The 56234-nt window shown below is 63.7% G+C and carries 56 protein-coding genes (2 of these 56 only partly in view); 23 read left to right on the top strand and 33 right to left on the bottom strand.

The window, feature by feature from the left end; genetic code table 11:
* From IVB18_RS18755 to IVB18_RS18720, 8 genes are all read right to left on the bottom strand, one after another.
* Positions 1-447 carry the beginning of an ABC transporter permease gene (locus tag IVB18_RS18755; RefSeq protein WP_247990486.1) on the bottom strand. Its footprint begins 546 nt before the window's first position, so 447 of the gene's 993 nt are visible here — the first part of the coding sequence; the start codon lies at positions 445-447; its stop codon lies beyond the left edge, outside the window.
* Positions 444-1988, bottom strand: a complete 1545-nt coding sequence (locus IVB18_RS18750) for a sugar ABC transporter ATP-binding protein (protein ID WP_247990485.1) — start codon at positions 1986-1988, stop codon at positions 444-446. The genes IVB18_RS18755 and IVB18_RS18750 overlap by 4 nt, the downstream gene beginning before the upstream one ends.
* 124 nt (positions 1989-2112) lie before the next feature.
* Positions 2113-3078: a galactofuranose ABC transporter, galactofuranose-binding protein YtfQ gene (ytfQ, locus tag IVB18_RS18745; protein WP_247990484.1), complete on the bottom strand. Its 966-nt coding sequence runs from the start codon at positions 3076-3078 to the stop codon at positions 2113-2115.
* A gap of 378 nt (positions 3079-3456) precedes the next feature.
* Positions 3457-4629 carry a fumarylacetoacetate hydrolase family protein gene (locus tag IVB18_RS18740; RefSeq protein ID WP_247990483.1) on the bottom strand — a complete coding sequence of 391 codons (1173 nt, stop codon included), beginning with the start codon at positions 4627-4629 and terminating at the stop codon, positions 3457-3459.
* Positions 4630-4742: 113 nt separating this feature from the next.
* The gene (locus tag IVB18_RS18735; RefSeq protein WP_247990482.1) at positions 4743-5720 is read right to left on the bottom strand and encodes a HEAT repeat domain-containing protein; all 978 of its coding nucleotides are present in this window, start codon (positions 5718-5720) and stop codon (positions 4743-4745) included.
* Positions 5721-5722: 2 nt separating this feature from the next.
* Entirely contained in the window at positions 5723-5956 is a 234-nt protein-coding gene (locus tag IVB18_RS18730) for a ferredoxin family protein (protein ID WP_008141081.1), read from the bottom strand.
* A gap of 34 nt (positions 5957-5990) precedes the next feature.
* Positions 5991-7733, bottom strand: coding sequence for a fumarate reductase/succinate dehydrogenase flavoprotein subunit (locus IVB18_RS18725; protein ID WP_247990481.1), 1743 nt, complete (start codon positions 7731-7733; stop codon positions 5991-5993).
* A gap of 103 nt (positions 7734-7836) precedes the next feature.
* A complete protein-coding gene (locus IVB18_RS18720) occupies positions 7837-8610 on the bottom strand; it encodes a ferredoxin--NADP reductase (protein WP_247990480.1) in 774 nt (257 codons plus the stop codon).
* 223 nt (positions 8611-8833) lie between these two features.
* Between IVB18_RS18720 and IVB18_RS18715 the strand changes: the two genes are divergently transcribed.
* The 5 genes from IVB18_RS18715 (at position 8834) to IVB18_RS18695 (ending at position 13571) form a co-directional block, all read left to right on the top strand.
* Positions 8834-9139, top strand: coding sequence for a gamma-butyrobetaine hydroxylase-like domain-containing protein (locus IVB18_RS18715; RefSeq protein ID WP_247990479.1), 306 nt, complete (start codon positions 8834-8836; stop codon positions 9137-9139).
* A 300-nt stretch (positions 9140-9439) separates the two neighbouring features.
* On the top strand, positions 9440-10216 hold the full coding sequence (locus IVB18_RS18710) for a Crp/Fnr family transcriptional regulator (RefSeq protein WP_247990478.1): 777 nt from the start codon (positions 9440-9442) through the stop codon (positions 10214-10216).
* A 165-nt stretch (positions 10217-10381) separates the two neighbouring features.
* The gene (locus IVB18_RS18705) at positions 10382-11803 is read left to right on the top strand and encodes an ABC transporter substrate-binding protein (protein WP_247990477.1); all 1422 of its coding nucleotides are present in this window, start codon (positions 10382-10384) and stop codon (positions 11801-11803) included.
* On the top strand, positions 11800-12702 hold the full coding sequence (locus tag IVB18_RS18700; RefSeq protein WP_247990476.1) for an ABC transporter permease: 903 nt from the start codon (positions 11800-11802) through the stop codon (positions 12700-12702). Before IVB18_RS18705 ends, IVB18_RS18700 begins: the two co-directional genes overlap by 4 nt.
* Positions 12699-13571 (top strand): ABC transporter ATP-binding protein, encoded by an 873-nt coding sequence (locus tag IVB18_RS18695; RefSeq protein WP_247990475.1) that lies wholly within the window; start codon positions 12699-12701, stop codon positions 13569-13571. Before IVB18_RS18700 ends, IVB18_RS18695 begins: the two co-directional genes overlap by 4 nt.
* A gap of 196 nt (positions 13572-13767) precedes the next feature.
* Here the strand turns inward: IVB18_RS18695 and IVB18_RS18690 are convergent, their stop codons facing one another.
* The 7 genes from IVB18_RS18690 to IVB18_RS18660 form a co-directional block, all read right to left on the bottom strand.
* On the bottom strand, positions 13768-14826 hold the full coding sequence (locus IVB18_RS18690) for a putative sulfate exporter family transporter (protein ID WP_247990474.1): 1059 nt from the start codon (positions 14824-14826) through the stop codon (positions 13768-13770).
* A gap of 108 nt (positions 14827-14934) precedes the next feature.
* A complete protein-coding gene (locus IVB18_RS18685) occupies positions 14935-15153 on the bottom strand; it encodes a hypothetical protein (protein ID WP_247990473.1) in 219 nt (72 codons plus the stop codon).
* A 168-nt stretch (positions 15154-15321) separates the two neighbouring features.
* Positions 15322-16035, bottom strand: a complete 714-nt coding sequence (locus IVB18_RS18680; RefSeq protein WP_247990472.1) for an ABC transporter ATP-binding protein — start codon at positions 16033-16035, stop codon at positions 15322-15324.
* Complete coding sequence (locus tag IVB18_RS18675; protein WP_247990471.1) at positions 16032-16787, bottom strand: ABC transporter ATP-binding protein; 756 nt, start codon at positions 16785-16787, stop codon at positions 16032-16034. The genes IVB18_RS18680 and IVB18_RS18675 overlap by 4 nt, the downstream gene beginning before the upstream one ends.
* 2 nt (positions 16788-16789) lie before the next feature.
* Positions 16790-17809, bottom strand: a complete 1020-nt coding sequence (locus tag IVB18_RS18670; RefSeq protein ID WP_247990470.1) for a branched-chain amino acid ABC transporter permease — start codon at positions 17807-17809, stop codon at positions 16790-16792.
* A complete protein-coding gene (locus tag IVB18_RS18665; protein WP_247990469.1) occupies positions 17806-18708 on the bottom strand; it encodes a branched-chain amino acid ABC transporter permease in 903 nt (300 codons plus the stop codon). The genes IVB18_RS18670 and IVB18_RS18665 overlap by 4 nt, the downstream gene beginning before the upstream one ends.
* A gap of 90 nt (positions 18709-18798) precedes the next feature.
* Positions 18799-20058 (bottom strand): ABC transporter substrate-binding protein, encoded by a 1260-nt coding sequence (locus IVB18_RS18660; protein ID WP_247990468.1) that lies wholly within the window; start codon positions 20056-20058, stop codon positions 18799-18801.
* A 171-nt stretch (positions 20059-20229) separates the two neighbouring features.
* Between IVB18_RS18660 and IVB18_RS18655 the strand changes: the two genes are divergently transcribed.
* The 4 genes from IVB18_RS18655 to IVB18_RS18640 are packed head-to-tail and all read left to right on the top strand — an operon-like array spanning position 20230 to position 24921.
* A complete protein-coding gene (locus tag IVB18_RS18655; RefSeq protein WP_247990467.1) occupies positions 20230-21723 on the top strand; it encodes an AMP-binding protein in 1494 nt (497 codons plus the stop codon).
* The gene (locus tag IVB18_RS18650) at positions 21720-22367 is read left to right on the top strand and encodes a TetR/AcrR family transcriptional regulator (RefSeq protein WP_247990466.1); all 648 of its coding nucleotides are present in this window, start codon (positions 21720-21722) and stop codon (positions 22365-22367) included. The genes IVB18_RS18655 and IVB18_RS18650 overlap by 4 nt, the downstream gene beginning before the upstream one ends.
* On the top strand, positions 22364-24274 hold the full coding sequence (locus tag IVB18_RS18645) for an NAD(P)/FAD-dependent oxidoreductase (protein ID WP_247990465.1): 1911 nt from the start codon (positions 22364-22366) through the stop codon (positions 24272-24274). The genes IVB18_RS18650 and IVB18_RS18645 overlap by 4 nt, the downstream gene beginning before the upstream one ends.
* An 11-nt stretch (positions 24275-24285) precedes the next feature.
* Positions 24286-24921 carry a DsbA family protein gene (locus tag IVB18_RS18640; RefSeq protein WP_247990464.1) on the top strand — a complete coding sequence of 212 codons (636 nt, stop codon included), beginning with the start codon at positions 24286-24288 and terminating at the stop codon, positions 24919-24921.
* A gap of 8 nt (positions 24922-24929) precedes the next feature.
* Here the strand turns inward: IVB18_RS18640 and ald are convergent, their stop codons facing one another.
* Complete coding sequence (gene ald / locus IVB18_RS18635) at positions 24930-26045, bottom strand: alanine dehydrogenase (RefSeq protein ID WP_247990463.1); 1116 nt, start codon at positions 26043-26045, stop codon at positions 24930-24932.
* A gap of 141 nt (positions 26046-26186) precedes the next feature.
* Here ald and IVB18_RS18630 point away from each other — a divergent pair, with 141 nt between their 5' ends.
* From IVB18_RS18630 to IVB18_RS18615, 4 genes are all read left to right on the top strand, one after another.
* Positions 26187-26666, top strand: coding sequence for an Lrp/AsnC family transcriptional regulator (locus tag IVB18_RS18630; protein WP_247990462.1), 480 nt, complete (start codon positions 26187-26189; stop codon positions 26664-26666).
* 155 nt (positions 26667-26821) lie between these two features.
* On the top strand, positions 26822-27313 hold the full coding sequence (locus tag IVB18_RS18625; protein WP_247990461.1) for a (2Fe-2S)-binding protein: 492 nt from the start codon (positions 26822-26824) through the stop codon (positions 27311-27313).
* The gene (locus IVB18_RS18620) at positions 27310-28326 is read left to right on the top strand and encodes a xanthine dehydrogenase family protein subunit M (RefSeq protein ID WP_247990460.1); all 1017 of its coding nucleotides are present in this window, start codon (positions 27310-27312) and stop codon (positions 28324-28326) included. Before IVB18_RS18625 ends, IVB18_RS18620 begins: the two co-directional genes overlap by 4 nt.
* A gap of 7 nt (positions 28327-28333) precedes the next feature.
* Complete coding sequence (locus IVB18_RS18615) at positions 28334-30535, top strand: xanthine dehydrogenase family protein molybdopterin-binding subunit (protein WP_247990459.1); 2202 nt, start codon at positions 28334-28336, stop codon at positions 30533-30535.
* A gap of 149 nt (positions 30536-30684) precedes the next feature.
* On the opposite strand, the gene IVB18_RS18610 is transcribed toward IVB18_RS18615, so the two are convergent.
* Positions 30685-30897 (bottom strand): hypothetical protein, encoded by a 213-nt coding sequence (locus tag IVB18_RS18610; RefSeq protein ID WP_247990458.1) that lies wholly within the window; start codon positions 30895-30897, stop codon positions 30685-30687.
* Between the two features lie 200 nt (positions 30898-31097).
* Positions 31098-32147 (bottom strand): hydroxyacid dehydrogenase, encoded by a 1050-nt coding sequence (locus IVB18_RS18605; protein WP_247990457.1) that lies wholly within the window; start codon positions 32145-32147, stop codon positions 31098-31100.
* Between the two features lie 254 nt (positions 32148-32401).
* Here IVB18_RS18605 and IVB18_RS18600 point away from each other — a divergent pair, with 254 nt between their 5' ends.
* The 3 genes from IVB18_RS18600 to IVB18_RS18590 all read left to right on the top strand — a co-directional run bounded on the left by IVB18_RS18600 (position 32402) and on the right by IVB18_RS18590 (position 34057).
* Entirely contained in the window at positions 32402-32983 is a 582-nt protein-coding gene (locus IVB18_RS18600) for a thiamine pyrophosphate-binding protein (protein ID WP_247990456.1), read from the top strand.
* Positions 32984-32993: 10 nt separating this feature from the next.
* Positions 32994-33602, top strand: coding sequence for a thiamine pyrophosphate-dependent enzyme (locus IVB18_RS18595; protein WP_247990455.1), 609 nt, complete (start codon positions 32994-32996; stop codon positions 33600-33602).
* A gap of 77 nt (positions 33603-33679) precedes the next feature.
* Positions 33680-34057, top strand: coding sequence for a VanZ family protein (locus IVB18_RS18590; protein ID WP_247990454.1), 378 nt, complete (start codon positions 33680-33682; stop codon positions 34055-34057).
* A gap of 42 nt (positions 34058-34099) precedes the next feature.
* Here the strand turns inward: IVB18_RS18590 and IVB18_RS18585 are convergent, their stop codons facing one another.
* The 8 genes from IVB18_RS18585 to IVB18_RS18550 form a co-directional block, all read right to left on the bottom strand.
* Positions 34100-34483, bottom strand: coding sequence for a DUF1236 domain-containing protein (locus IVB18_RS18585; protein WP_247990453.1), 384 nt, complete (start codon positions 34481-34483; stop codon positions 34100-34102).
* Positions 34484-34598: 115 nt separating this feature from the next.
* Positions 34599-35522 (bottom strand): 2-hydroxy-3-oxopropionate reductase, encoded by a 924-nt coding sequence (locus IVB18_RS18580; RefSeq protein WP_256476963.1) that lies wholly within the window; start codon positions 35520-35522, stop codon positions 34599-34601.
* Between the two features lie 182 nt (positions 35523-35704).
* Positions 35705-36490, bottom strand: a complete 786-nt coding sequence (gene hyi / locus IVB18_RS18575) for a hydroxypyruvate isomerase (protein WP_247990451.1) — start codon at positions 36488-36490, stop codon at positions 35705-35707.
* 11 nt (positions 36491-36501) lie between these two features.
* Positions 36502-38292 (bottom strand): glyoxylate carboligase, encoded by a 1791-nt coding sequence (gene gcl / locus IVB18_RS18570; protein ID WP_247990450.1) that lies wholly within the window; start codon positions 38290-38292, stop codon positions 36502-36504.
* A 152-nt stretch (positions 38293-38444) separates the two neighbouring features.
* Positions 38445-40247 (bottom strand): adenine deaminase C-terminal domain-containing protein, encoded by a 1803-nt coding sequence (locus IVB18_RS18565; RefSeq protein ID WP_247990449.1) that lies wholly within the window; start codon positions 40245-40247, stop codon positions 38445-38447.
* An 84-nt stretch (positions 40248-40331) separates the two neighbouring features.
* Positions 40332-41132 (bottom strand): NYN domain-containing protein, encoded by an 801-nt coding sequence (locus IVB18_RS18560; RefSeq protein WP_247990448.1) that lies wholly within the window; start codon positions 41130-41132, stop codon positions 40332-40334.
* A gap of 108 nt (positions 41133-41240) precedes the next feature.
* Positions 41241-42089: an IclR family transcriptional regulator gene (locus IVB18_RS18555; protein ID WP_247990447.1), complete on the bottom strand. Its 849-nt coding sequence runs from the start codon at positions 42087-42089 to the stop codon at positions 41241-41243.
* A 190-nt stretch (positions 42090-42279) separates the two neighbouring features.
* Entirely contained in the window at positions 42280-44409 is a 2130-nt protein-coding gene (locus IVB18_RS18550; RefSeq protein ID WP_247990446.1) for an acetate--CoA ligase family protein, read from the bottom strand.
* A gap of 343 nt (positions 44410-44752) precedes the next feature.
* Here IVB18_RS18550 and IVB18_RS18545 point away from each other — a divergent pair, with 343 nt between their 5' ends.
* The 4 genes from IVB18_RS18545 to IVB18_RS18530 all read left to right on the top strand — a co-directional run bounded on the left by IVB18_RS18545 (position 44753) and on the right by IVB18_RS18530 (position 49225).
* Positions 44753-45445 (top strand): GntR family transcriptional regulator, encoded by a 693-nt coding sequence (locus IVB18_RS18545; RefSeq protein WP_162006348.1) that lies wholly within the window; start codon positions 44753-44755, stop codon positions 45443-45445.
* An 80-nt stretch (positions 45446-45525) separates the two neighbouring features.
* Positions 45526-47259 carry an oxalyl-CoA decarboxylase gene (gene oxc, locus IVB18_RS18540; RefSeq protein WP_247990445.1) on the top strand — a complete coding sequence of 578 codons (1734 nt, stop codon included), beginning with the start codon at positions 45526-45528 and terminating at the stop codon, positions 47257-47259.
* Between the two features lie 148 nt (positions 47260-47407).
* Positions 47408-48685, top strand: a complete 1278-nt coding sequence (gene frc, locus IVB18_RS18535; protein WP_247990444.1) for a formyl-CoA transferase — start codon at positions 47408-47410, stop codon at positions 48683-48685.
* 357 nt (positions 48686-49042) lie between these two features.
* Positions 49043-49225, top strand: coding sequence for a hypothetical protein (locus IVB18_RS18530; protein WP_247991668.1), 183 nt, complete (start codon positions 49043-49045; stop codon positions 49223-49225).
* A gap of 90 nt (positions 49226-49315) precedes the next feature.
* On the opposite strand, the gene IVB18_RS18525 is transcribed toward IVB18_RS18530, so the two are convergent.
* The 4 genes from IVB18_RS18525 to IVB18_RS18510 all read right to left on the bottom strand — a co-directional run bounded on the left by IVB18_RS18525 (position 49316) and on the right by IVB18_RS18510 (position 50861).
* Positions 49316-49540 (bottom strand): hypothetical protein, encoded by a 225-nt coding sequence (locus tag IVB18_RS18525; RefSeq protein WP_247990443.1) that lies wholly within the window; start codon positions 49538-49540, stop codon positions 49316-49318.
* 54 nt (positions 49541-49594) lie between these two features.
* Entirely contained in the window at positions 49595-49837 is a 243-nt protein-coding gene (locus IVB18_RS18520; protein WP_247990442.1) for a transcriptional regulator, read from the bottom strand.
* 97 nt (positions 49838-49934) lie between these two features.
* Positions 49935-50144: a cold-shock protein gene (locus IVB18_RS18515; RefSeq protein ID WP_247990441.1), complete on the bottom strand. Its 210-nt coding sequence runs from the start codon at positions 50142-50144 to the stop codon at positions 49935-49937.
* Positions 50145-50630: 486 nt separating this feature from the next.
* Complete coding sequence (locus tag IVB18_RS18510; RefSeq protein WP_247990440.1) at positions 50631-50861, bottom strand: hypothetical protein; 231 nt, start codon at positions 50859-50861, stop codon at positions 50631-50633.
* Between the two features lie 110 nt (positions 50862-50971).
* Between IVB18_RS18510 and IVB18_RS18505 the strand changes: the two genes are divergently transcribed.
* The 3 genes from IVB18_RS18505 to IVB18_RS18495 are packed head-to-tail and all read left to right on the top strand — an operon-like array spanning position 50972 to position 53966.
* The gene (locus IVB18_RS18505) at positions 50972-51571 is read left to right on the top strand and encodes a glutathione S-transferase family protein (RefSeq protein ID WP_247990439.1); all 600 of its coding nucleotides are present in this window, start codon (positions 50972-50974) and stop codon (positions 51569-51571) included.
* Positions 51565-52980 (top strand): 3-carboxy-cis,cis-muconate cycloisomerase, encoded by a 1416-nt coding sequence (gene pcaB / locus IVB18_RS18500; protein ID WP_247990438.1) that lies wholly within the window; start codon positions 51565-51567, stop codon positions 52978-52980. Before IVB18_RS18505 ends, pcaB begins: the two co-directional genes overlap by 7 nt.
* A complete protein-coding gene (locus tag IVB18_RS18495; protein WP_247990437.1) occupies positions 52977-53966 on the top strand; it encodes a tripartite tricarboxylate transporter substrate-binding protein in 990 nt (329 codons plus the stop codon). Before pcaB ends, IVB18_RS18495 begins: the two co-directional genes overlap by 4 nt.
* 138 nt (positions 53967-54104) lie before the next feature.
* Here IVB18_RS18495 and IVB18_RS18490 read toward each other — a convergent pair whose 3' ends face one another.
* The 3 genes from IVB18_RS18490 to IVB18_RS18480 all read right to left on the bottom strand — a co-directional run.
* Entirely contained in the window at positions 54105-55085 is a 981-nt protein-coding gene (locus IVB18_RS18490; RefSeq protein WP_247990436.1) for a tripartite tricarboxylate transporter substrate binding protein, read from the bottom strand.
* An 82-nt stretch (positions 55086-55167) separates the two neighbouring features.
* Positions 55168-56091, bottom strand: a complete 924-nt coding sequence (locus IVB18_RS18485; protein ID WP_247990435.1) for a VOC family protein — start codon at positions 56089-56091, stop codon at positions 55168-55170.
* Positions 56088-56234 carry the 3' end of a zinc-dependent alcohol dehydrogenase family protein gene (locus tag IVB18_RS18480; RefSeq protein WP_247990434.1) on the bottom strand. The gene runs 846 nt beyond the window's last position, so the window shows 147 of its 993 coding nt (coding positions 847-993); the start codon falls outside the window, past its right edge; its stop codon occupies positions 56088-56090. Before IVB18_RS18480 ends, IVB18_RS18485 begins: the two co-directional genes overlap by 4 nt.

The following is a 56234-nucleotide window of genomic DNA, read 5'->3' as shown; positions in this document are numbered from 1 at the left end:
GAAGGTCACGATGCGCCCCTCGGTGATGAGCTGGGCGATGCCGCGGCCAGCGATCATCAGGATCAGCGTCGCGACGATCGGCTGCATGCCGAGCACGCTGACGAGAAATCCGTTCCAGAGGCCGCAGACGAGGCCCGCGCCGAGCGCCGCAGCGAGCACCACCGGAAGGCCGTGGCTGTCGGCGAGGCTCGCCGCGATCGCGCCGGAGATCGCCATGATCGCGCCGACCGACAGATCGATGCCGCGCGTCGCAATCACCAGCACCATGCCGAGCGAGAGCAGCGCCACCGGCGTGCCGCGGTTGAGCACGTCGATGAGACTACCGAACAGCCGGCCATCCTGGAGACGCAGCTCGAAGAATTGCGGCGACACCACGCGGTCGACTGCCAGGATGACGATCAGCGCAAGGATCTGGGCGAGGCCCCGGCGCGACAACAGCGCTGTCATGCCCGGCCCTCATGCGCCACGGCGGCACCATCGGCGGCGATGGCCGCGAGAATGTTGGTGACGTCGATCGCTTCGCCGGTGAGCTCGTCGACATGGGCGCGATCGCGCAACACCACGACGCGGTCGGAATAAGTCACGATCTCGTCGAGCTCGGAGGAGATCACGAGCAGCGCCAGCCCATCGTCGCAAAGCTCGCGGATCAGGCGGATGATCTCGGCATGCGCGCCGACGTCGATGCCGCGGGTCGGCTCGTCCAGCACCAGCAGCCGCGGCGAGGTCGCAAGCCAGCGCGCCAACAGCACCTTTTGCTGATTGCCGCCAGACAACAGGCCCACCGGGCGCTCCGGATCTGGCGGGCGGATGTCGAGCATCTTGACATAACGGCGCGCGATCTCGTCCTGCTCGCGCCGCGACAGCGGCCTATGCAGGCCGCGCTTGGCCTGGAGCGCGAGAGCGATGTTCTCGCGCACCGTCAGCTCGGCGACGATGCCGTCGGTCTTGCGCTCTTCCGGGCAATAACCAAAACCGTGGCGCACGCCGTCGCGTGGCGACTGGAGCCGTATTGGCGCGCCCTCCATCTTGGCCTGGCCGCGATCGGCGCGCTCGGCCCCGAACACCAGCCGCGCCGTCTCGGTCCGGCCCGAGCCGAGCAGGCCGGCGAGACCGACGACCTCGCCTTGGCGTAGTTCGAGATTGAACGGCGCGACGTAGCCGGCCTTGCCGTAATTCTCGAAGCTCGCGCAGACCTCGCGCACCTGATGTTCGCGCGTGGCTGCGCGGGCGCTGGTAGTCTCGGCAAGCTCGCGGCCGAGCATCATCCGGATCAACTCGAGCCGCGGCAGCGATGCGGTCTCGCGCTCACCAACCAGGCGTCCGTTGCGCAGCACCGTGATGCGATCGGAGATCTCGTAGACCTGGTCGAGGAAGTGGCTGACGAAGACGATGCCGATGCCGCGGCCGGCAAGCTGGCGCATGATATTGAAGAGGATCTCGACCTCGTGGCGGTCGAGGCTCGCGGTCGGCTCGTCGAGGATCAGCACGCGAGCGGAGAGATCGACGGCGCGCGCGATCGCGGTGACATGCTGCACGGCGACGGAATAGCTGCCAAGCGGCGCGGACACGTCGATATCGAGACCGAATTCCGTGAGCAGCGCTTGCGCGCGGCGGCGCATCTCGCCTTCGCGCACGATGCCGAAGCGCATCGGCTGCCGGTCGAGGAACAGGTTCTGCGCAACCGAGAGGTTGGGCAGCAGATTGACCTCCTGGTAGACGGTGGCAATCCCGGCCTGAAGCGCCGCCTTGGCCGATCGCGGCGCGACCTCTTCGCCGCCGAGCCTGACGATGCCCGCGTCGCGCGGGAATACGCCGGTGATGACCTTGATCAGCGTGGACTTGCCGGCGCCGTTCTCGCCGAGCAGTGCATGGATCTCGCCGGCGCGAAGCGTGAAGTCGACCTCCTGCAACGCGCGCACAGCGCCGAAGCTCTTGCTGATCCCGCGCACCTCCAATAGCGGCGGAGCAGGATCGAGGCTGTTCTCCATTGCGACGTCACTCCCACCGGCGCCCGCACACAAGCGGACGCCCAGCCTACTTGTTTGCGCAGCGATTTCGAAGAGGTTGCACCGCCGGACCGCCCAAGCGGCGGTCGCAGCAGTGCGTCCAACCTCAGTAACCGAGGCCCTTCTTGCTGTCGTAAATCTTCTGCGGATCGTCGGCGGCAGTGAAGAGCTTCGAGTCCGTCTGGATCCACTTTGGCGGAGTGGCGCCCTTGTCCTTGAAGGCCGCGATGGCATCGAGCGCGGGGCCTGCCATGTTCGGCGTCAGCTCGACCGTAGCATTGGCTTCGCCGGCGACCATCGCCTTGAAGATATCCGGGACCGCGTCGATCGAGACGGTGAGGATCTCCTTGCCCGGCTTGAGGCCGGCTTCCTTCATCGCCTGGATCGCGCCGACCATCATGTCGTCATTGTGCGCATAGACCGCGCAGATCGACTTGCCGCCGCCTTCCGCCTTGATGAAGCTCTCCATCACCTCTTTGCCCTTGGCCCGGGTGAAGTCGCCGGTCTGGCTGCGCACGACCTTCAGGTTCGAATGTTTGGCGATGGCAGTGTCAAAACCCTTCTTGCGGTTGGCGGCGACGCTCGCGCCGACGGTGCCCTGCAATTCGACGACGTTGCAGGCCTTGCCGCCGACGGTCTTCGCCAGCCAATCGCCGGCGACTTCGCCTTCGTGCACGCTGTCCGAGGTCACGGCGGTGAGATAGAGCTCCTTGCCGGAGGGATCGATGTCGCGGTCGAGCAGCACGACCGGGATCTTGGCCTCCTTGGCTTCCTTCAGCACCGAATCCCAGCCGGTCGAAACGACGGGCGCGAGGAAGATGGCATCGACGTTTTGCGCGATGAAGGAGCGGATCGCCTTGATCTGGTTCTCCTGCTTCTGCTGCGCGTCGGCAATCTTGAGATTGACCTGGCGCTTGGCGGCTTCCTGCTTGGAGACCGAGGTCTCGGCCGCGCGCCAGCCGGATTCCGATCCGATCTGCGAGAAGCCGATGGTGAGCTGGCCGGCGCTGGCCGGAAGCGCGAGCAGCAACGCGGCCGTGGCGCTGGCCGCAAAAAGGGCTTTGAGGTTCATAAGGCGTGTCTCCCAAGTGTTTATCTCAGGCGCCGATTGGTAACATGGCACCTGAAGACCGCCCTTGAGGGCGGCGAGAGGCACTATTTCACGGAAGATGGGTTCCGACTAGTCATATTATCTGACTATTTGCGAGAGGCGCGGTCCGCAAAGGCGGACAGTCCTATGAACACCCATCGCGATTTTGTTCCGCAGTTGCAACGCGAAGATGAAAGAATGTGTGCGGCTCGGGCCTTCCGCCACCACACCGTCGTGGCCGGGCTTGTCCCGGCCATCCACGCCTCACCCCACGGAACGAAGAACGTGGACGCCCGGGACAAGCTCGGGCATGACGTCCGGTGCAACCGCCCTGCCGTAAGTCAGGAGAAGTGAAGCTGGCTAGATCAGCTTCCGCTGCGCCAGATTCTTCATCAGCGCGCCGATGCCGAAGGTCCAGGGTTCGCACTCGTCGCTGCCGCGCATGCGGTTGACCAGCTTGCCGAGCTGCGGCGCTGCAATCGTGACGATGTCATCGCGCTTGTGCGTGAACCCCTGCCCCGGCGCATCGCGATCCTTGACCGGCGCGAACATCGTGCCGAGGAACAGCACGAAACCATCGGGGTATTGATGCACGGGCCCGATCGTCTGTTCAACCAGATCGGTGGGATCGCGGCTGATCTTGCTGATCGAGGAATGGCCGTCGAGGACAAAACCGTCCGCCCCCTTCACGTTCAGACTGATATCCAGCTTCCGCGCGTCGTCGAGCGAGAAGCTGTCGTCGAACAGGCGCAGCAACGGGCCGATGGAGCAGGAGGCGTTGTTGTCCTTGGCCTTCGACAGCAGCAGCGCCGAACGCCCTTCGAAGTCGCGCAGATTGACGTCATTGCCGAGTGCGCCGCCGACGATCTTGCCGCGGCTCGAGACGAACAGCACCAGCTCCGGTTCCGGGTTGTTCCAGGTCGATTTCGGATGCAGCCCGGCATCCATGCCGGTACCGACCGATGACAATGTCGGTGCCTTGGTAAAGACCTCGGCATCCGGGCCGATGCCGACTTCGAGATACTGGCTCCAGGCGTTCTGCTCAATCAGCACCTGCTTCAAATGCATCGCCTGGTCCGAGCCCGGCTTGAGCTTGGAGAGATCATCGCCGATGAGCCGCGTCACTTCCTTGCGGATCGCTTCGGCCGAGGCCGGATTGCCCTTCGCTCGCTCCTCGATGACGCGCTCCAGCATCGAGATGGCGAAGGTGACGCCGGCCGCCTTCAGTGTCTGGAGATCGACCGGCGCAAGCAGCCACGGCTTCTGGCGGTCGCGCTGATCGGGCGCCGTATTGGCCACGATCGCGGCGAGATCGCCGATGCGCTCGCCCTTGGTTGCGGCGAGCGCTTTGGCCGGATTGTCTTCCTCGCAGAGTGCGCTGATGGTCGGGAATTTTGCGGTGACATCGAAGACCCCGTCGCTACGCACCGCGACCACGGCCGGGCCATTCGCCTGCGGCAGCCAGACGCGGCCGACCAGCGTTCCCCGCGTTCCGTCCTCGGGGAGAAGATCCTTAGCAGTCAGTGTCGTCATGGCCGTGTCCTCGCTCTTTTTCGGATCGGCCGCGTTCGCTCAGCGGCCAATCACGTTGGCGAAGACCAATAAAGGTCTGGCAGGGGATGTCCAGAGCGGCCGCGCGACCTCGGCTATGCCCCCGCCCGCGCCTTCCGCGCCGCGATCTGCTGGAGTGCCCAACGTGCGTTCTTGCGCACGTCGGGATCGGCGTCGTCGGCGATAACAGCCAGGAATGTCTCGCCGTCGGGATGGGCAATCTCGCCGAGCGCCGCAGCGGCTTCCTTCCGCAGATTGGCCTGGTCATGATTGATGCAGTTGCCGATCGGGCGCACCGCGCGCTCGATCTTCATCCTGCCAAGGCTGCGGATCACCTTCAGCCGCACCTGCCAGAATTCGTCGGCAAGCGAGCCGACGAGTTGGTCGGCAGCAAGCGCGCCGTTAACGTTGAGGCCCAGCGTCTCCGCGGCCATCTCGCGAACCATCCAGTCGGCATCCTTCAGCGCACGGGTGATCGTCTCGGCCGCCGGCTTCAACTGCGAGAAGGCCAACGCGCTCACCGCAGCACGGCGCACATGCGCGTCGGGATCGTTGATCAACGCGGTCAGCGCGGGGATGGATTCTTCGAGCTTCAGGAATCCGATCACGCCGATCGCCTGCACGCGCACGGCGGCGTCCGTGTCCTGGAGCGCTTCAAGCGCCGGCTTCAGCGTGTCCTTGCAGCGCAGCTCCTTCAGCGCGCGCAGCGCGCCCATGCGGACGAAGGCGTGGGCATGCTTGACCAGCGGCAGGATGATTTCCGCGCAGGCGGGATCCTTGAACTCCGCCATGCTGTCGGCCGCGGCTGACGCGACGATCCTCTCGGGGTCGACCAGCAACTTGACCAGCGCGCTCGCGGCCTCCGGCCCGTCGAACTCGCCGAGCGCCATCGCGACCTGCTGGCGCACGCCAGCGTCGGGATCAGCCACCATGTTGGCGAGATGCGGGACGGCTGCTGAGTCGCCGGAATGGCCGAGTGCGATGATGGCGACGCGGCGCTCGGCGGGATCGGCCGCCTGGAGCCGCTCGTCCGCATCTTCGAGGTCGTCGTAGGATTCGAACGGGCTCGACATGACTACCTCAGGAGATAGGGAATGTTGACGGTGACGGCGCCGGTCGGGCAGTCCGCCTCGCAGGGCATGCAGTACCAGCATTCGTCATAGGCCATGTAGGCCTTGCCGGTCATGTCGCTGATGCGGAGCACGTCGAGCGGGCAGACGTCGACGCACACGGTGCAGCCCTTGTCCGCGATGCATTTGGCGTCGTCGACGACCACCGGAACCGATGTCTGATAGGATGCGAGAGGCATCGTTGGTCTCCTGTTGCTTGCAGTTGGCGGTGGATCAGGCGGTGACGCGGATGCGCTGCTTGTCGTAGAGATCCTTCTCGTCGTCGGCGATCGGGACGACATAGGGCTCCACGGCGCGCTTCTCGCTGGTCATCTTGCCGCCCTGCTTGCTCAGCAGCGTGTGGCAGAACCAGTTCTCGTTGTCCTTCTCCGGGAAATCCGTGCGCCAGTGATAGAGGCCCCAGCGGCTTTCCTCGCGGTACAGCGAGGCGTGGGCCGCCATGTCGGCGCAGTCCATGATCGACTGCACTTCGAGAGCGCGGAGCAGTTCGTGCGCGTTGCGGGCGATCATGTGATCCTGCATGTCCTCGCGCACCTCGGCCAGGCGACGCATGCCGAGCTCGTATTTTCGCGTGACTTTTGGCGGCTGGAGATAGTCGTTCACCAGGCGGCGGGTCTTGTATTCGACCTGGTTCGGCGGAATGCCGTCCTCGCGCTTCGTCGGCGCCAGCACGCGGTCACGCTCCTTGGCAACCTCTGTTGCATCGAACTCCGCGAAGTCATGGCTGTCCGCGAATTCCATCGCGTCGATGCCGGCAACCGAGCCGTTGGTGAAGGCGCCGAGCATGTAGTTGTGCGGCACGCTCGCCATGTCGCCGGCAGCATAGAGGCCGGGCACGGTGGTGCGGGCATTGTCATCGACGAACACGCCGGACGCGCTGTGGCCGGAGCAGAAGCCGATCTCGGAGATATGCATCTCGATCGACTCGCTGCGGTAGTCGACCCCGCGCCCCTGCTGGAACAGACCGCGCGTCGGCCGCTCCACCTTGTGCAGCGTGGATTCGATCTCGGAGATGGTGTCCGGGTGAAGATGCTTGAGCTGGAGGAAAACCGGCCCCTTGCCCGACAACAGCTCGTTGTAGAACTCCAGCATCATCTGGCCCGACCAGTAGTCGCATTCGATGAAGCGCGAGCCTTCGTTGTTGGCGGTGAAGGCGCCGAAGGGACCGGCGACATAGGCGCAGGCCGGGCCGTTGTAGTCCTTGATCAGCGGGTTGATCTGGTAGCATTCGAGGTTCGCGAGCGCGGCACCGGCGTGATAGGCCATGGCATAGCCGTCGCCGGAATTGGCGGCGTTCTCGTAGGTCCCGAACATGTAGCCGGAGGTCGGCAGACCGAGCCGGCCGGCGGCGCCCATGCACAGGATCACCGCCTTGGCCTTGATCACCAGGATCTCGGCGGTGCGCGTGTTGACACTGATCGCCCCGGCGATGCGGCCGTCCCCCGATTTCAGCAAGCGTGTCGCCATGTAGCGGTTGGAGATCAGGATGCGGGCACGGCGGAGCTGGCGGTACAGCGCCTTCTTCACGGTCTCGCCATTCGGCATCGGCAGGACGTAGGTGCCGATATGATGCACCTTCTTCACGGCGTAGTCGCCGTTCTCGTTCTTCAGGAAGCGGATCCCAAAGCTGTCGAGCTCCTCGATGATCTTGTAGCAGTTCTGCGCGTATTTATAGACTGCCTTCTGGTCGACGATGCCGTCATTGGCGATGGTGATTTCCTTGGTGTACTGCTCCGGCGTCGCGTAACCGGGGATGACGGCGTTGTTCAGGCCGTCCATGCCCATCGAGATCGCCCCGGAGCGCTTGACGTTGGCCTTTTCGAGCAGGACGACATTGGCCTTCGGGTTCTTCAGCTTCGCCTTCAGCGCCGCCATCGGGCCAGCGGTGCCGCCGCCGATGACCAGCACATCGCAGGAAACCTCCGAAAGTCCGTCGACGATCTGATCTAGTGCCATCGCTTGCTCCTGGTTCGCCGGCAGGTCCGGTGCCTTTGCAGCAGATTTGTTCAGCAGGCTTCCCGGCGATAGCAATTAGTTGTCGCCGCAGAGCGATTTGTCCTCACCGCTCGACGAAGGCCTTTTCGATCACGAAATGGCCGGGCTGGCTGTGGTTGCCCTCGAGAAAGCCGTGCGCGGAAAACATCGCGGGGAGTTCCTCCAGCATCGCCGGGCTGCCGCACAGCATGATGCGATCCGTCTCGATATCGAGGCCGGACTGGCCGATGTCGTCAAAGAGCTGGTTGGAGGCGATCAGATCGCTGATGCGACCGCGGTTCCGGAACGGCTCGCGGGTGACGGTCGGGTAATAGACGAGCTTGTCGCGGATCAGCGGCCCGAAGAACTCGTGATTGCGCAGACCGTCGACAAGCTGCTCGCCATAGGCGAGCTCGGAGACCTGGCGGCAGCCATGGGCGAGCACGATCGTCTCGTAGTTTTCGTAGACATCGGGATCCTTGATCAGGCTGGCGAACGGCGCAAGCCCGGTGCCGGTCGAGAGCAGAAGTAAGCGCTTGCCGGGAATGAGATTGCCGGTGATCAGCGTGCCCGTGGCCTTGCGGCCGACAAGGATGATATCACCCTCTCTTATCTTCTGGAGACGCGAGGTCAGCGGGCCATCCTGAACCTTGATCGAGAAGAACTCGAGCTCCTCCTCGTGATTGGCGCTCGCCATGCTGTAGGCCCGCATCAAGGGCTTGCCCTCGACCTCCAGCCCGATCATGGCGAACTGGCCGTTCTGGAAGCGAAAGCCGGGATCGCGCGTCGCGGTAAAGCTGAACAGCGAGTCGGTCCAATGCCTGACCGACAGAACCGTTTCCTTCTGAAATGCGCTCATCCGTCGTCTCTCCATCCTCGCGATCGGGCGCAAGGTTTCGGAGACAGAGGAATCGGGCAACGCCGAATTGAAATTCCCGGTCGATTAGTTTCACATTTCGCGTGCGGTGATCGATACCAAGGCAACGACGCCCACACAGCCGGCCGCGCCGCACGCCTGCTCCGGCAATTAGTTGCTATTCGCGCTCGACCGAGCCGGCGTAGAGAGGAGTCGGAGGTTCGTCATGACCATGACCGCATTGGTGACGCCGACCGTGACCGATTACGAAGCCAGCGCCGATCTCGCCTCGCTCGTCGTGCGCACGACGCAGGACGACGCTCTCAGCCTGCCCGCCGAGCAGCTGCGCCTCTCCTGCAAATGCGCCCACTGCACCCGCGCCCGCTTCGACGGCCGCTTCCCCGAGCGGTTTCCGGGAATCGCCATCACCGAGATCGGTGATCTCGGCTACGGCCTGAACATCTCGTTCTCGGACGGGCATAACCGGGGGATTTATCCGAAGCCGTATCTGCTGAGTTTGGCCGGGCGCTAGTCCCATACTCGGTGTCGTCCTGGCGAAGGCCAGGACCCACTACCCCAAGAGCCCGTTGCGAAAGTCGGATTTGGCAAAGCGGCGCGCAGAACGACGTTGAAGGGGCACTCTGGCCAATCAAACCTCGTCATTCCGGGGCGCCCGAAGGGCGAGCCCGGAATCCATAACCCCCCGCTCGTGGTTATGGATTCCGACCCTGCGCGCTTTGCGCGCATCCCGGAATGACGCAGAAGGTTGGCGCCTTCCCATCTGGCACGGACATTGCTCTTCTTTAGAACGATTTAAACGTTCCGGAGGCGGATGATGTTGCAGGCGGCCAATGCGGTTCGCGGGACCGTTTCCCCAGCAGTCCGGCCTGCCGGCGGCTCCTCGCTGCTGCTCACCGAGAACCAGCAGTGGATCGGCGGACCGCCGCCGCTGATGGACAAGCTTAGCCAGCACGAGCGGGGACTGGTGCTGAAGCAGGGCCGCCGAAAAGTGCTCAACCGCGGCCAGACGCTGTTCAGCCAGGGCGGCAAGCATGACGGCATCTGGCTGATCGAGAGCGGCCGCATCCGCGTGTTCTACACTTCGCCTTTGGGGCGCGAGATCACGCTGGCCTATTGGCATGTCGGCAACTTCGTCGGCGGGCCCGAAGTGTTCGAAGGCACCGTGCATCAATGGTCCGGTGTTGCATCCAGCAATTGCAGTGTCGTGCACCTGCCCGGAAAAGAACTGCGCACGCTCGCCGTGGAGATCCCGAATCTCGCGATCGGCCTGATCGAGGGCCTGACCTTCAAGGGCAAGTGCTACTCGGCGCTGGCCCAGATGCTGGGAACGCGCTCGATCACACAGCGCCTTGCGCACCTGCTGCTGCATCTCGTCGACCTCTACGGGGTCGAGGATGCCGACGGCCGGGTGATCGCCGCCGCCTTCACCCATGCCGACATCGCCCACATGGTCGGCGCCACCAGGCAGTGGGTCACAATCAGCCTGAAGCGCATGCAGGAGAAGGGAATCGTCCTGACCAGACGCTCCCAGATCGTGGTCTGCCGACCCGACGTGCTCGAGGAGATGCGTGGACAGGCGGGCGACTAGGACCGATGCACAGGCAAGCGGCTTTAAAGTGCAGGATTGCCCAAGGAGTATGCAATCGGCTTTTCCCGGCAACTAATCGACTGCGGCAGTAATTCCGGATTTGCCCTGTCCGCGCCCTCACCCAATCATGGCAACCACAGCACATCCAACCGAATGAGGATGAGAATGGTCCGCCATCTTCCCACGCTTTCGATCGCGATGTCGGTGACGTCGCTGGCGCTTCTCCTCGCGCAGCCGGCTTCGGCGGAAACTGTCACGCTCGGCATCGGGACGCAGGACACCACGACCAACACGGTGACCGCCGGCGTCGTCATCCGGCAATTGCATCTCCTCGAAAAATACCTGCCGAAGGACGGCAAATACGCCAACATCAAGTTCGAGCTGGAGTGGCAGAATTTCACGTCCGGTCCGCCCGTCACCAATGCGATGATGGCGAACAAGCTCCAGATCGGCATGATGGGCGACTATCCGCTGATCGTGAACGGCTTCACCTTCGAGACCAATCCTGAAAGCAAGAGCCGGCTGATCGGCATCGCGGCCTACAGCCTCTCCGGCTCAGGCAATGGCATCGTCGTCCACAAGGACTCGCCCTATTACGATCTCGCCGATCTCAAGGGCAAGCTGGTCAGCGTGCCCTTCGGCTCCGCCGCGCACGGCATGGTGCTGAAGGCGATGCAGGATCGCGGCTACGCGTCCGATTTCTTCCAGCTCGTCAGCCAGAGCCCTGAAGTCGGCTCGACCAATCTCCAGGAGAAAAAGATCGACGCGCACGCCGACTTCGTCCCGTTCGCCGAACTGCTGCCGTTCCGCGGATTCGCGCGCAAGATCTTTGACGGCGTGGAGACCAATTTGCCGACCTTCCACGGCATCGTGGTCCGCACCGATTTCGCGGAGAAATATCCTGAAGTCGTCGTCGCCTACCTGAAGGCGGTCACCGCCGCCAATCAGTGGCTGCGCGACGATCCCAAGCTCGCTGCGGAAAAGATTCAGGAATGGACCGGCATCAACAAGGAGGTCGTCTACATCTTCCTCGGCCCCAGCGGCAACATGACCACCGATCCCACGATCAAGCCGGCGCTGATCGATGCAGCCACGACCGACGTCAAGGTGTTGCAAAGCCTCGGCCGCATGAAGGAGTTCGACCCGAAGAAATGGGTCGACGATTCCTACATCCGCAAGGCCTATGCCGAGATGAAGCTCGACTATGACGCGCAGCTTGCGAGCACCAAGAACTACGAAATCACAGGCGAAGATTCTTTCTGCAAGAAGCCGATCACCGATCCGCGCAAGGCGGGTGAGGTCTGGGTCGACGAGGCCGGTATCCTGCCCTTCTCGTCGGCGAGCTGCACGCTCGGCGCCTATGCCGACTTCAAGGCCAAGGGCAAGAAGATCAACGTCGCCTACGTCTTCGACACCACGCGCGGCATCAAGCTGTTTGCCGACCAGGCCTTCTTTGCGGTCGGCAATGGCGACGTCGCGCCATTTCTCCTGAAGAAGGACGCCGAAGCCTATGCGGCCAAGATCAGCGGCAAGGTGCTCGGCTTCGATGACGCGGTGAAGGCGGCGGTCAGCGGAGGCAAGACGTGAGCAGTCCCGCCATCCTCAGACATCGCGAGGACAGCATGCCAGCAGTAACCGCGGAGGCGGATCCCGCGCCCGCCGCACCGCCCGCGACGCCGGCCTCCTTCGGCACGCTCGCGCTGCGCTGGTACCGGCTCAACCGCGGCGGGCTGCGCGCGACCGCGATCGGCATCATCTCGCTACTCGCCTTCCTGCTGGTGTGGCACCTGCTCACGACCTATCGCGTCGTATTCTTCGTGCGTTTCACCAACGTGCCCTCGCCGCTCGCGGTCTATGCGAGCTTCACCAAGGCGATCCACGATCCCCATTTCCTGATGCACATCCTGCTGAGCTGCCGGCGCATCTTCTTCGGCTTCTCGCTTGCCGCAATCGTCGGCGTGCCGCTCGGCCTGATCATGGGCCGCTTCAAGCTTGTCCATGAGATCATCTTCCCGGTGGCGGAGGTGCTGCGGCCGATTCCGGCGATCGCCTGGGTGCCGATGGCAATCATGCTGTGGCCCACCAACGAGCAGAGCATCGTCTTCATCACCTTCCTCGGCTCGTTCTTCCCGATCCTGATCAATACGCTGCATGGCATGTCACTGGTCGATCCCGTGCTGGTGCGCGCCGCGCAATGTCTCGGCGCGCGCGAACGCTCGATCTTCCGCGAGGTGTATTTTCCGGCCTCGCTGCCGCACATTTTCACGGGCCTCACCGTCGGCATGGGCGTCGCCTGGGTGTCGCTGATCGCGGCCGAGATGATCTCGGGCCAATACGGCATCGGCTATTTCACCTGGGAGGCCTATTCGCTGGTCCAGTATGCCGATATCGCGCTCGGCATGATCGCGATCGGCGTGCTCGGTCTTGGATCGAGCCTGCTGATCCGGGGCGCCGGACAACTGGTGATGCCGTGGGGACAAAAATGAAAGAGATCCTGACCAAAGCACCGCAGGGCCATATCGAGGTCAGGAATTTCTCGCTCAGCTATGAGAGCATTGAGGGACCGGTTCAGGCCGTCACCGATACGCAGATCCACGTGAAGCCGGGCGAGTTCGTCTCGATCGTCGGCCCCTCCGGCTGCGGGAAATCGACGCTGCTTAATGCCGTCGCGGGCTTCCTCAAACCGACCACCGGCGTGGTCACCGTCGACGGCGAGAAGGTCAATGGGCCGAGCGCCGAGCGCGGCATGGTGTTCCAGCAATATTCACTGTTTCCCTGGAAGACGGTGCGGGAGAATGTCGAGTTCGGCCTGAAGATGCGCGGCATGCCGCGCTCACAGCGCGAACGCGCCGCACGCACGCTGCTTGGGCTGGCCGGGCTGGACGCCTTCGAGAAGCATTATCCGGAAAAGCTCTCCGGCGGCATGAAGCAGCGCGTCGGCATCGTCCGTGCACTCGCCACCGGGCCGAAGGTGCTGCTGCTCGACGAGCCCTTCGGCGCGCTGGACGCGCAAACCCGTGTCATCATGCAGCAGATCCTCACCAACATGTGGCAGCGGCTAAAAATCTCGGTGCTGTTCGTCACCCACGACATCGACGAGGCGATTTTCCTCTCCGACCGCGTCTACTGCATGACCGCGCGCCCCGGCTCGATCAAGGCCGAAATCCCGATCCCGCTGGAGCGGCCGCGGCAGCAATCGATGATGATGTCGTCGGAGTTTTTGGCGCTGCGCCGTGGATTGATGTCTTTGATCCGCGAGGAAAGCATCAAGGCGATGGGCGGCGAGATCACCGATCTCGGCATGCAGGGATTGAACATCGAGCTGCATGGGCACTCGCTGGCGGATGTGATTTAACGATTCTCTCGAGCTTGCGCGGTGCTTTTCCTTCTCCCCTTGTGGGAGAAGGCGCGAAGCGCCGAATGAGGGGTCCTCTCCGCACGTTCACTGCAACAGATCATCCGCGGAGAGAACCCCTCACCCGGCTTCGCTTATCGCGAAGCCACCCTCTCCCACAAGGGGCCACAACGGGAGAGGGTGCACTGTCCGCCCCTCACTTGAACCAGTGCACCAACGCGATGCTGATCCCGAGCAGCAGCATCAGCGACAGTGTCACCGCGGCCGTCACCCGGCCGCCGACATTGGCGAGCACGCGCACGTCGACACCTAAGCCTAGCGCGGCCATCGACACCACCGTGAGGAAACTCGTGATCTTCGTCACGGGTCCGATCACCGTGGCAGGCACAATCTCGAGCGAGCGCAATGTCGCAAGCACGAGGAAGCCCAGGATGAACCAGGGCACCAGGCGGAAGAAGCCGACATTGGCCTTCTTCGCGCCGCTTTGCCAGCGCGAGGCGACCAGCGAGAGGCCGACGACGACGGGCCCGAGCATGAGCACGCGCATCAGCTTGACCAGCGTGCCGATCTGCGTGCTGACGAGCCCCGCCGGCACCGTTGCGGCTAGCACTTGCGGGACCGCGTAGACGGTGAGGCCTGCGAGGATGCCGTATTGCGTGGCGGACAGTTGCAGCAGCGGAATCAGCAGCGGCAGCCCCAGCACCATCATGACGCCGAGGATCGCGGTGAAGGAGATCGAGGATGCGATCTCGTCGTTGTTCGCACCGATGATCGGCGCCACCGCCGCGATCGCCGAATTGCCGCAGATAGAGTTGCCGCAGGCGATCAGGATCGACAGCCGCGTCGACAGGCCGAGCATCCGGCTCAGCCCAAATGAAACGCAGAGCGCGACCATGACGACCGCTGCGATGGAGGCGAGCAGCGCAACGCCTGAGGCGGCGATCGCCGCAAAGCTGATGGAGGCGCCGAGCAGCATGACAGCGACTTCGAGCAGCTGCTTGGCGCTGAAGGCGATGCCGGACTGCCAGCGCGGCGCGGGCTTCCAGAAGCTGCGCAGGGCCATGCCGAGCAGGATCGCCATCACCAGCGCCTCGACATAGGGATGCTCGAACACGCCGAGCTCCGCCCGCTCGAGCAGGGCCGAGACGCCGGCTACGGCGATGCAGAGGAGAATGCCCGGAATCAGCGCGGCAATGCGGCTTGCGGCGGTGGTCGGCTTGGCGTCGGCCGAACTGGATGCTTGATTCTGCGACACAAATCTCTCCCGGAGGAGAAGGATTTATACGCAGGCTCGCTCGTTTGGGGAATAAGTTTTCGACATATCAGGGCCGAGGGAAGTTCTGTCCTCAGGCCGAGATCGGGCTTAGAAGATCAGGCTCTTTGCGAGCGAGGCCACGCGGCTGAAGCCGTCATAGACGCCGGGCTCGAAGAAGGCCGCACGCGCCAGCACGATCCCCGCCACCAGCGACCAGAACAGGCCGGTGCCGGCCCGCAGCAGGAGTTTTGACGCGCGCGACTGCGGCTGGGTGTCCGTCGCGGACACCAGGCGCTCGCCGAAGGGCTCAAATCCAGTGCGTTCCATATGCGTAGCCAATCCATCAATCTGTGACCGAAATGTCGTCGTTTCGGCCCCAAACGGCAATGGAAGCGATTGGCTTTTTCTCGCCCTGGAGGGGAAACTCCTTCCGCCGGGGCGATCCGAGGCAATAGTTTTCTTCTTTTGACCGCCTTTGGCGGCCCGGAGCTCCGGCTACAGCGCCAGATAACGGCGGCGGATCGCGTCGTTGGCCTTCAGCTCATCGATCCCGGCGGCATAGACGATCTGCCCCTTGTCGATCACCGTGGCGTGGCTCGCAAGGCCCAGGCAGAAATGCATGTTCTGCTCGGCAATCAGCACGGTCGATCCGATGCTGCGCAGCTGCCGCAGAAGTTCGCCGATCCGCTGAACGATGATCGGCGCGAGCCCCTCGCTCGGCTCGTCCAGCAGGAGCAGCGCCGGATTGCCCATCAGCGTGCGCGCGATCGCGAGCATCTGCTGCTCGCCGCCCGAGAGGCGGCCCGCAATGCGATGGCGCAAGGGCTCAAGCAGCGGGAAGACGTCGTAGATGCGCTTGATCGGCCATTCGTCCTGGCCGTCGGGCCCGCGCTTCCTGCCGATGACGAGATTGTCCTCGACCGTGTGCTCCGGAAAGATCTGGCGGTCCTCCGGCACGAAGCCGAGGCCGGCGCGCGCGATCGCATGCGGCTTGAGGCCGGAGATCACAGCACCGCGCAGGCTGACCTTGCCGCGCCGTGGCGGTGCCAGTCCCATGATCGCCTTCATGGTGGTGGACTTGCCAGCGCCGTTGCGCCCGAGAAGCGCCATGGTTTCGCCCTGCCGCACGGCGAGGGCGACGCCGAACAGGATCTGGCTGGTGCCGTAATAGACGTCGAGATCGGCGACTTCGATGATTGCGGCACTCATGCAGCGGCTCCCGCATGTTCAGTGCCGAGATAGGCCTCAATGACGGCGCTGTTGTTGCGGATCTCGTCCGGCGTTCCGGTCGCAAGGATACGGCCATAACAGAGCACGACGATCTTCGGCGCGATCTTGAACACGATGTCCATGTCGTGTTCGATGAACACGACCGTGATTTTCTGCGCCTCCCAGAGCTCGCGCACCTTGTCGATCATGCGCCAACGCTCTTCTGGGCCCATGCCGGCCGTCGGCTCGTCCAGCAGCAGAACTTTCGGTTGGAGCACCAGCGCCAGCGCGATATCGAGCAGCTTCTGGTCGCCATGCGAGAGCGTTGCGGCGGTGCGGTTGCGCTTGCCGGCCAAGCCCAGCAGCTCCATCACATGCTCGGCGCGGTCGCGCGTCTCGGGCAAGGGGAAGCGCTTGTGCAGCACCGCGGAAGAGCGCTGGTCGGCGCTCACGGCGGCAAGCATGGTCTCCTGCACCGTGAGCGATTTGAAGATGCTGGCAACCTGGAACGCGCGGCCGATGCCATGACGGACGATCTCCGGCGGCGAGCACCCGGCGAGATCGACGCCGTCGAGCAGGACCTGGCCCGAGTCCGGCTTCAGCGCGCCGGTGATCAGGTTGAAGAAGGTGCTCTTGCCCGCACCGTTCGGGCCGATCACGGCGGTGAGCGAGCCGTCGGGGAAATCGAGCGTGACGTCGTTGGTCGCCTTCACGCCGCCGAAGGATTTCGCGAGCTTGCGGATCTCAAGCATCGCTAGCGCCCCCCGCCTGCATCGCGCCGGTGCGCGAACCATTCGGCGACGAAATCCAGCAGGCCTTTGCGCAGGCCGAGCGCGAAGAACAGGATGACCACGCCGAGCACGATGCCGTGGTACTCGGTGTACCGCGTGACGGTGTCGTTGAGCAGCAGCAGCAGCACGGTGCCGACCATCGGCCCCAGGAAGGTCGAGACGCCACCGAGCATGTTGATGAAGATGCCCTCGCCCGAAATGGTCCAGTAGGCGAATTCCGGATAGGCACCGGAGACGAACAACGCCATCACCATGCCGCCCATCGACGCAAACAGCGCCGCCAGCACGAAGACGGTGAGTTTTGCGCGCCAGACATCGATGCCGAGGAAGCTCGCGCGCGCGGCGTTGTCGCGGATCATGCGCAGCGTGTAGCCGAACGGCGATTGCGCGATCTGGCGCATCGCGAGCAGGCCGAGGATCAGCAGCGCGCAGCTCGCAACATAGAGATGAACGTGGTTGGCAAGATCGATGCCGAGGAACGCCGGCCGCGGAATGCCACCGCGCAGGCCCTGGTCACCGCCGGTGAAGGAGGCCCAGGACAGGATAGTCGAGTGGATCAGCATCTGGAAGGCGAGCGTGACGAAGGCGAAGTAGATGTCCTTCAGCCGTACGCAGATCGCACCGATAACGGCGGCGATTACCGCGGTGATCGCGAGCGTCGCGACGAAGGCCACCGGGATCGGCAAGCCGAGCCGCTGCATGATCAGACCAAAACCGTAGGCGCCGAGGCCGAAGAACATGCCGTGGCCGAACGAGGTCAGGCCGGTGTAGCCGACCAGCAGGTTGAGCGAGGTCGCGAACAGGCCGTAGGCCGAGCAGCGGATGACGAAATCGAGCAGCGCCTTGCTGCCGGTGAACATCGGCAGGCTCGCCAGCACGACGAAGGCGATCAGCGCGATCAGGACGTCGCGATAGCGTTGCAGCACCGCGCCGTTGCGCACCGGCGCCAGCCTCTCGGCGCGTCCGGCTTCGAGCTCGGTCATGCCGCCTCCTTGCCGAACAGGCCGGTGGGCTTCGAGACCAGCACGATCACCATGAACAGATACATCAGGCCTTCCGTGAACAGGGGAAAGCCGAGCGAGCCGAACGAACGGATCAGGCCGATCAGCAGTGCGCCGACGAGAGCGCCGAGGATCGAGCCCATACCGCCGATCACGGTGACGATGAAGGATTCGATCAGCACCGAAAATCCCATGCCGGGGGTCAGCGACCGCACGGGCGCCGCGAGCGCGCCGGCAAGGCCGGCCAGCATGCCGCCGAGCGCGAATACCCCGCCATAGATCAGCCCGGTGTTGATGCCGAGCGCGGACACCATGCCCGGATTATGCGCGGCCGCGCGGATCACCTTGCCGATGCGGCTGCGCGACAGGCCAAGGCCAAGCACGACGGCGACCGCAAGCGCGACGCCGATCAGCAGCAGATAATAAGGCGGCACCACGCCGCCGGCGATGAACAGCGGCATCACCTGGAACGCCGCCGGCATGCCCATCGACTTGAATTCCGGTCCCCAGATCAGCCGCACGACGTCGTCGAAAATCAGCACGAAGGCGTAGCAGACCAGGAGCTGCATCAGCACGTCGGCGCCATAGACGCGGCTCATAAACACGCGCTCGAACACCAGGCCGAGAATCGCGGTGCCGGCCGCACCGCAGACCATCGCCAGCGCAAAGCTGCCGGTGAGCTGATAGGCCGTCATCGCAAAATAGGCGCCGAACATATAGAAGGCGCCGTGGCTGAAATTGACGATCTTGAGCACGCCGAAGATCAGCGTCAGCCCGACCGCGACCAGGAACAGCAACATGCCGATGATGAGCCCGCTGGTGGTTTGCGTCACCAGGCAGGAGGAACTGGAGAGGCAGCCGGCAAGCGCGTCGAGATCCACGGGAGCACTTTCATTGCGTCGCACCGAGCCCGGCGCGGAAAACCAAACGAAACCGGCGGAGACGGTCAGCCGTCTCCGCCTTGCGCGTGATCAGGTGTAGCCCTTGCTCTTCTTCCACTCGGCTTCGAGCTCGAGAATGGTCTTCCAGTCGCCGGCCTTGACCTCCGGCACATAAGGCTCTTGCGGGATCGTGGTGCCCCAACCGATCGCGTACCCGATTAGGGTCTGGTCCTCGCCGCGCATGGTCACGGTGCCGTCGGCGCCGAAGGGACATTTGATGGTCAATCCGCGCATGACTTCGGCAAGCTTCTTGCCGTCGGCCGAGTTGGCCTTCTTCGCGGCTTCCGCCATCAGCATCACGGCGGTGGCGTTCTCCCACGACCAGTTGGTTGGGTACTCGCTGTACTTGGCCTTGTAGGCATCGCCCCACGCAGCATTCTCCGGCGTCGCCGGAAATGTCTTGATGTAGCGATTGCCGGAGTGAATGCCCTTCGGCAGGTTCTTCACCACCGTGAGCGCGGTGTAGTCGGCCATGTTGACCGCGAACACCTCCATCTGGCCGAACATCGCGTAGATGTTGGCCTGATCGATGTAGGAGGTGAGATCACCGCCCCAGAGGCAGGAGTAGAGCGCCTGCGGCTTCGCCTGCAGGATCTTGGTCACGACCTCGGTGTAGTCGGGCTGGAACAGCTTTGGCCAGGACTCGCTGATGATCTCGACGTCGGGCGCAAAGCGCTTGAGATACAGAGTGAACTCTCCCGTGGTGTCGCGGCCATAGGCGTAGTCCGGCGAGCAAGTCGCCCATTTCTTCAGGCCTTTTGTCTTGGCGATCGCCGCCGCATAGCTGCCGCCGACGATGGAGTCGTGCACGCCCTGTCGCGCAGTACGGAAGGCGTTCGGGATGTGCTGCTTCGGATCGGCCGTCAGCGCCGAGGTTTCCGAATTGGTGTGGATGCAGAATACGCCGAGGTCGCGTGCGACCTCGTGCACCGCGAACGCGCCGGACGACGCTTCGGCATCGATCATGAGCTCGCAGCCGTCGGTGTTGACGAGCTCGCGTGCGACGCGGGCGGCTTCCTGCGGCTGGCCCTTGGAGTCGCGGGTCACCATCTCGATCTGCCGGCCGGCGAGGCCGCCGGCGGCGTTGACCTTCTCGACCTCGAGCATCACCGCATTGCGCGACGACGTGCCGAGCTGTGCCACACGGCCCGACAGAATCGTCGGCATGCCGATCCTGATGGTCTTGGCTTGCGCGCGCGCCACCCATGGCGCGGCAACACTCATCGCACCGGCGCCCATCAGCGCCAGCGTTGAACGGCGGCTGATGCCCGGCGTGCGGGTTCTCGTCATGTTTTCCCTCCCTCTGTCGGGTCGGCGTTCCCTGATTCCTGCCGGAGATCGTTTCGTCTCCGTGTTCCCGAGGATTTCAGAGGCGGGGGGTGACGTCAAGCCAAAGATGAATTATGAGTCATAATTCATCTTGGAGGAAACGGCGCCGGCAACCGGCCCGAAAACTGCGCAATGATCAATTTGTCGAGCTTCATCGCCTTTTATGCCCGGCGCACGCCGGACCGGCCTGCGCTGAAATACCGCGGCGAGGAGATCTCCTACGCGGTCTTCGACGCGCGCATTCGAAACGTCGCCGGCTGGCTCGCCGCGCAGGGCATCGGCGCCGGCGATGTCGTGGCTGTGTTGATGAAGAACAGCGCGGCGTTCCTTGAGCTGGTGTTCGCCACCAGCCATCTCGGCGCGGTGTTCTTGCCGATCAACTTCCGCCTCTCGCGCGATGAGGTCGGCTACATTGCCGGCAATGCCGGCGCGCGGCTGTTGATCACCGATGAGGAATTGGCAGCGAATGCCGCAGGCGCGCAAGTCGCCGTGCTCGACGAGGCCGCGCAGCAGAGCGTCACACGCCTAGCTGGCGACGTGTCGCCCGCGCCGATGCATGTACGCCGGCCGTCCGACCTGATGCGGCTGATGTACACCTCGGGCACGACCGACCGCCCCAAGGGCGTGATGCTTACTTACGATAATTTCTACTGGAAGTCGGCCGACCAGACGATTGCGCTGGGCCTGAGCGCCGAGACGCGCCTCCTCGTCGTCGGGCCGCTCTATCACGTCGGCGCGCTCGACCTGCCCGGCATCGCCGTGCTCTGGCATGGTGGCTTCATCTCGATCCAGCGCAATTTCGAGCCGGAGACTGCGCTTTCCGTGATCGCCGAGGACAAAATCAACGCGGCGTGGTTTGCGCCTGTCATGACCACCGCAATGCTCACGTGCCCCACCCGCGGCCGCTACGATGTCTCCAGCCTGAAATGGGCGATTGGCGGCGGTGAGAAGACGCCGGAGGGGCGCATCCGCGCCTTCTCGGAGTTCTTCCGCAATGCGCGCTACATCGACGCTTATGGCCTCACCGAAACCGTCGGCGGCGACACCTTCATGGAGGCCGGCCGCGAGATCGAGAAGATCGGCTCGACCGGCCGCGCCATCGCCCACGTGGAGATTGAAATCCGCGACGACGCCGGCAAAACGCTACCTCCGAACGTCGACGGTGAGATCTGCTTGCGCGGGCCAAAAATCACGCGCGGCTATTGGAGGGATCCGGAGAAGACGGCGGCTGCCTTCTTCGGCGACTGGTTCCGCAGCGGCGACGTCGGCTATCTCGACGAGGAAGGCTTTCTGTTTCTGACCGACCGCAAGAAGGACATGATCATCTCCGGCGGTGAGAACATCGCCTCCTCCGAGGTCGAGCGCGTCATCTACGAGCTATCAGGGGTGCGCGAGGTCGCCGTGATCGGCCTGCGCGATGCGCGCTGGGGCGAGCGACCGGTCGCGATCGTCGTGCTGTCCGAAGGCGCTACGCTCGAGCTCCCTGCCCTCACCGAGCACTGCCGCGCGCGGCTTGCGAGCTTCAAGGTGCCGAAGCAGCTCGTCATCCGCGACAGCCTGCCGCGCAACCCGAGCGGAAAGATCCTCAAACGCGTACTTCGCGCCGAGCTGGAGACTTCTGAATGACGCAAGCAGACGCCACGGCCAAGGTGACGAAGCTCAACCGCGTCGAGCGCAACGCCTGGACCAAGCAGAAGATTTTTGATGCCGCGACCAGGGTCGTCGGCAAGTATGGCTATGCCGAAGCCTCCGTCGCCCGCATCACCGAACAGGCCGGCGTCGCCCAAGGCACCTTCTACAATCATTTCGAGAACCGCCAGGAGCTGCTCGACCAGCTTCTGCCGAAAATCGGTCTCGACATGGTCGAATTCATCCGCGCCCGCACCGGCACCGAGAATGCGGCGCGCCAGGAAATCGAGCGCTTCTCCGCCTTCTTCGACTTCATTCGCGAGGTGCCGGAATTCTTGCGCATCCTCAACGAGGCAGAGTTCTTTGCGCCAATCGGCTACCAGAAGCATCTGGACAACATCTCGACCGCCTATGTCCGCATCCTGCGCCGCGCCCGGCTTGCCGGCGACATCGACGACTACAGCGACGAGGAGTTCGAGGCGATCGTCCACATGCTGATGGGCTCGCGGGGCTATCTCAGCCGCCGCTACTCCTATTCGGCCGACGGCGTCACCGCCGTGCCCGACCACGTCATCTCCGCCTATCGCAAGCTGATGACGCGCGGCCTCTTCAACGCATCCGGAGATCAGGAAACGCCATGAACATCGAATCTCCACGCAAGCCGCTCGACCTCGCCTCGACGATCGCCGAAGGCGATATCCGCTGCCTCCTGATGGTGCTGGTGCACATGACTGGCGATGAGCGGTGGCTCGAGCCGCCCTATTTGCCCAAGCGCGACATCCGCCTCATTCCCGATCCCGAGGCCGGGGTGCCGAAGGAGGTGCAGGACGAAATCCGCGCCGCTGTCGTCAACCTCTTTATCAAGGGCACACCCAAGCCTGTTATCACCGATCCCGGCGAGGAGCTGCTTCTGAAGATGATGCGCGCCTGCCTTGGCGAGAATGTCACGCCGGAATATGCGCCGCTGATGCGCGAGGAGATGGGGTTTGTGCCGCGCGAGGCTCGCTGGAGCGAGCCCCCCTCGAACGACAAACTCGCGCAGCAACATGTGCTGATCGTCGGCGCCGGCGTCTGCGCCATCGCGCTCGGCATGGCGCTCGGACATCTCGGCATCCCCTACACCATCGTCGAGAAGAACGACGAACTCGGCGGCACCTGGTGGATCAACCGCTATCCCGGCTGCGGCGTCGACACGCCGAACCACTCCTATTCCTATTCCTTCGGCTCGCACAACGAATGGACACGATATTTCTGCCAGCGCGAAGAGCTGCTCGGATATTTGCAGAAGGTCGCCGAGGAATACGGCATCCGCAAGCATCTGCGCGTCAACACCGAGCTGACCTCAGCGCGCTGGGACGAAGGCAAGCGGCGCTGGATCTCGACACTGAAGACGAAGAACGGCGAAGAGACCTTCGAATCCACCGCTCTAGTGTCCGCCATCGGCCAACTCAACGATCCCTCCCGCGCCCGCTTCAAGGGTGAGGAGGATTACAAGGGAATGATCCTGCATTCGGCGGCGTGGTCCGATGACATCAAGTTCGACGGCAAACATGTCGTCGTGATCGGCACCGGCGCCACCGCGATGCAGCTCGTGCCGGCAATCGCAGGCCGCGTCGCTTCCGTCACGGTCTACCAGCGCAGTGCGCAATGGGCGCGGCCGGTGCAGGGCTATGCCGATCCGATCAGCGAGGGCGCGCGCTGGCTGCTCGCGCATCTGCCGTTTTATGTGCAGTGGTATCGCTTCAACATGTTCTGGCGCTATGGCGACGGGCTCTTGCCGTTCCTGCGCAAGGACCCGGCCTGGCCGCATCCCGAGCGCGCCGTCAACAAAGGCAACGACCGGCATCGCCAGGAATTGACCGACTTCATCCTCACCGAACTGAAGGACCGGCCTGACCTGATCGCGAAATGCGTGCCGACCTACCCGCCCTATGGCAAGCGCATCCTGCTCGACAACAACTGGTTCAAGACGTTGACGCGGCCCAATGTCGAGCTCGTCACCGACACCATCGACCATTTCGACCAGGACGGCATCGTGACCACGGATGGCGAACACCGTCCCGCCGACATCATCGTGATCGCGACCGGCTTCAAGGTCACGGAGATGGCGGCGCGCCTCAACATCAGCGGTCGTGACGGCAAAGACCTGCGCGAGGCCTGGGGCAACGACAACCCGACCGCATTCCTCGGCCTCACCGTGCCCGATTTCCCCAACTTTTTCTGCATGCTGGGTCCGAACTCGGGGCCTGCCCACGGCGGCAGCGTCATCTTCCAGTCGGAATGCCAGAGCCGCTACATCTCCGCCTGTCTGGTCGACATGATCGAGCACGACGTCGCCGCGATCGACGTCCGCCATGATGTGCTCGATGATTATGTCCAAAGGGTCGATGCCGAGCACGAGACCATGATCTGGACCCATCCGGGCATGACGACGTACTATCGCAACAGCAGCGGCCGCGTGTTCTCGGCAATGCCCTGGCGGTTCGTGGATTACTGGCGGATGACGCATGACCCAGATCTGGGGCAGTACAGACTGACGAAGGCGTAGGGGAGCTCGCCATGCCCAAGCCGCGCGTCCGCGTCTACACCGACTACAAGAGCCCCTACGCGTTCGTTGCCAACAAGCGCCTGTTCGCGCTCGAGGAAACGCACGGCGTCGAGCTGGATTGGCTGCCCTACACGCTGCGCGTCGCCGAATTCATGGGCACGGTCGAGGAGCGCACGCCGCATTTCTGGCGCAAGGTGCGCTACGCCTATATGGATGCGCGGCGCTATGCCAATGTCCAAGGGCTCGTCATGAAGGGACCGCGGCGGATCTACGACGCCTTCTATTCGAGCGTCGGCATGCTGTTCGCGCAAGCCCACGGCTTCTTCCGCCCCTACCACGACACGGTGTTTCGCCGCTTCTGGAGCCATGAGCTCGAGATCGACGATCTCGCTGAGATCACGGGCGTCATTACCGCGTGCGGCGGATCGGCCAGCGCGTTCGAATCCTACGTTCACGGCCCCGCGCGCGCCGAGCACGACCGCATCATCGACGAGGCCGAGGCGCTCGGCGTGTTCGGCGTGCCGACCATGGTGTTCAACGGCGAGCTGTTCTGGGGCGGCGATCGCATCGATATGCTGATCGAGCGCATCGAGAAGCCCGAGACCATCGAAGCCGCGCTCGGCAGCCGCTACCGTAAGCCCGCCTAGCGGCGCGCTCAGGCCGCGAGCCCGCTCTCCACCGGCGCGAATTCGAGCCCGAGACTTTCCGCCACCGCTTTGTTGGTGATGCGGCCGCGATGAACATTGAGCCCGTTGCGCAGATGCAGATTTTCCAGCACCGCTGCAAAACCTTTGTTCGCGAGCATCAATCCGAACGGTAGCGTCGCGTTGTTCAGTGCCTGGCTCGACGTCACCGGCACCGCGCCCGGCATGTTGGCGACGCAATAATGCACGACGCCGTCAACCTCGTAGGTCGGATCAGTGTGCGTGGTCGGGTGCGAGGTCTCGAAGCAGCCGCCCTGGTCGATCGCGACATCGACCAGCACCGCGCCCGGCCGCATCGACTTGAGCATCGCGCGCGTGACGAGTTTCGGTGCGCTCGCGCCCGGCACCAGCACCGCGCCGATCACGACGTCGGCGGTGAACACTTCGTCTTCAACAGCCTCTATCGTTGAGAAGCGTGTCCGCACCCGTCCTGCGAAGAGATCATCGAGCTCGCGCAGCCTCGGCAACGAGCGGTCGATCACGGTGACTTCCGCGCCGAGCCCTGCCGCCATGCGCGCGGCCTGCGTTCCCACCACGCCGCCGCCGAGCACGACGACGCGCGCCGGCTGCACGCCGGGGACGCCGCCCAGCAGCAGCCCGCGACCGCCAGCCGAGCGCCTGAGCGCGGCGCCGGCGGCCTCGATGGCGAGGCGGCCGGCGACTTCACTCATTGGCGCGAGCAGGGGGAGCTGACCTTTCGCGTCGGTGACGGTTTCATAGGCGATCGCGGTGCAGCCAGAAGCGAGCAAGCCCTTGGCCTGTTCGGGATCCGGCGCGAGGTGGAGATAAGTAAACAGAATCTGGCTTTCGCGGAGTTGAGCCCATTCGCTCTTCTGCGGTTCCTTCACCTTCACGATCATGTCGGACTCGGCGAAGACGTCGCTGGCGTTGCCTGCAATCGCGGCCCCTGCCCGCCGATAGACCTCGTCCGGAGCGCCGATGCCGCTGCCGGCGCCGGTCTCGACCGTCACCTGGTGCCCGGCCGCAACATATTCGCGGACCGCACCCGGCGTGAGCCCGACGCGATATTCCTGCTCCTTGATCTCCCTGGGCACACCGACGCGCATCTCGAGCTCCTTCCGACGCCTTGATTCACGTGGATATCGTATCGATCGGACCGGTTTGGTTTCGTGCAAATATCCGCTAGTTTCATCCTCCCGGCGCCGGTTTCCGGCGTCGATCCGCCCTTTCACGCTGGAAACGAAACCTTGGCCCTCGACCGGAAAGATCTCGCCATCCTCGCGGAACTCACGACCAATGCGCGGGCCAGCCACACTGAGCTTGCCAACAAGGTCGGCCTGTCGAGCACGGCGCTGGCGCGGCGGCAGAAGGCGCTGGAGGACGACGGCTACATCCAGGCCTATCAGGCGGCGCTGGACCTCGCGCAGTTCGGCCTCACCACGACGGTGCTGGTCCGCATCGCGTTGGAAAGCCAAAGCGATGAGGCGCTGAAGGCATTCGAGGCGGAGGTGGTGAAATGCCCTTCCGTGGTGCGCTGCTTCCTGATGTCGGGCACCGACGACTACATCCTGATCGTGCTTGCCCGCGACATCCAGGATTTCGAGCGCATCCACCGCACCGAACTGTCGCGGCTGCCGCGGGTGGCGCGGGTGCAGTCGAGCTTCGCGCTGCGCGATGTCATCAACCGCGCCGTGCCGACCGTGGTGTTCGGCGAGGCGAAACGCTGACCGCTCTCAGCGGATAGGAAAACCCTCGGGAACCAAGCGACCGGTCGTCCGTTGGCGCTATTGGCCAGCGGAGGCGACGCGCCCTCGCGTCAGCACGCCTGACTTCTCAGCTCGGCCTCCGTCGCAGGGAACAAGAGCCCCTCAGGGAAAAAGATATGGCCGATGTCACAAATCAGATCCCCGAACGCATTCCGATCGATCTTGTCGTCAATGGCGTCAGGCGCACGCTCGACCTGGTGCCCTGGACCACGCTCCTGGACGCCCTGCGTGACCATCTTGGGCTGACCGGCACCAAGAAGGGCTGCGATCATGGTCAGTGCGGCGCTTGCACCGTGCTGGTGGATGGCCGGCGCGTCAATTCCTGCCTGACGCTCGCCGTCATGAAGCACGGCGCCGAGATCACGACGGTCGAAGGTCTTGCCAAGGATGGCACGCTGCATCCCCTGCAACAGGCCTTCATCGATCACGATGCCTTCCAGTGCGGCTATTGCACGCCGGGACAGATTTGTTCGGCGGCCGGCCTGCTCGCCGAAGGCCGCGCCGGGGATGCCGACGAGATCCGGGAGCTGATGAGCGGAAATCTCTGCCGCTGCGGCGCCTATCCGAACATCGTCGCCGCCATCGAGCAGGCAATGGGGCGGCCATGATCAACTTCCAGTACGCGCGCGCCGCCGACGTCGCCGACGCGATCCGCTTGCTCGCCGCCAATCCCGACGCCAGGCTCATCGCCGGCGGTACCAATCTGATCGATCTGATGAAGGAGAATGTCGAACGTCCCTCCCGGCTGATCGACATTTCCCGCCTGCCGCTGCGCAAGGTCGAGGAGACCGCCGACGGCGGCCTGCGCATCGGTGCCTTGGTGCCGAACTCGGACCTCGCCTACCATCCGCTGATCGAGCAGCGTTATCCCGTGCTCGCCAGCGCCATCCTGGCCGGCGCCTCGGCCCAATTACGCAACATGGCCTCCGTCGGCGGCAATCTGATGCAGCGAACGCGTTGCGCCTATTTCTATGACACGGCCACGCCCTGCAACAAGCGAGATCCGGGCAACGGCTGCTCGGCGATCGACGGCCTCAACCGCAATCATGCGATCCTGGGTACGAGCGCCTCCTGCATCGCGACCAACCCGTCCGACATGAGCGTGGCGCTTGCCGCGCTCGGCGCGCTGGTGCACATCGCGGGCCGCTCCGGCGAGCGCACCATCGCTCTGACCGATTTCCATCGACTTCCCGGCGACACGCCTCATGTCGAAACCAATCTCGGCACCGGCGAAATCATCACGGCGATCGAACTGCCGCCGCGCGGCTTTGCCCAAAACTACAGCTATCTGAAGATCCGCGACCGGCTATCTTATGCCTTTGCCCTGGTCTCGGTCGCGGCCGCGCTCGAACTGGAGGGCAACACCATCACCGAGGCGCGCGTGGCGCTCGGCGGCGTGGCTCACAAGCCCTGGCGCAGCCTCGAAGCTGAATCAGCGTTGCGCGGCCAGGCGGCAACTGTGGATCATTTCTCGCGCGCTGCGGATCTGCTGCTACAGGGAGCAACGGCCCGTTCGCATAACGGCTTCAAGATCGAACTCGCGCGCCGCGCCATCGTGCGGGCGCTGACGCAGGCCGCAGGCGCCACGCCGCAATCGCAAGCCCACAAGAAGATCGCGTGAGGGATCGATGAACGCCTATATCGGAACGCCAACGTCGCGCGTCGACGGACGGGCCAAGGTCACCGGAGCCGCCAAATATGCCGGCGAATTCCCGGCCGACGGGCTGGTTCATGGTTTCGTCGTCGAGGCCACCATTTCTCGCGGACGCATTGCCCGCATCGACACCAGCGCAGCGCTGAGGGTGAAGAGCGTGCTCGACGTGCTCACGCACGCGAACCGCCCACCGCTCGCCGACAAAGACGAGGCCTGGAAGGACGAGGTGGCCCCGGAGGGTTCGCCTTTCCGTCCACTCTACGACGACACGATCAAGTTCAACGGCCAGCCGATCGCATTGGTCGTGGCGGAGGACTGGGAAACCGCGAAATTCGCCGCAACGCTCGTGCGGGTCGAGTATGAGCAGCAGGAATTTGTAACCGATCTTGAATCGGAGCACGGCCGCGCCGCTGAAATGGACAAACCGCACAAGCCGCGCGGCGACGCCGCAGGAGCCCTTGCCGGAGCAGCCGTGCGCCACGAGGCGGACTACGTCATTCCAACCGAGCATCATAACCCGATGGAGCTCTATGCGACCACGGCGGTCTGGGACAGCAATGGCAAGCTCACGGTCTACGACAAGACGCAAGGCGTCCAGAACGTCCACAAATTTCTCTGCGGTGTGTTCGACAAGAAGCCGGATGACATCCGCGTGGTCTCGCCCTATGTCGGCGGCGCCTTCGGCTCCGGCCTGCGGCCGCAATATCAGGTGGTGCTGGCAACGCTTGGTGCGATCGCCCTGAAGCGGCCCGTTCGCGTCGTGCTGACGCGGCGGCAGATGTACGGGCTCGGCTACCGGCCGATGACGATCGAGCGGGTCGGGCTCGGCGCGAAGCCCGACGGCACGCTCGACGCCGCCACACACGAGGCCACCGCCATCACCTCACGCTACGAGGACTTTTCGCGTAACGACGCCGGCTGGGCCGACCAGCTCTATCGAAGCCCGAACACGCGTTTCACGCACAAGCTCGTCCGCCTCGACCTCCCCACCCCCTGCGACATGCGCGCGCCGGGGGCGGCTTCCGGCGTCTGCGCGCTCGAATGCGCCATGGACGAGCTGGCCGTCGCGCTCAAGCTGGACCCCGTCGAACTGCGGCTGAAGTGCTATTCGGATCGCGACCAGAGCGAAAACCTGCCCTACACCAGCAAGCAGCTGCGCGAATGCTATGCCCGCGGCGCGGACGCCTTCGGCTGGAGCAGACGCAATCCTGCGCCGCGCTCGATGTGCGACGGCAAGGAGCTGGTCGGCTGGGGCATGGCCACGGGCGTGTGGGAAGCGCTCCAGATGCCGGTCGCGGTCCGTATCGTGCTGACGTCGAACGGTCATGCCGAGGTGTCTTGCGCCGCGTCCGACATCGGCACCGGCACTTACACCATCGTGGCGCAGGTCGCGGCCGATGCGCTCGGCCTGCCGATCGAAAACATTAGCGTCCGGCTTGCCGATTCCACTCTGCCGCAGGCGCCGGTCGAAGGCGGCTCCTGGATGGCCGCATCGAGCGCTCATGCGGTGCTCGCAGCCGCCGAGGAGGTGCGCAAGGAACTCGTACGCCTGGCGAAGAAAATGCATGGCTCGCCACTTGGCGATGCCGAGGCGGCCGATACGGTCCTGATCGACGGCAGCATTGCCAGGACCAGCGACAACAGCCGCGCGGTCTCGATCGCCGACGCGATGCGCCACGGCAACGTCGAACGCATCGAGAAGGAAAAGCTCAACCAGTTCGATGAAGACAAGAAGCACGCGCGCAATACCCATTCCGCGGTGTTCGCCGAGGTGAAGGTGGACGAGCAGCTCGGCGTCATCCGCGTGACCCGGATGGTCAGTGCGGTCGCGGCCGGGCGAATCTTGAACACGAAGACTGGCCGCAGCCAGATCATGGGCGGCGTGGTCTGGGGAATCGGGATGGCCTTGCACGAGGAGACGGTGATGGACCACCGTTTCGGCAGGATCATGAACGCGAACATCGCCGAGTACCACATCCCCGTGAATGCCGACGTTCACGACATCGACGTGATCTTCGTCGACGAGCCGGACGCGCACATCAACGCGCTCGGCGTCAAGGGACTGGGCGAGATCGGCATCGTCGGCGTCCCCGCGGCGATCGCAAACGCCGTCTACCACGCCACCGGCAAACGCATCCGCCGCTTCCCGATCACGCTGGACAAGCTGCTGGACTGAGGCGGCGGGTCGGAGGACGGCAACAGCTCAAGGACATCAACTATCCTGCCGATCAAGCTGCTCGCAGGCTGCGTCGCTTCCCGCTGTGGTCCATCTGCCCGCATCGCCTTATGGGCGCTGGCGGGAGCGCAGCTCCCGGCCGCTAGGCCTCAGGACGGAAAATCGGCCGGTCTTATCTGAATGCGATCGGCATGCAGCGACCAGTGATGCAACGCCTGGTCCTTACAGAACTTCGCCTTCGCCCGCTCCTTGGCTTCGTCCTCGTCGGAGGCGTCGATCTCGAGCGTACCCTGGCAAACCTCGATCTGCCGGCCGTACTGGCCGAGCACATCCTTCATGAAGCTGACGACATAAGTTGACATGGGACCTCCTGCTCCCCCGGGGCGGCACTCTAATCCCATTTTGCCTGGATGCGGGAGAGGGATTTTGACGCGGATCAAGGTCAGGCGAGCTGCGGTTCCCCCTAGCTCCGTCATTCCGGGGCGGCTCGAAGAGCCGAAGCCGGAATCTTGAGATTCCGGGTTCGATGCTCCGCATCGCCCCGGAATGACGAAGGAGAGGGCTACCCCGGCATCACGCCAAACGCCTGCTTGAAGCGCTCGGCATACACCGGCCAGACCTCGGGATTGATGATACGCGGCGGGCGCTTGCCATCGAGCGTGTCCAGCACCTGCTCGGCGGCGATTTTGCCCATGTTCTGGCGCGCCTCGATCGTGACGCCTGCGGTATGAGGGCTTGCCAGGACGTTGTCGAACTGGAGCAGCGGATGCTCCGGCGGCGGCGGCTCCTTGGACCAGACGTCGAGGCCGGCACCGGCGATGCGCTTGTCGCGTAGCGCCTGGAGCAGCGCGTCCTCGTCGTGGATGAAGCCGCGCGCCGTGGTGATGAAATAGGCATGCGGCTGCATCAGCGCAAATTCGCGCACGCTGATCATGCCGCGGCTGCCCTTGTTGAGCGGACATGAGATCGAGACGAAATCGGCGCGGCGCAGCAGCTCGTCGAGTTCCACCTTCTCGCCACCCCGCTCGGCCATCACTTCAGCCGTAAGATACGGATCGTAGGCCAGCACCTTCATGCCGAGCAGGCCCTTGCACAGCGCGGCGATGCGACGGCCAACGTTGCCGAGCCCGATGATGCCGACGGTCTTGCCCTCGACCTCGTTGCCGACGAGCTCGTTGCGGTTGACGTCGCGCTCCCTGCGAAGGCGGCGGTCGGACTGGATGATGCGCTTGGACAGCGTCAGCATCATCGCCAGCGCATGCTCGGCGACCGAATGGGCATTGCCGCCGGACTGGTTGACCACCAGCACGCCCGCATCCGTGCAGGCCTCGACGTCGACGGGGTCGAACCCCGCGCCATTGCTTGAGACGAGCAGTAGTTTCGGGGTGCGCTCCAGGAAGGCGGCGTCGACATGGAAATGCGGCGCAAGCTCGTCCCGGGCCGCGCCGATCTGATAGACATGCGCCGCGGTGATGATCGGCGCATAAAAGTCCTCAGGGCTCTCGTTCTCGATGCGATCGAGCCGGACGTCGGGCCGCGCCTTCAGGATGTCGATATAGATCGGATTGGCCAGATATTTGACGTAGAAGACGCGCTTGTTGTTGACGGACATCAGGACCCTTCCGGCTCTCTCGGGGAGATCGCAAGGTCAGCGCAGCGCGCGCTCCCTCCGTGCTTCCCTCCCGATTTTCTCATTGCCGCGGCTTATGACATGGCGGTGCCGGCCACGGCAGGCCGTCTGGCGCAGATCACAGTGCCGGCCGGGACATGTTGACAATCCCGCTCGCTCCGTCAAGTTCGGCAGACCGCCAGGCCAAAGACCAAGAAGCATGCGCGGCCCAAGGAATAGCGCCAAGGGAGAACGCAATGGCGATTGCGGAGCAGCATACCTCGCCCCAGGCAACACAGGCGTCCAATGACAAGACTTCCAGCGACAAGAGCTGGCACGGCATCGTCCTGCAAACCCTGAAGCGGAACGAGATCAGCCTCATCCCTTACGTGCCCGACCGGGTGCTGACGCCGCTGATCAAGAACCTGCACGCCGATCCCTTCTTCACCACCTTTGCCACCGCGCGCGAGGAGGAAGCCGTCGGCATCGTCTCGGGCGCCTGGATGGGCGGCCGGCGCGGCGCGGTGCTGATGCAGACCTCCGGCTTTGCCACGCTCGCCAACGTGCTGGCCTCGCTTGCGGTGCCCTACCAGATTCCACTGATCATGTTCGTCTCCGAGCGCGGCACGCTCGGCGAGTTCAACTACGGCCAGTCCCTGGTCTGTCGCACCATGCGTCCGGTGCTGGATTCGCTGGCGCTGGAACATCACACCATTACCCGGCTCGACGAGCTCGAATTCATCGTCGACCGCTCGATCAAGCAGGCCGTCACGACGCAAGCGCCGGTGGCGCTGATCCTCAACCCGCTGCTTACGGGCGGCAAGGCTTTCGACAAGTGAGGCCGGCCAAATGAATACAGACTTGGACACGCACAACACCAAGGTGATGAACCGGTTCGACGTCACCTCGCGCCTGATCGCGAAGCTCAAGCACGAGGAAGCCGTGATCGGCGGCATCGGCAACACCAATTTCGACCTGTGGGCAGCCGGCCACCGCCCGCAGAATTTTTACATGCTCGGCAGCATGGGCCTCGCCTTCCCGATCGCACTCGGCGTGGCGCTGGCGCAGCCCGAACGTCGCGTCTTCGCGCTCGAAGGCGACGGCTCGCTGTTGATGCAGCTCGGCGCACTCTCGACGATTGCGACTTTGAAGCCGAAAAACCTCATCATGATCGTGATGGACAATGGCATCTACCAGATCACCGGCGCGCAGCCGACGCCGGCGGCTGATGTCGCCGACATCGTCGCCATCGCCGCCGGCTCGGGGCTTGCCAACAGCACCTGGGCCGCAGACGAGGAGGATTTCGAGCGCCTGGTCGAGGAGGCGATGTCCGCCTCCGGGCCGAGCCTGATCGCCGTCCGCATCGACGACAAGCCCGGAGTCGGCGCCACCCGCCGCGATCCCGTGCAGATCCGGGAGCGCTTCATGCACGGCCTCGGCGTGCGCGAGCCACTTTAACGTTTCGTCATTAACTACACGGCGATCTGATCCCGGCCCCGCAACAGCCTGTTGCAAATCCGTGCTATGCGGACCGGATGTCCAGTTTGGTTCGCTGTTTTGCCTGGCTGCTCGCGGCCGCCGTCACCTTCGCTACCCTCGGGCCGCCCGGCCTGCGGCCGCATGCCGACCTCGGCCAGGATGGCGAGCATGCCCTCGCCTTCGTCCTCCTCGGACTGGCTTTCGGTCTCGCCTATCCGCGCCGCCGCCTGGCAACCGCAGCCGTCGCGGTGGTCCTGATCGGCCTGCTCGAGTTGATGCAGTTTTGGGCGCCCGGACGCCACGCGCGGCTCGAGGATTTTCTGGTCGACGCACTCACGGCGTGCTTCGGCTTTGCGCTCGCGGCCGCAGCCGATTGGGTCATGACCCGCTTTCGCGCAAGCCCAGCCATCACAAGCGAAGGCCCCGCGGAGTGATGCTCCGCAGGGCCTGATCTCTTTCGCCGGTGCCCGTGTCGATCAGTCGATGATCTTGACCACGCGGCGGGTCCGCGGCTCGACGATCACGCGGCGATCGTTCACGACGGCATAGCGATACTCGGTGTAGTTCGGCACCGGCCGCAGCACCACGGTCGGCGGCAGAGGTTCACCGACCACGACGCGCTCGCGGATTACCACCGAATGATCGCGCGGGATTCCGCCCAGAATTGCATTCGGAATTTCCAAGCCGGCCCCGACGGCCGCACCGACGGTGCCGCCGACCATCGCGCCGACCGGGCCGCCGATGTCGCCGCCCGCACGCGCGCCGGTTGCGGCACCTTCGGCGGTCGTTGACTGGGCAAAGGCTGAACTCGACACCAGCAGCGCCGCGGCAGCCAGTGAAATCGCAAGACGGGTTTTCATGTCCTCAGTCTCCAGTGATTGTTCTGCACCTTCAACCGCGCGATCCGGATCATTGTTCCGGTTGCGCCGCGACGAAAGACGCCATCACACTGAAGAACTGTTACCGCGTAACACTTCACGCCGCGGCGATTTCGTGGCCCGCCATCAGTTCCAGCGCCCGCACCATGGCCGAGTGATCCCAGCCCTTGCCGCCATGCGCGGTGCAGGCCGAGAACAGTTGCTGCGCGACCGCCGTGCTCGGCAGCGACAGGCCGAGCGCGCGCGCACCTTCGAGCGCGAGGTTGAGATCCTTCTGATGCAGCTCGATGCGGAAGCCGGGTTCGAAATTGCGCTTCACCATGCGCTCGCCATGCACCTCGAGAATCCGCGAGGACGCGAACCCGCCCATCAGCGCCTTGCGCACCAACGCAGGGTTCGCACCGGCCTTGGATGCGAACAGCAGCGCTTCGCTCACGGCCTCGATCGTCAGCGCGACAATGATCTGATTGGCGACCTTCGTCGTCTGGCCATCGCCATTGGCGCCGACATGCGTGACGTTCTTGCCCATCCTGTCGAAGATCGGCCTCATGGTGCCAAAGGCCCGCTCGGGCCCGCCGACCATGATGGTGAGGCTCGCGGCTTTCGCCCCGACCTCCCCACCCGACACCGGCGCGTCGAGATAGTCCGCCCCCAACGCCTCGATCTTCTTTGCGAACTCTTTGGTCGCCAGTGGCGAGATCGAACTCATGTCGACGACGATCTTGCCCTTTGAGATTCCAGCTGCGACACCGTCCTTACCGAACAGCACCGCCTCCACATGCGGGGTGTCAGGCACCATGATGATGACGGCATCCGCCTCTTCCGCGACCTCCTTGCCCGACTTGCAGGCGACGCCGCCGGCTGCAATCAGCTCAGGCGCGACCGGCGCGACGTCATGCAGGAGAACGCGATGCCCCGCCGCCAGGAGATGGCCGGCCATCGGCCGTCCCATGGTGCCAAGTCCGATGAAGCCGATGTCGATCATGTCTGCGTTTCTCTCAGTTGCATTAGCGAAATTCATCCACGTGCGCGGTGCACATCTCCCGCTTGCGGGAGAGGTCGGCGCGAAGCGCCGGGTGAGGGTTCTGTCCACTCGGGGATTTCAAGACTTCCAAATGAGTCCCATCATGGAGACACCCTCACCCCACCCCTCTCCCGCAAGCGGGAGAGGGAGCGCACCGGTGACCATGGCTCATTGCCTTACTACGTCTCGAATGTCTGCGCCGCATGCCACGACAGCCCTTCCAGCGTCGTGGTGCGCGGCTTGTATTCGCAGCCGACCCAGCCGCGATAGCCGATCGCATCGAGGTGGCGGAACAGGAAGGGATAGTTGATCTCGCCGGTGCCGGGCTCGTGGCGGCCGGGATTGTCAGCGAGCTGGATGTGGGCGATGCGATCGAGATATTCCTGCATGGTGCGGGCGAGATCGCCTTCCATGATTTGCATGTGATAGATGTCGTACTGGATGAACAAATTGTTCGAGCGCACCTCGGAGACGAGCTGCACCGCCTGTTCGGTGCCGTTGAGGTAGAAGCCGGGAATGTCGAGCGTATTGATCGGCTCGACCAGCAGCTTGATGTTTTCCCGTGCGAGCGTCGATGCCGCGAAGCGCAGGTTTCCGACCAGCGTTTCGTTGAGCTCGCGCGGATCGGCATCGACCGGCGCGATGCCGACGAGGCAGTTGAGCTGCTCGCAATCGAGCGACTTGGCATGGTCGATGGCGCGGAACACACCATCGCGAAACTCGGCGACGCGATCGGGCAGGATCGCGATGCCGCGCTCGCCCGCCGCCCAGTTGCCGGCGGGGAGATTGTGCAGCACCTGCGTCAGGCCATGGCTGTCGAGCTGCTCGCGCAGCAGCGCCTTGTCGAAATCATAGGGAAAGAGATATTCGACCCCACTGAAGCCCGCGGCCTTCGCTGCGGCGAAGCGGTCGAGGAACGGCATCTCGTTGAAGAGCATGGTGAGGTTGGCGGCGAACTTCGGCATGATGCTGTCCCCTATTCTGCCGGCTGAAGTACACCGGGCCGTGTGGTCGCGACCTCATCGAGCGGCAGATCCAGCACCTCCTCGAACTCGACGATATTGTCGATCTCGGTTCCCATCGCTATGTTGGTGACGCGTTCGAGGATGAACTCAACCACCACCGGCACCCGGTGCTTTGCCATCAACTCGCGCGCGGTCACGAACGCGGCTTGCGCGTCTTTCGGATCGGTGACGCGGATCGCCTTGCAGCCGAGCCCTTCCGCGACCGCGACGTGATCGACGCCGTAGCCGCCGAGCTCGGGCGCGTTGATGTTCTCGAACGAGAGCTGGACGTGATAGTCCATGTCGAAGCCGCGCTGGGCCTGGCGGATCAGCCCGAGATAGGAATTGTTCACGACGACGTGGATATAGGGCAGATTGAACTGCGCCCCGACCGCGAGCTCCTCGATCAGGAACTGGAAATCGTAGTCGCCGGAGAGCGCGACGATGTCGCGATCCGGACACGCCGCGCGCACGCCGAGCGCCGCAGGCAGCGTCCAGCCCAGCGGTCCCGCCTGACCGGCGTTGATCCAGTTACGAGGCTTGTAGACGCCCAGGAATTGCGCGCCGGCGATCTGCGACAGGCCGATCACCGTGACGTAGCAGGTATCGCGGCCGAAGGCCTTGTTCATCTCCTCATAGACGCGCTGAGGCTTGATCGGGATGTTGTCGAAATGGCTCTTGCGCAGCATCGAACGCTTGCGATCGCGGCAGGCCGCGGGCCACGCCTGGCGCTCGCGCAACCTGCCTGACCGGCGCCACTCCCTGGCGACGGTGACGAACAACTCCAGCGCGGCCTTGGCATCCGAGACGATGCCGAGATCGGGATTGAACACGCGCCCGATCTGGGTCGGCTCGATATCGACGTGCACGAAGGTGCGGCCTCTGGTGTAGGTCTCGACCGAGCCGGTGTGCCGGTTGGCCCAGCGGTTGCCGATGCCGAGCACGAAATCGGATTCGAGCATGGTGGCATTGCCGTAGCGGTGGCTGGTCTGAAGGCCGACCATGCCGGCCATCAGCACGTGATCGTCGGGGATCGCGCCCCATCCCATCAGCGTCGGCACGACAGGCACGTTGGTGATCTCGGCGAACGCCACCAGCAGATCCGAGGCATCGGCGTTGATGATGCCGCCGCCCGCGACGATCAGCGGCCGCTCCGCAGCGTTGAGCATCTCCAGCGCCTTCTCGACCTGCTTGCGCGTCGCGGTCGGCTTGTAGACCGGCAGCGGCTCATAGGTCTCGTCGTCGAACTCGATCTCGGCGAGCTGGACGTCGAGCGGCATGTCGATCAGCACCGGCCCCGGCCGGCCGGAGCGCATCACGTGAAAGGCCTGGCTGAACACGCGCGGCACCAGCGCCGGCTCGCGCACCGTCACCGCCCATTTGGTCACGGGTTTTGCGATGGACTCTATGTCGACGGCCTGAAAATCCTCCTTGTAGAGCCGCGCCCGCGGCGCCTGGCCCGTGATGCAGAGGATCGGAATGGAATCGGCAATCGCCGAATAAAGCCCGGTGATCATGTCGGTGCCGGCCGGCCCCGAGGTGCCGATGCAGACGCCGATATTGCCGGCCTTCGCCCGCGTATAGCCCTCCGCCATATGGGAGGCGCCCTCGACATGGCGCGCCAGGATATGGCGGATCGAACCGCGCTTCTTCAGCGCGGAGTAGAGCGGATTGATCGCCGCCCCGGGAACTCCGAACGCGGTGGAGATGCCTTCCTTCTCCAGAATACGGACGGCAGCATCGATGGCTCGCATCTTCGCCATATCGGACCTCGCTCGATTGCATTGGCTCGAGCGGGATCATCGGGCGCGCGCGGGCTGTGCTCAACGAGATCGATTTTATTTTCCACGATGCGGCAACGGCAGAAAAATCGCGGCGGTCTCAATCAGTTAGATTGAGAAATGCGTGAAAGCCGCTACTCGAACAGCGGCGCCAGCTCCATCTGCGGCACCAGCACGAGGCCCTTGTCGGTGATGCGGATTTCCGGAATGACCGATAGCGGAATCAGATTGAAGCCCATGTAGGGGATGGTGCAGCCGGCCTCCGCCCATTCCTTCTTCAGCACCTTGACCTCCTCGGCCACTTCGGTGACGCGCTTGTCGGACAACAGCCCCGCGATCGGCAGCGGCACCAGCGCCCTCACCTTGCCCTCCGCGACGACGCAGACGCCACCCTGTTGGTCCTTGATGGCCGCGATCGCCGCCTGCATATCGGCCTCGTTGATGCCAGCGATGATGATATTGTGGCTGTCATGGCCGACGCTGGAGGCGACCGCGCCGCGTTTCAGGCCGAAATCCTTCAGCAGCCCATAGGCGACATTGCCTGCCGACTTGCCGTGGCGCTCGACCACGGTGACGAAGCACAGGCCGTATCGCGCAAGCAGCTCCAGCCAGTCCTTTGCCGGCTCGATCGCGACCTTTTCGTGGATCAGCGTAATGCCTGGCAGCGCGGTCTTGATCGCATTGACCATGCAGGCCTTGGTCGGCAGCTCCGGCGTCAGCTTCAGTTTCTCCGGCAGCTTGACGGTCACGTATGCCGCGTTCGGATATTGATAGCGCTGTGACAGCGCCTGATCGAGGCGCGGCGTGATCTTGCGGTTCTCGACGACGAGCTCGCCGCCATACCAGGTGCATTGCGGCTTCAGATTGTCGTCCATCAGCACCAGATCGGCGCGGCGGCCGCCGCCGAGCCCGCCGATGTCGCCCTCCATGTTGAAGCGCGTCGCGCCGTGGAGGGAACCCATCGACCAGGCCTGCTCTGGCGACATGCCGGCCTTCACGGCCTGGCGCACCACCCAGTCGAGACCGAACAGCAGGAGATCGTCGGCATCGCGGTCATCGGTACAGACGGCGGTCCGCTTGTGCGACGCACCGAGCTCCGTGATGGTGCGGATCGCCTGTGGCAGCGAGTGCCAGGGCGTGGTTGGCGGGCCGCCACGCAGGAAAACCCAGACACCGGCATCGAGCAGATCGTCGGCGATGTCGCGGTCGATCGCCTCATGCGTATCGGTGACACCGGATGCCGCATAGGCCGCGACGAATTCGCGGCCGTAGACGTGGCCGGACACCGGCCGCCCGCGCTTCAAGGCGGCTGCAAGGATCGCATGGCTGCGCTCGTCGCCCATGGTCACCGGCACGAAATCCATCTTCTCGCCGAGCGCGACCGCTTCCGGCCAGCGGTCGAACAGGCCGGCGATCTTGTCCGGCGTCAGATCGCCACCCGCTGTCTCGAGTTCGGCTGAGGTAGCCGGCACCGTGCTCGGCACCGTCAGGAAGATCGAGAGCGGCGCCTCGCGCGCGTCCTCCAGCATCGCCTCGACGCCGGCGACGTCCATGACGTTGCCGATCTCGTGGCTGTCGCAGAAGATCGTGGTGGTGCCGTTGAGGAGTGCGGCCTCCGCATAAGCGCAGGCCGTTACCATCGAAGATTCGATGTGGATGTGCGGATCGACCAACCCCGGCGCGATGATGCCGTCGGCCGCGTCATAAACCGCAACGTCGCTCCACACCTTCTTGGCCGCGCCGGCCGGCTTCACCGCGGCGATCCGCCCGCCCGCGATCCAGACCTCCCGTCCGGGATGAACGCGCTCCGAATAGGTGGAGAGCACCCGCGCACCGGTGACGACGAGATCCGGCGCGACACGCGCGGAGGCGACATCGGCCAGACGGCGGGTCATCGAATGCAGCGGGGCGACGGTGAAGCGGGTAAGTCTGGTCATCAGGACCCTCGCGTGGCATTACAGCCGCGCGATGGTTACGCCCTGCGCCAAGCCGGGCAAGCTCAAATATAACGGCACGCCTGCTTACGCCTTAGGCGGCGAACCGCCTGCCGTCCCCGACCTTGCAGGTCTGCGCGAGTTCCGCGCTCTCAACGGTGGTGCGACAGTGGGCTTGACCCGAATCCGCATCGACCGGCCCTTTGGCTCATCAATCTCGAACGAATTTGTCTTTCGCACGAGGTCGCTCAGCTTGCGGAAGCCAAAGGTCCTCGGATCGAAATCGGAAGCCAAATTGGCAAGCTGCCGGCCGACTTCCCCGAGAGCGACCCAGCCGTCTTCGCTCTCCATCTGGGTGATGACCTTCTTGATAATGGGGGTCGCTGCATCGAGTGGCTGAAGCGATGCCGATCTTAAGGCGGCGTCCTGGGTGTTCGCCGGGGCGGCAAGCAGGTTCTCAGTATAAACGAACCTCCGGCAGGCCTGCCTGAAGCTCTCCGGTGTCTTCTGCTCGCCGAATCCAAAGACATCGACGCCTTGCTCCCGGATGCGCGCGGCAAGACGGGTAAAATCGCTGTCGGACGATACCAGGCAAAAGCCATCAAACCGACCGCTGTGAAGCAGGTCCATTGCGTCGATGACCAGCGTTATGTCGGAGGCATTCTTTCCCGTCGTATAGGCGAACTGCTGCTGCGGTATGATGGCGTGTTTCGACAGGATGTCAGCCCACGCCCTTGATCGCGCATTGGAGAAGTCCCCATAGATGCGGCGAACGCTGGCCTCGCCGATCTTGGCAATCTCCTCGAACAGTCCATCAGCGATTTTTGCGGATGCATTGTCGGCATCGATCAGGACAGCGAGACGGGGCGAACGAAGCTCAGCAGGCATGACATTCCCCAAAAGGACGCGACAAAGGTGGATGGATATACCGATGTCGGGGCTCCTGCCGCCAGACCTGATTTCCGTTAACGGGTCGCGACGGACTGCAAACCCGGCTCAGGCTGGTTTCGCCACCGGCGTCACGCCCCCGAGCGCAGCCGTCAGCTCCGCCGCGACCTCGCGCACCACGCGGCCGATCTCCGGCAGCCGCCCGTCGGTGACGCGGCTGGTCAGGCCTGAGACTGAGATCGCGGCGAGCGGTTCGGCAAGCGCGTTGTAGACGACGGCGGCGACGCAGCGCAGGCCCATCTCGGCTTCTTCGTCGTCCACCGCAAAACCCTGCTTCCGGATCACGTTGAGCTCCCGGAACAGATCGCTCGCCCGCACAATGGACTTTTCCGTCAGCCGCGGCATGCCGTGGTGACGGATGATGGCGCCGACGTCCTCGTCCGAATAGGTCGCGAGCACCGCCTTGCCGACACCCGACGTCACCATGGGAACGCGGCCACCGACCTTGGTCAGCGAGCGCATGATCTCGCGGCTTTCCATCCGCGTCAGCACGATAATGAACTCGTCGTCGACAACGGCGAGATTGGCGGTCTCGCGGGTGAGATCGCGGAGCTTGCGGAGATAGGGAATCGCCTGCGCGGTGAAATTGCGACGCCGCGCGAAACTCGCGCCCACCGTAAAGCTGCGGACGCCGACATGCCATTTGGACTCGGCGCGGTCGAACTGCACAAAGCGGCGGCTTTCCAGCGTCGAGAGCAGCCGATGCACGGTGGAGGCCGACAGGCCGGTGCGGACGGCGAGGTCGCTGAGGCGATAACCCTCGTCGTCTTCGGCCAGCGTTTCGAGGATCGACAGCGCGCGATCGACCGACTGCACGCCGCCGTCGCGCGCGTCGTGGTCAGCCTCCGATGGCGATCGAGGCTCGAGCGATTTGCGCCGGATCACGTTCTTGCTCATCGCGACCTGACCGTTCTCCCTCGCCCCGCTTGCGGGGAGAGGGGGAGCTTCCACGAGGTCGGTGACAAAGAGACTCGCGGAGAATCCCCCTCACCCGAATTCGAGCTTCGCTCAAATTCGACCTCTCCCCGCAAGCGGGGAGAGGTGAAGAACCACCCGCTCCGGATCATGGCCGAAGCGGCATCCCGTCTCAGAGCAGCCCCGCCCCGCGCGCCCACTTGTACTTGGCACCGAGCACCTCAACCGGCAGCTCGGTCGAATAGGCGTAGGCCGGGATGCCGTTCTGGTAGAGATATTCGGCGGCCTCCTCGACCTCGACGTCGCCGGCGAGCGAGGCAACGATCGGCTTCACAAAGCCCTTGGCCTCCATCTCCTTCTTCACCTCGACCATGTTGCGGGCGAACACCATCGGCGGCGTGACGATGGTGTGCCAGTAGCCGAGGATCAACGAATGGATACGCTCGTCCGACAGGCCGAGCTTCACTGTGTTGACATAGGTGATCGGCGGCTCGCCGCCGGTGATATCCACAGGATTTCCGGCCGCACCGAACGGCGGAATGAACTTGCGGAAAGCCGCATCGAGATCAGGCGGCATCGACATCAGCGACAGGCCGTTGTCGACCACGGAGTCCGAGAGCAGCACGCCCGAACCGCCGGCACCGGTGATGATCAGCACGTTCTCACCCTTGGGCGTCGGCAGCACCGGCACGCCGCGGGCGAATTCGAGCAGTTGGCGAAGCGAGCGAGCGCGGATCACGCCGGACTGCGCCAGGACATCCTCGTAGATCTTGTCGTTGCCGGCGAGCGCGCCGGTGTGCGACGAGGCCGCCTTCGCACCGGCTGAGGTACGGCCGGCCTTGAGCACGATCACCGGCTTCTTCTTGGAGACCCGTTTTGCCGCTTCGGCAAAGGCGCGGCCGTCTTTCAGGTCCTCGCAGTGCTGCGCGATCAAATTGGTGTTGGGATCCTGCTCGAAGAAGGCGAGCAGATCGTCCTCGTCGATGTCCGACTTGTTGCCGAGGCCGACGATCGCGGAGACGCCCATCTTGGCCGAACGCGAGAAGCCGATGATGGCCATGCCGATGCCGCCCGACTGCGAAGACAGCGCCGCGTGGCCCTTGACGTCATAGGCCGTGCAGAAGGTCGCGCAGAGGTTCGCAGGCGTATAGTAGAAGCCGTAGATGTTCGGGCCCATCAAGCGGATGTCGTACTTCTTGCCGACTTCAACGATCTCTGCCTGGAGCTCGGGAGCGCCGGCTTCCGCAAAACCCGACGGAATCAGGACCGCGCCCGGGATTTTCTTCTCGCCGCATTCGGCCAGCGCGCCGGCGACGAACTTCGCGGGGATCGCAAACACCGCAGTGTCGATGACGCCGGGCACGTCCTTGACGCTCTTGTAGGCCTTGTAGCCCAAAATCTCCGGCGCCTTCGGGTGGATCGGATAGATCTCGCCCTTGTAGCCACCGTTGATGAGGTTCTTCATCACGGAGTTGCCGATCTTGCCGTCCTCGGCGGAGGCGCCGATCACGGCGACGCCCTTCGGCTGCATGATGCGGCTCATCGCCGCGACGATTTCCTCGGTCGGGCGCGGCTTCGGCTTGGGCTTGTAGGCGAAGTCGACGACGATGCGTACGTCGGCGGCGGTCGCATTCTTGGCGGTCGCAAAGACAGGGTTGAGGTCGAGCTCGACGATCTCCGGGAAATCGGTAACGAGCTGCGAGACCTTGACGATAATTTCGGCGAGCGCCGTGCGGTTGACCGGCTCGCCGCCGCGGACGCCCTTCAAAATCTCATGCGCCTGGATGCCGTCGAGCATCGACAGGGCATCTTCCTTGGTCGCCGGTGCAAGACGGAAGGTGATGTCCTTCAGAACTTCGACCAGCACGCCGCCGAGGCCAAAGGCGACCAGCTTGCCGAACGAGCCGTCGGTGATGGAGCCGACGATCACCTCGGTGCCGCCGGCCAGCATCTGCTGCACCTGGATGCCCTCGATCTTGGCGTCGGCCTTGTACTTCTTGGCGTTGGAGAGAATGGTCTCGTAGGCCCTCTCGGCATCCTGCGCCGTCTTGACGCCGACGATGACGCCGCCGGCCTCGGTCTTGTGGAGAATATCGGGCGAGACGATCTTCATCACGACCGGGAAGCCCATCGAGGACGCGACCTTGCCGGCCTCGCCCGCCGACTTCACCACGCCCTCCTTCGGCACCGGGATGCCGTAGGCGTCGCAGACCAGCTTGCCCTCGGGAGCCGTCAGGCTGGTGCGATTGTCCGACTTGACTTGGTCAAGCACCTTGCGGACGGCATCTTTGGAATTGGACATGTGGCTTCCTCCTTGACTTCAAATTCTTGCTTTACGGGGGCGCGATTGTGGCTGCCCGTGATGCTTGCCATGCGCCGCGCCTGTTCCGTGCAGCGGACCGGAGTGGCAGATTGGCCAGATGCTCCGCCGGCTTGGATCAAAAATGGCTGGCGATGGCATTTGGTATGCCAGAAGCCAACTTGTCAAGCCGGCGCATCGATTAGAACGCTGCAAAATATAGGCAGCTTGACACGCTGGCATTTGGTATGCCAAAAACTTTCCAGTTAATATTCCTGTAAAAGACGACTCCCACTGGAGGAGAATCGTCGTGTCACTGCGGAAACCAACCAAGGCGTTGCCGAACATGGCCGAGGCAGACATCGCAATCGTTCGTATTGCCCCGGAGAGCAGCTTCAAGAACAAGGCCTATGACGCCTTGAAGGAAGCTATCCTCAAGATGGACATCTACTCGACGCCCGAGCCGGTGATGCTCGATGAGCGCGCGCTGTCCGAACGTCTTGGCGTCAGCCGCACGCCAATCCGCGAAGCCATCGCGATGCTCGAGCAGGACGGCTTCGTCAAGACCGTGCCGCGCCGCGGCATCATGGTGGTGCGGCGGACCAAGAGCGAGATCGTCGACATGATCCGGGCCTGGGCGGCGCTGGAGAGCATGGCCGCGCGCCTGATCACGACCACCGCGCGCAAGAAGGACATCACGGCGCTGCGCGACTACTTCAAGGATTTCAGCAAGGACCGCCTGCCCGAGGATCACGTCGAGGAATATTCGCGTGCCAACATCGCCTTCCACCAGGCGCTGATCTCGCTGTCGGAATCGCCGGTGCTGGTCGATCTCACCAACGATCTGCTGTTGCACGTGCGTGGCTATCGGCAACTGACGATCGGACGGAAGGACCGCACCGCGACCTCGCTGCCCGAGCATCTCGGCATGATCGAAGCTCTCGAAGCGCGCGATACCGAGCTCGCCGAGAAGCGCGCCCGCGACCACACCCTTGGCCTTGCCGCTTACGTCGAAGCGCATGGTCAGGAACTCTTTTAACTAGCAACGTTCACCAGAAGGGCGAGCCATTCGCCCCCCAAAACCTAAAACCGTACCTTGAGACCAGGGAGACAAGGCCCATGCTGAATACCGCGACCAAGTCCGAAGCACCGGGCACCGAGCAGGAATTGACGGATGGTTTTCATCTCGTCATCGACGCGCTCAAGCTGAACGGCATCAACACCATCTATAATGTGCCGGGCATCCCGATCACGGATTTGGGCCGCATGGCGCAAGCCGCCGGCATTCGCGTGATCTCGTTCCGCCACGAACAGAACGCCGGTTACGCTGCGGGCATCGCCGGCTACCTCACCAAGAAGCCCGGCGTCTGCCTCACGGTTTCCGCGCCCGGCTTCCTCAACGGTCTCACCGCGCTCGCTCACGCCACCACCAACTGCTATCCGATGATCCTGGTCTCGGGCTCCTCCGAGCGCGAGATCGTCGACCTCCAGCAAGGCGACTATGAAGAGATGGACCAGCTCGCGATCGCCAAGCCGCTGTGCAAGGCGGCCTATCGCGTGCTGCACGCCCAGGACATCGGCATCGGTCTCGCCCGCGCCATCCGTGCCGCGGTCTCCGGCCGTCCGGGCGGCGTCTATCTTGACCTGCCGGCAAAGCTGTTCGGCCAGGTGATGAACGCCGATGCCGGCCAGAAATCACTGGTCAAGGTGATCGACGCGGCGCCTGCGCAGATCCCCTCGTCCGCCTCCGTCAAGCGCGCGCTCGACGTGCTCAAGAGTGCAAAACGTCCGTTGATCATCCTCGGCAAGGGCGCCGCCTACGCGCAGGCGGATGAAGAGATTAAGAGCTTCGTCGAGAAGAGCGGCGTCCCGTTCCTGCCGATGAGCATGGCCAAGGGTCTTCTCGCCGACAACCATCCGCAATGCGCCGGTGCGGCCCGCTCGACGGTGCTGAAAGAGGCCGACGTGGTGATGCTGATCGGCGCGCGGCTGAACTGGCTGCTCTCGCACGGCAAGGGCAAGAGCTGGGGCGAAGCGCCCAAGAAATTCATCCAGGTCGACATCGAGCCGAGGGAGATGGACTCCAACGTCGAGATCGTCGCGCCCGTCGTCGGCGACATCGGCTCCGTCGTCTCGGCGTTCAACCAGGCGATGGGTTCAAGCTGGACCGCCCCGCCGGCCGAATGGACCAAGGCAATTGTGTCCAAGCGCGAAGAGAACGTCGCCAAGATGGCGCCGAAGCTCATGAACAACAAGTCGCCGATGGACTATCACGGCGCGCTCGGCGTGCTGAAGAACGTCATCAAGGAGCATCCCGAGGCGATCCTCGTCAACGAGGGCGCCAACACGCTCGACCTCGCCCGCGGCGTCATCGACATGTACAAGCCGCGCAAGCGTCTCGACGTCGGTACCTGGGGCGTGATGGGCATCGGCATGGGCCAGGCAATCGCGGCGGCGCTCGAGACCGGCCACCCCGTGCTCGCGGTGGAAGGCGACAGCGCCTTCGGCTTCTCCGGCATGGAGGTCGAGACCATCTGCCGCTACAATTTGCCGATCTGCATCGTCATCTTCAACAATGACGGCATCTATCGCGGCACCGACGTCAACAGCGCCAACGCCGATCCGGCGACGACCGTGTTCGTCAAGGGCGCGCGCTACGACAAGATGATGGAAGCCTTCGGCGGCGTCGGCGTGAATGCCACCTCGCCCGACGAGCTCAAGCGCGCCGTCAACGAGGCGATGGCCTCGGGCAAGCCGACGCTCATTAATGCGGTGATCGATCCGGCTGCGGGCTCGGAGAGCGGCCGCATCGGCAACCTCAATCCGCAGAGCGTCTTGCAGAAGAAAAAGTAAAACGCATGATCCGGAAAAGTGTGAAGCGGTTTTCCGAAAAGATCATGCGCAAACAAAAAGCTAAAGCGCGATGACCATCGCGCTTTAGTCCCCGTTCAACCCATTATTCCCTGCGGATGCAGGGGCAGACAGAGTACGGAGCAACACGATGACCAAAGCGCTCGCGGGCGTTCGCATTCTCGACTTCACCCACGTCCAGTCCGGACCGACCTGCACGCAGTTGCTCGCATGGTTCGGCGCCGACGTGATCAAGGTGGAACGTCCGGGCGTGGGTGACATCACCCGCGGCCAGTTGCAGGACATCCCGAACGTGGACAGCCTGTATTTCACCATGCTCAACCACAACAAGCGCTCGATCACCCTCGACACCAAGAACCCCAAGGGCAAGGAAGTCCTCACCGAGCTGATCAAGAAGTGCGACGTGCTGGTGGAGAATTTCGGCCCCGGCGTGCTCGACCGCATGGGCTTCCCCTGGGAGAAGATCCAGGCGATCAACCCGAAGATGATCGTCGCCTCGATCAAGGGTTTTGGTCCCGGGCCGTACGAAGACTGCAAGGTCTATGAGAACGTCGCGCAGTGCACCGGCGGCGCCGCTTCCACCACCGGCTTCCGCGATGGCCTGCCGCTCGTGACCGGCGCGCAGATCGGCGACAGCGGCACCGGCCTGCACCTCGCGCTCGGCATCGTCACCGCGCTCTACCAGCGCACCGTCACCGGCAGGGGCCAGAAGGTTACGGCTGCGATGCAGGACGGCGTGCTCAACCTCGCGCGCGTAAAACTGCGCGACCAGCAGCGCCTCGCCTATGGCCCGCTGAAGGAATATAGCCAGTATGGCGAAGGCATTCCGTTCGGCGAAGCCGTGCCGCGCGCCGGCAATGATTCCGGCGGCGGCCAGCCCGGCCGCATCGTCAAGTGCAAGGGCTGGGAGACCGATCCCAACGCCTACCTCTATTTCATCACCCAGGCGCCGGTCTGGGAAAAGATTTGCGACGTGATAGGCGAACCCGGCTGGAAGACCCATCCCGACTACGCCAAGCCGCCGGCCCGGCTGTCGCGCCTCAACGAGATCTTCGCACGCGTCGAGCAGTGGACCATGACCAAGACCAAGTTCGAGGCGATGGAAATCCTCAACAAGGACGACATCCCCTGCGGTCCGATCCTGTCGATGAAGGAGATCATCGAGGACCAGTCGTTGCGCGCCACTGGCACCGTGGTCGAAGTCGACCATCCCACCCGCGGCAAGTACATCTCGGTCGGCAATCCGATCAAGCTGTCGGACTCACCGAGCGACGTGGAGCGCTCTCCCCTGCTCGGCGAGCACACCGACGAGATCCTGCGCAGCGTGCTCGGCTTCAGCGATCACCAGGTCGCCGATATCCACAAGTCCGGCGCGCTCGATCCGCCGCAGAAGCAGGCCGCGGAGTAAGCGGTTCATCCGCAGACACGAAAGGCCGCCGGTTTCGGCGGCCTTTTTGTTGGCTTTGGTAACGGCTGCTTCCCTTAATCGGCACGCGTCCCGCGCTGCCAACTCTGAATTAAAGACCGATCCGGAGGAACAGATCCGGTGGCCGGCTGTTATCCTCTCCACCGGCATGCTATCAGAAAATGCGAGCGTGCCGCCTCCATAGCGAGTGACTGAGCCTCGCAGAAGACCTGCCCAACGCTGAAGAATTGGCTGCCTTCTTGTCTGATGGTGACAAGTTGATCCATATTGGCGTGCAAGCAGGAGGCGTCGCGTCCGGCGCTCGTCGGGACCACGCTCGTTGATCAAATTGAGGTCGAAATGTTGAGAGATCAATCCTCTGATCGAGCCAAGCGTGAAGCCAACAAGGCATTCAAGCCTGTCACAACGCAGAAGCCGATGAATGACTATGCGAAGGATCAGCACTCCATTAACGAGAATCGCGAGCGGCTGAAAGCGGAGCGATTGGCCCGCGAGGCCAAGCCGAAAGGTCGCTCCGAATAGAAGGCGTTCTGTGCGAGGTTACGATCCTACGTCCGGGCGATTGAGGATCGCGCTGAAGGCGCTGCGTCGAAATCGACGCCTGCCCCCGATCTAGAGCATCGAGAGCACGACGATCCCGTCTTCCAGCTCCCCGGAAGCCAGCCGCGTCCGCGCGATGCGCTCGAACTCCGTCCGGTATTTCTGAAGATAGCTGAAGGCCTGCTTCTGCGTCTGAAACGTGGTCGCAAGTCGGCACATCTGTCGGCCTGCGCCAAGCGCAAGGAAAAAGGTGATTGTGCCACCGCCGTCCGACTTGACTCTAGGCACGACCCGCACTCGTTGGCATGTGACCGGCCCTCACCAGATTTTCGTCGGCGCTATTGAAGGCAACTATCGCGGCACCTTCTTCTTGCGCTTCGTCAGGGTGGGCGCCGGCAACGATGCTTGAAGAGTTGCGTCGGCCGCTTCCTTGGCTTCGCGCAGCTCTCGGAGCCGCGCCATGTTCTTGCGAACATCGACGGCTTGCTTTTCGGCATCCGCCATTGCCCGCGCTCCTTCTTCAGATGCCAAACGCTGGCGATTGGAGCGCGCGATACCTTCGGGTGACGGTTCTGCCGATTTCCTGGCGCTCATCCTTCACCCTGCTCCGGAACGGACAAAACCCGCTCGATCCAGGGATCAAGCGGGCAGCGTGGCCGTTTCAGTACATCGGTGAAACGGCACAAAGAACTCAAGCCAGCGAGAGATTCTCAGCGCTGACCTTGCCCCGCATCTTGTCGGTCTTGACCTCGAAGTTGACCTTTTGGCCCTCGGCGAGGCCCGCAAGACCAGCCCGCTCGACCGCGCTGATGTGAACGAACACATCGTTGCCGCCGTCGTTGGGCTGAATGAACCCAAAGCCCTTCTGGCCGTTGAACCACTTCACAGTACCTGTCGTCATTTTCTTCTCCAAAGCGCACATGCGCGCAGTCCGCGTGACGCTCACGCAGAACCGATTCAACTCGTCGATGTCTCTGGAAAAGGAGCCCGCGGGCGCATTCAACAAGGCACAGCGGCTGAACGAATGATTTTAAGGTATACCTCATCATCGTCATTTGCAAGGCTCGCCCGGTTTTAATTGCGCCCGTGAGGGCGTCGGAACATGCCCAGAAGGCTCAGAGGCGAGGCTACGGAGCCTTCGCAAGCGTTTGCAAGCTTGACGGCGACGACATGAGCTTCGCCCGGGCGCTCAGCGATCACCGCTCGCGAGCTGCTCGCGAAAGAACTGCACGACGGTCGCATTGAACTCGCGGTGGAAGGCTGCCCGGTCGAATCCTGCTGGCACGTTTGGCGGCCGCAAGCTCGTCAATCGCCGCAGTCGGAGCGTTGCCTGAAACGCGTGCGGTTCGCCCAGGGCTCGTCAAGCGTCATAGCCGTGATGCTGCGACTATCTAGATAAAGGAAGAACCGCCCCTTGAGGCAAAATAGCGAACCCGGCTTCAACCATCTGACCGATGCCCTCAAAGCCGAACACGTGGACGCGCATGTTGATATCGAAAGCAGCCTCGCATGCGGCGTCCAAGCCGCGCGCCTGCAACCCAACTTGATCACAGTTGGCGATATCGCGAATTCCGAAATTTTCGGCGCCTTTGACAGCGTTCTCCAATTCAGAACGCATGTATCGCAATAATGCATTTTTACAAAACGGAGGGGTAATCTAGGCTTGATAGATGCCAAGCCGTACGGCTGCGCAATGGGGCGCGACGACGGAGGGATCGACACCGACCTATGCGGCTATTTTATAATCAGACGTCGCCATACGCCCGCAAGGTAAGGGTTGCCATTCACGAACTCGGAATAAGCGACGCGATTCAGTTTGTCGAGGTCGACCCCTGGCTCGAGTCGCATGACTTCATCGACGCCAACCCGCTCTCCAAAGTGCCGGCACTGGTTCTCGCCAACGGGACGCTTGTGACCGAGAGCGACACGATCGGGCAGGCCTTGCACGGCCTGACCGTCGACTCGCAACTCATCCCGAAAGAGGAGCCTGCGCGACACCTCTGCCTTGGACGGGCCGCTCTGTGTCAGGGCCTGATAGATGCAACCTTCATCTGCGCAATCGAAGGGCGCAGGCCATCGGAGTTGCGCTGGGCGGATTGGGTTGCGCGTCAGGAGCGAGCGATTACGCGGACGCTGTCATCGATTGAAGCCCGCTTCGACCTCCATGACCGGCGCTTCGACCTCGGCGACATCGGGCTCGCCTGTGGACTTGGCTATCTCGATTTTCGCGCGGGGCATCTGTCATGGCGTTCCGAAAGACCAAGGCTTGCTGACTGGTATGAACGCGCGCGCGTTCGGTCATCCATGATCGCGACACGGCCATGCTGAGTTTCGAACCCGGAACGGTCTTCAGCAGCCGTCACCTCGCCGATATTTTCAGCACCGCGCCGATGCGCGCTATTTTCGGTGAGCGCAATTCACTGGAATCCATGCTCCTGGTCGAGGTCGCGCTGGCCAAGGTTCAAGGGCAGCTCGGTGTGATTCCTGTCGAGGCTGCTGCTGCGATCGCCTCCGCTGCACGTACTGAACTACTCGATCTTGACGAATTGGCCGCGGGCACTTTGCGCGCTGGTTTGCCGGTCGTGAATCTGGTCGAGCAGTTGATCCGGCTCACCGGTAAACCCCATGGCGAATTCGTCCATTGGGGTGCCACGAGTCAGGACATCATGGACACCGCGCTCGTGATGCAGATGCGCGACGCGCTCGAGCTCATCCACCGCGATCTGGAGCGCCTGATATCGGCGATTGCGGATCTGGCGCGTACCCATCGCGATACGCCCATGGTCGGCAGGACCAAACTTCAACACGCGATCCCGATCACCTTCGGCTTCAAGGTTTCCGTCTGGCTGTCGGGCCTGCTGCGCCACAGGCAACGTCTCGCCGAACTCGTACCAAGGGTCCTGCAGGTTCAGTTCGGCGGCGCGGTCGGCACTTTCGCGTCGCTCGGCGACGATGGCGACCGCGTCCGCGCTGCGCTGGCCCGCGAACTCGGACTCGGCGAGCCGCTGGTGGCATGGCATGCCGCGCGCGACGGCTTGGCCGAGACGGTTTGCCTGCTTGGGCTGATCTCCGCGACCCTGAGCAAGATCGCAACCGATGTCGCGTTAATGGCGCAGACCGAGGTCGGCGAAGTGCTGGAGCCAGGCGGCCATGGCCATGGCGCCTCCAGCACCATGCCGCACAAGCGAAACCCGATCGTCTGCGAGCAGATTCTCAGCACCGGAGTGTCGCTGCGCCGGCTCGCAAGCGCCATGCTCGACGCTTCGGTCCACGACCATGAACGGGCGACGGGACCGTGGCAAGCCGAATGGTTGCTGCTGCCGGAAGCGTTCGTGCTGGTCTCCCGGGCCATGGATAACGCCGTTCGGCTCTGCACCGGACTGGTCGTCAGACCCGATGCGATGCAGGCCAATCTCGGGCGGACACAGGGGCTCATCGCCGCCGAGGCCGTCATGATGGCGCTGGCGCCGCGCGTCGGGCGCCATCATGCGCACGAAATGGTGAGTGCGGCATGCACGCACGCCATCGCTTCGGGCCTGACATTAGCCCAGAGCCTTTCGCGCGATCCGGCCGTGACGGCCCACATCGCGCCGCATGAGATCGAAGCGGCCGCGGACCCGGCCCGATACATCGGCCTGTCCGGCCGTGAGGTCGATCGTGTCCTCGCGGCCTGTGCTGATCGACCAGCCAGCACGGTGCGAGAGGCGACACCATTGATACGGGGTGAGACCATATGATTCTGAAATGCACGCGCACGGTCCTCGTCGCAGCTGCGGTGCTGACAATGTTGAATGCGGCACAGGCCGAGTCGCCGTTCCCGTCACGGCCGATCATCTTGATCGTCCCGTTCGCGGCTGGCGGCCCCAATGACGTGATGAGCCGGATCGTGTCCGAACACATGTCGCGAAAACTCGGGCAGCCGATCATCGTCGAGAACGTCGCCGGGGCGGGCGGCACGACAGGCTCAACGCGCGTCGCGAAAAGCGCTCCCGACGGTTATACGCTGGTCAGCGGTCACGTCGGCACGCATGCCGCATCGGTCGCGCTGTATCCGAATCTTCGTTACGACCCGCTGGTTGATTTCACGCCGATTGGCCTGGTCGCGGAAACGCCGATCCTCGTCGCCGTTCGCCGCGACCTCGCCGCAGACAGCATGGCGTCGTTCATCGCGATCGCCAAGGCGCGTGGCCCGGACCTCACCCTGGCCCATGCGGGTGTCGGTTCGATCAGCCACATCAGCTGTCTGCTGTTCACCACCGTGATCGGGTTCAAGCCGGTGGAGGTGCCATATCGCGGATCGGCGCTGGCGATGACCGACCTGATCGCAGGCCGCAGCGACTTCAGCTGTGGACTGTTGGGAGACGTTCTTCCCTTCCTGGGTAACAACAACTTGCGTTTTCTGACCGTTTCGGCTCCCGCACGAGTTCCGCAATTGCCGGACACGCCGACGGCTAGGGAAGCAGGGCTTCCACATTTTGTCGCATCGAGCTGGTTCGCGTTCTACCTGCCGAAAGGTGTGCCTGACGCCATTCGCGACCGGTTCTCCGATGCGCTTCGCGCAGCGCTCGACGACGACAGCGTGCGGAGACGGCTTGAACTGGTAGGCTTGATCCTGCCGCCGCCGGATCAGCGAGGCCCCGAACCGCTCAAGCGGCGGATGGCCGAAGAGATCGCGCGCTGGCAGGACATTGTCAAAACCGCGCAGATTCGACTCGATCAATAAGTGCAACCGATCCTGGTGTTTGTCAGGTCGCCCGCCCTAGCGCTCGGAAACGAGCTGCAGAGGGAAACTCGTCCTCTTGCGGTTAATCGCTAGCAGCGCGCTTGACTTGCCCGGACCCGCTACCAATCGGAGGATGGCTCAGATCTTCGGGATCTTCGCCCGCTCCACCACGCCCGACCATTTGGCGATTTCCGTCTCGATCAGCTTCTTCATCTCGTCCGGCGTGCTTCCGCCGACCTCGCCGCCAACGGCGGTTTCAAGACGCTGCTTGAGCTCAGGATCCCTGAGCGCCTCGAGCGTCGCCGTATTGAGAGCGGCAATGATGGCGGGCGCGGTGCCTTTGGGCGCCAGCAATCCCGCCCAGGTGCGCACGTCGTAGTCCTTGATGCCGGCTTCCTGGACCGTTGGAACGTTCGGTAAAAGGGCGGTCCGGCTAGGCGAGGTCACGGCGAGACCGCGGACCGCTCCGCTCGCAATCTGCGGTCCAAGCAGGACGGGCGTGCCGACGATGACCGGCACCTCCCCGCCCAACAGCGCAGTGATGGATTGGGAATCGCCACGATAGGGCACGTGCACGATGTCGATGCCGGCCATCGCGTTCAAGAGTTCGCCTGCGAGATGATGCGTGCTGCCAAAGCCGACCGATCCGAAGCTCAAGGAGCCGGGCTTCTGCTTGGCCACGGCAATGAGCTCGCCCAGCGATTTGGCCGGATAGTCGTTACGCACCGCGATCACGAGTGCGTAGTAGACCAGCGTCGAGATCATATAGAAGCTTTCAGCGGGCTGGTAGCTGAGGCTCTTGTAGGTCGCGGCCGATATCGCGTGAGCGCCGGTGACAAGCCCGATCGTATAGCCATCGGGCGCCGCTTTCGCGACAGCATCCGCCGCAATGTTTCCGCCCGCGCCGGGCTTGGCCTCGACGATGATCGGCTGCCCGAGCTTCTTCGAGAGCCCATCGGCGATGATGCGCGACAAGGTGTCGGCGGCGCCGCCGGCTGCAAAGCCGTGCAGCAATCGTATCGGGCGGGATGGATAGTTGTCCGCCGCCGCCGCGGGCCCCGCTGAAAAGAAGCTGGCAACGAGAAATACTGCCGCAGCAAGCCGCTTCATCCATCGCATGGATGCATCCTCCCTGACTGTCTTCCCTGGTCTTATTGCTTGGCCGCAAGCGATGCGGCAGCCTTCAATCGTGTCAAACCGCCTAGCGGGCGAACTCGACGCATTCCGGCGACGGCGGCAGCCCCCAGACATCGCGCGGCAGCCCGACCCAGACTTTTGGCCGCTGCGGACGATCGCGATGCCACGGGCGCGGATCGAAATAGCCGAGCTCTTCATCGACCATGCGATCGAGATCGTAGAACAGCTCGACCAGGTGCCCGTCGGGATTGCGGTGGTAGACGGCGGTGTTGTGTCCGGGTCCGTGACGAACAGGCCCCCAGAGAATGGCGAGCTTGTGCCGGGCGAGATGGTCGCAGGCCTGCTGCATGTGGGCGGCACCGCGCAATTCGAATGCGAGGTGATGCAGGCCGCGCACCGGAGCGCGCGCGAAGTTCAGCGTGTGATGTTCGTAGCCGCTGCGCATGAAGACGAAGCGGTCCTCAACCCAGTCCGAGACCCGCAGGCCCATCACGTCTGCGCAGAACTTCGAAGTCGCGAGCGGATCGGGTGTGCCAAGCGCAACGTGACCGAGCTTGGTGACGGCGAGCGCGCCGATCCGCTCCTGCGCCGGCGTCGGCGTCCAGCCCTGGATCAACTCGAATTGCGTGCCTTCGGGATCGAAGAACGACAGCAACCTGGATATGCCGGGCAGCGGATCGCTGCGCAGCTCCGCCCTCAGGCCGGATTGCTTCAGAGCAGCGCCGAGGGCCTCCAGCTCGACATCTGGAGATATCTCGAAGGCGATGCTGTTCAGCGCCGCATCGCCGGACTCGATCACGAGTGAAAGCTGCTCGGAGTCGCTGGCGAGATAGATGCGATCCTTGTCGCGGCCGACCAGGCCGAGACCGATCACCGCCTGGTAATAGTCGAGCAATCGTTCCGTATCCGGCGAAGCGAAGGTCGCGTGCCGCAACCTGGTGAACCGCGCTATGGGAGCCTGTGTCGTCATCGCGTTGCTGCCGCTCATGGTGTCATGATGATCTTGCCCAGCGCGGAGCCCTGCTCGAGCAGCGCGTGAGCTTTCCCGACGTCTTCAAGCTTCAATCGCGCCGATATCGCCGGCCTGATCGCGGTGCGGCTCAGCGCGTCGATCACGTTGCGCATGAGTGC

The sequence above is a fragment of the Bradyrhizobium sp. 186 genome (genome assembly GCF_023101685.1).
Lineage (GTDB): Bacteria > Pseudomonadota > Alphaproteobacteria > Rhizobiales > Xanthobacteraceae > Bradyrhizobium.
The sequence above is the reverse complement of the archived record's forward strand: the minus strand, read 5'-3'. Positions and strand labels throughout refer to the sequence as shown.

Bases quoted from the DNA above. Each gene is read 5' to 3' on its own strand.
- IVB18_RS18750 (WP_247990485.1), bottom strand. From the start codon at position 1,988: ATGGAGAACAGCCTCGATCCTGCTCCGCCGCTATTGGAGGTGCGCGGG.
- ytfQ (WP_247990484.1), bottom strand. From the start codon at position 3,078: ATGAACCTCAAAGCCCTTTTTGCGGCCAGCGCCACGGCCGCGTTGCTG.
- IVB18_RS18740 (WP_247990483.1), bottom strand. From the start codon at position 4,629: ATGACGACACTGACTGCTAAGGATCTTCTCCCCGAGGACGGAACGCGG.
- IVB18_RS18735 (WP_247990482.1), bottom strand. From the start codon at position 5,720: ATGTCGAGCCCGTTCGAATCCTACGACGACCTCGAAGATGCGGACGAG.
- IVB18_RS18730 (WP_008141081.1), bottom strand. From the start codon at position 5,956: ATGCCTCTCGCATCCTATCAGACATCGGTTCCGGTGGTCGTCGACGAC.
- IVB18_RS18725 (WP_247990481.1), bottom strand. From the start codon at position 7,733: ATGGCACTAGATCAGATCGTCGACGGACTTTCGGAGGTTTCCTGCGAT.
- IVB18_RS18720 (WP_247990480.1), bottom strand. From the start codon at position 8,610: ATGAGCGCATTTCAGAAGGAAACGGTTCTGTCGGTCAGGCATTGGACC.
- IVB18_RS18715 (WP_247990479.1), top strand. From the start codon at position 8,834: ATGACCATGACCGCATTGGTGACGCCGACCGTGACCGATTACGAAGCC.
- IVB18_RS18710 (WP_247990478.1), top strand. From the start codon at position 9,440: ATGATGTTGCAGGCGGCCAATGCGGTTCGCGGGACCGTTTCCCCAGCA.
- IVB18_RS18705 (WP_247990477.1), top strand. From the start codon at position 10,382: ATGGTCCGCCATCTTCCCACGCTTTCGATCGCGATGTCGGTGACGTCG.
- IVB18_RS18695 (WP_247990475.1), top strand. From the start codon at position 12,699: ATGAAAGAGATCCTGACCAAAGCACCGCAGGGCCATATCGAGGTCAGG.
- IVB18_RS18685 (WP_247990473.1), bottom strand. From the start codon at position 15,153: ATGGAACGCACTGGATTTGAGCCCTTCGGCGAGCGCCTGGTGTCCGCG.
- IVB18_RS18680 (WP_247990472.1), bottom strand. From the start codon at position 16,035: ATGAGTGCCGCAATCATCGAAGTCGCCGATCTCGACGTCTATTACGGC.
- IVB18_RS18675 (WP_247990471.1), bottom strand. From the start codon at position 16,787: ATGCTTGAGATCCGCAAGCTCGCGAAATCCTTCGGCGGCGTGAAGGCG.
- IVB18_RS18670 (WP_247990470.1), bottom strand. From the start codon at position 17,809: ATGACCGAGCTCGAAGCCGGACGCGCCGAGAGGCTGGCGCCGGTGCGC.
- IVB18_RS18660 (WP_247990468.1), bottom strand. From the start codon at position 20,058: ATGACGAGAACCCGCACGCCGGGCATCAGCCGCCGTTCAACGCTGGCG.
- IVB18_RS18655 (WP_247990467.1), top strand. From the start codon at position 20,230: ATGATCAATTTGTCGAGCTTCATCGCCTTTTATGCCCGGCGCACGCCG.
- IVB18_RS18650 (WP_247990466.1), top strand. From the start codon at position 21,720: ATGACGCAAGCAGACGCCACGGCCAAGGTGACGAAGCTCAACCGCGTC.
- IVB18_RS18645 (WP_247990465.1), top strand. From the start codon at position 22,364: ATGAACATCGAATCTCCACGCAAGCCGCTCGACCTCGCCTCGACGATC.
- IVB18_RS18640 (WP_247990464.1), top strand. From the start codon at position 24,286: ATGCCCAAGCCGCGCGTCCGCGTCTACACCGACTACAAGAGCCCCTAC.
- ald (WP_247990463.1), bottom strand. From the start codon at position 26,045: ATGCGCGTCGGTGTGCCCAGGGAGATCAAGGAGCAGGAATATCGCGTC.
- IVB18_RS18625 (WP_247990461.1), top strand. From the start codon at position 26,822: ATGGCCGATGTCACAAATCAGATCCCCGAACGCATTCCGATCGATCTT.
- IVB18_RS18620 (WP_247990460.1), top strand. From the start codon at position 27,310: ATGATCAACTTCCAGTACGCGCGCGCCGCCGACGTCGCCGACGCGATC.
- IVB18_RS18615 (WP_247990459.1), top strand. From the start codon at position 28,334: ATGAACGCCTATATCGGAACGCCAACGTCGCGCGTCGACGGACGGGCC.
- IVB18_RS18610 (WP_247990458.1), bottom strand. From the start codon at position 30,897: ATGTCAACTTATGTCGTCAGCTTCATGAAGGATGTGCTCGGCCAGTAC.
- IVB18_RS18605 (WP_247990457.1), bottom strand. From the start codon at position 32,147: ATGTCCGTCAACAACAAGCGCGTCTTCTACGTCAAATATCTGGCCAAT.
- IVB18_RS18600 (WP_247990456.1), top strand. From the start codon at position 32,402: ATGGCGATTGCGGAGCAGCATACCTCGCCCCAGGCAACACAGGCGTCC.
- IVB18_RS18595 (WP_247990455.1), top strand. From the start codon at position 32,994: ATGAATACAGACTTGGACACGCACAACACCAAGGTGATGAACCGGTTC.
- IVB18_RS18590 (WP_247990454.1), top strand. From the start codon at position 33,680: ATGTCCAGTTTGGTTCGCTGTTTTGCCTGGCTGCTCGCGGCCGCCGTC.
- IVB18_RS18585 (WP_247990453.1), bottom strand. From the start codon at position 34,483: ATGAAAACCCGTCTTGCGATTTCACTGGCTGCCGCGGCGCTGCTGGTG.
- IVB18_RS18580 (WP_256476963.1), bottom strand. From the start codon at position 35,522: ATGAATTTCGCTAATGCAACTGAGAGAAACGCAGACATGATCGACATC.
- hyi (WP_247990451.1), bottom strand. From the start codon at position 36,490: ATGCCGAAGTTCGCCGCCAACCTCACCATGCTCTTCAACGAGATGCCG.
- gcl (WP_247990450.1), bottom strand. From the start codon at position 38,292: ATGGCGAAGATGCGAGCCATCGATGCTGCCGTCCGTATTCTGGAGAAG.
- IVB18_RS18565 (WP_247990449.1), bottom strand. From the start codon at position 40,247: ATGACCAGACTTACCCGCTTCACCGTCGCCCCGCTGCATTCGATGACC.
- IVB18_RS18560 (WP_247990448.1), bottom strand. From the start codon at position 41,132: ATGCCTGCTGAGCTTCGTTCGCCCCGTCTCGCTGTCCTGATCGATGCC.
- IVB18_RS18555 (WP_247990447.1), bottom strand. From the start codon at position 42,089: ATGAGCAAGAACGTGATCCGGCGCAAATCGCTCGAGCCTCGATCGCCA.
- IVB18_RS18550 (WP_247990446.1), bottom strand. From the start codon at position 44,409: ATGTCCAATTCCAAAGATGCCGTCCGCAAGGTGCTTGACCAAGTCAAG.
- IVB18_RS18545 (WP_162006348.1), top strand. From the start codon at position 44,753: ATGGCCGAGGCAGACATCGCAATCGTTCGTATTGCCCCGGAGAGCAGC.
- oxc (WP_247990445.1), top strand. From the start codon at position 45,526: ATGCTGAATACCGCGACCAAGTCCGAAGCACCGGGCACCGAGCAGGAA.
- frc (WP_247990444.1), top strand. From the start codon at position 47,408: ATGACCAAAGCGCTCGCGGGCGTTCGCATTCTCGACTTCACCCACGTC.
- IVB18_RS18530 (WP_247991668.1), top strand. From the start codon at position 49,043: ATGTTGAGAGATCAATCCTCTGATCGAGCCAAGCGTGAAGCCAACAAG.
- IVB18_RS18520 (WP_247990442.1), bottom strand. From the start codon at position 49,837: ATGAGCGCCAGGAAATCGGCAGAACCGTCACCCGAAGGTATCGCGCGC.
- IVB18_RS18515 (WP_247990441.1), bottom strand. From the start codon at position 50,144: ATGACGACAGGTACTGTGAAGTGGTTCAACGGCCAGAAGGGCTTTGGG.
- IVB18_RS18510 (WP_247990440.1), bottom strand. From the start codon at position 50,861: ATGCGTTCTGAATTGGAGAACGCTGTCAAAGGCGCCGAAAATTTCGGA.
- IVB18_RS18505 (WP_247990439.1), top strand. From the start codon at position 50,972: ATGCGGCTATTTTATAATCAGACGTCGCCATACGCCCGCAAGGTAAGG.
- pcaB (WP_247990438.1), top strand. From the start codon at position 51,565: ATGCTGAGTTTCGAACCCGGAACGGTCTTCAGCAGCCGTCACCTCGCC.
- IVB18_RS18495 (WP_247990437.1), top strand. From the start codon at position 52,977: ATGATTCTGAAATGCACGCGCACGGTCCTCGTCGCAGCTGCGGTGCTG.
- IVB18_RS18490 (WP_247990436.1), bottom strand. From the start codon at position 55,085: ATGCGATGGATGAAGCGGCTTGCTGCGGCAGTATTTCTCGTTGCCAGC.
- IVB18_RS18485 (WP_247990435.1), bottom strand. From the start codon at position 56,091: ATGAGCGGCAGCAACGCGATGACGACACAGGCTCCCATAGCGCGGTTC.